This is a genomic window from Luteibacter sp. OK325 (genome assembly GCF_003050935.1).
GTDB lineage: Bacteria > Pseudomonadota > Gammaproteobacteria > Xanthomonadales > Rhodanobacteraceae > Luteibacter.
The window spans coordinates 461372-518044 of the sequence record NZ_QAOX01000002.1; the positions used below are offsets into that span (position 1 = coordinate 461372).

52 protein-coding genes (2 of these 52 only partly in view) are annotated in these 56673 nt (G+C 64.2%); 24 read left to right on the forward strand and 28 right to left on the reverse strand.

Annotated elements, in window-relative coordinates; genetic code table 11:
* Positions 1-1316 carry the 3' portion of a PLP-dependent aminotransferase family protein gene (locus C8J98_RS05870; protein WP_233260124.1) on the forward strand. The gene continues 91 nt to the left of window position 1, outside the view, so 1316 of the gene's 1407 nt are visible here — the last part of the coding sequence; its start codon lies beyond the left edge, outside the window; it ends in the stop codon at positions 1314-1316.
* 169 nt (positions 1317-1485) lie between these two features.
* On the opposite strand, the gene zwf is transcribed toward C8J98_RS05870, so the two are convergent.
* Positions 1486-2973: a glucose-6-phosphate dehydrogenase gene (zwf, locus tag C8J98_RS05875; protein ID WP_107911827.1), complete on the reverse strand. Its 1488-nt coding sequence runs from the start codon at positions 2971-2973 to the stop codon at positions 1486-1488.
* Positions 2974-3166: 193 nt separating this feature from the next.
* On the opposite strand from zwf, the gene C8J98_RS05880 reads away from it, so the two are divergent.
* Positions 3167-3913 (forward strand): glucose 1-dehydrogenase, encoded by a 747-nt coding sequence (locus C8J98_RS05880; RefSeq protein WP_107911829.1) that lies wholly within the window; start codon positions 3167-3169, stop codon positions 3911-3913.
* Between the two features lie 130 nt (positions 3914-4043).
* On the opposite strand, the gene yjjX is transcribed toward C8J98_RS05880, so the two are convergent.
* The 4 genes from yjjX to C8J98_RS21915 form a co-directional block, all read right to left on the reverse strand.
* Positions 4044-4610 carry an inosine/xanthosine triphosphatase gene (yjjX, locus tag C8J98_RS05885; protein WP_107911831.1) on the reverse strand — a complete coding sequence of 189 codons (567 nt, stop codon included), beginning with the start codon at positions 4608-4610 and terminating at the stop codon, positions 4044-4046.
* A gap of 52 nt (positions 4611-4662) precedes the next feature.
* Positions 4663-6342: a methyl-accepting chemotaxis protein gene (locus tag C8J98_RS22555; protein WP_343125717.1), complete on the reverse strand. Its 1680-nt coding sequence runs from the start codon at positions 6340-6342 to the stop codon at positions 4663-4665.
* A 459-nt stretch (positions 6343-6801) separates the two neighbouring features.
* Positions 6802-8442 (reverse strand): phosphoglucomutase (alpha-D-glucose-1,6-bisphosphate-dependent), encoded by a 1641-nt coding sequence (pgm, locus tag C8J98_RS05895; RefSeq protein ID WP_107911834.1) that lies wholly within the window; start codon positions 8440-8442, stop codon positions 6802-6804.
* Between the two features lie 152 nt (positions 8443-8594).
* On the reverse strand, positions 8595-9218 hold the full coding sequence (locus tag C8J98_RS21915; RefSeq protein WP_158272613.1) for a response regulator transcription factor: 624 nt from the start codon (positions 9216-9218) through the stop codon (positions 8595-8597).
* 42 nt (positions 9219-9260) lie between these two features.
* Here C8J98_RS21915 and C8J98_RS21920 point away from each other — a divergent pair, with 42 nt between their 5' ends.
* A complete protein-coding gene (locus C8J98_RS21920) occupies positions 9261-10115 on the forward strand; it encodes a HAMP domain-containing histidine kinase (protein WP_146171549.1) in 855 nt (284 codons plus the stop codon).
* A 10-nt stretch (positions 10116-10125) separates the two neighbouring features.
* Complete coding sequence (locus C8J98_RS05905) at positions 10126-10953, forward strand: NAD-dependent protein deacetylase (RefSeq protein ID WP_343125716.1); 828 nt, start codon at positions 10126-10128, stop codon at positions 10951-10953.
* On the opposite strand, the gene tadA is transcribed toward C8J98_RS05905, so the two are convergent.
* Positions 10950-11441 carry a tRNA adenosine(34) deaminase TadA gene (gene tadA / locus C8J98_RS05910; protein WP_343125718.1) on the reverse strand — a complete coding sequence of 164 codons (492 nt, stop codon included), beginning with the start codon at positions 11439-11441 and terminating at the stop codon, positions 10950-10952. The two genes, C8J98_RS05905 and tadA, sit on opposite strands and share 4 nt — an antisense overlap.
* A gap of 36 nt (positions 11442-11477) precedes the next feature.
* Complete coding sequence (locus C8J98_RS05915; protein WP_107912616.1) at positions 11478-12884, reverse strand: PLP-dependent aminotransferase family protein; 1407 nt, start codon at positions 12882-12884, stop codon at positions 11478-11480.
* Positions 12885-12995: 111 nt separating this feature from the next.
* On the opposite strand from C8J98_RS05915, the gene C8J98_RS05920 reads away from it, so the two are divergent.
* The 3 genes from C8J98_RS05920 (at position 12996) to C8J98_RS05930 (ending at position 17735) form a co-directional block, all read left to right on the forward strand.
* Positions 12996-13463, forward strand: coding sequence for a carboxymuconolactone decarboxylase family protein (locus C8J98_RS05920; RefSeq protein ID WP_107911839.1), 468 nt, complete (start codon positions 12996-12998; stop codon positions 13461-13463).
* Between the two features lie 119 nt (positions 13464-13582).
* On the forward strand, positions 13583-14539 hold the full coding sequence (locus C8J98_RS05925) for a cupin domain-containing protein (protein WP_107911841.1): 957 nt from the start codon (positions 13583-13585) through the stop codon (positions 14537-14539).
* A gap of 406 nt (positions 14540-14945) precedes the next feature.
* A complete protein-coding gene (locus C8J98_RS05930; RefSeq protein WP_107911842.1) occupies positions 14946-17735 on the forward strand; it encodes a TonB-dependent receptor in 2790 nt (929 codons plus the stop codon).
* Here the strand turns inward: C8J98_RS05930 and C8J98_RS05935 are convergent, their stop codons facing one another.
* From C8J98_RS05935 to C8J98_RS05950, 4 genes are all read right to left on the reverse strand, one after another.
* A complete protein-coding gene (locus tag C8J98_RS05935; RefSeq protein ID WP_107911844.1) occupies positions 17736-18287 on the reverse strand; it encodes a DNA-3-methyladenine glycosylase I in 552 nt (183 codons plus the stop codon).
* Positions 18287-18748, reverse strand: coding sequence for a nuclear transport factor 2 family protein (locus tag C8J98_RS05940; protein ID WP_107911846.1), 462 nt, complete (start codon positions 18746-18748; stop codon positions 18287-18289). The genes C8J98_RS05935 and C8J98_RS05940 overlap by 1 nt, the downstream gene beginning before the upstream one ends.
* A 70-nt stretch (positions 18749-18818) precedes the next feature.
* A complete protein-coding gene (locus C8J98_RS05945) occupies positions 18819-19982 on the reverse strand; it encodes an NADH:flavin oxidoreductase/NADH oxidase (protein ID WP_107911848.1) in 1164 nt (387 codons plus the stop codon).
* A 94-nt stretch (positions 19983-20076) separates the two neighbouring features.
* Positions 20077-21090 (reverse strand): aldo/keto reductase, encoded by a 1014-nt coding sequence (locus C8J98_RS05950; RefSeq protein WP_107911849.1) that lies wholly within the window; start codon positions 21088-21090, stop codon positions 20077-20079.
* A 152-nt stretch (positions 21091-21242) separates the two neighbouring features.
* On the opposite strand from C8J98_RS05950, the gene C8J98_RS05955 reads away from it, so the two are divergent.
* The gene (locus C8J98_RS05955) at positions 21243-22166 is read left to right on the forward strand and encodes a LysR family transcriptional regulator (RefSeq protein WP_107911851.1); all 924 of its coding nucleotides are present in this window, start codon (positions 21243-21245) and stop codon (positions 22164-22166) included.
* A 13-nt stretch (positions 22167-22179) separates the two neighbouring features.
* Here C8J98_RS05955 and C8J98_RS05960 read toward each other — a convergent pair whose 3' ends face one another.
* Complete coding sequence (locus C8J98_RS05960) at positions 22180-22626, reverse strand: helix-turn-helix domain-containing protein (protein ID WP_107911853.1); 447 nt, start codon at positions 22624-22626, stop codon at positions 22180-22182.
* A gap of 99 nt (positions 22627-22725) precedes the next feature.
* Between C8J98_RS05960 and C8J98_RS05965 the strand changes: the two genes are divergently transcribed.
* From C8J98_RS05965 to C8J98_RS05975, 3 genes are read left to right on the forward strand one after another with little or no spacing between them, the layout of a single operon-like run.
* Positions 22726-23952, forward strand: a complete 1227-nt coding sequence (locus C8J98_RS05965; RefSeq protein ID WP_107911855.1) for an MFS transporter — start codon at positions 22726-22728, stop codon at positions 23950-23952.
* Positions 23901-24389 carry a thioredoxin TrxC gene (gene trxC, locus C8J98_RS05970; protein ID WP_107911857.1) on the forward strand — a complete coding sequence of 163 codons (489 nt, stop codon included), beginning with the start codon at positions 23901-23903 and terminating at the stop codon, positions 24387-24389. The genes C8J98_RS05965 and trxC overlap by 52 nt, the downstream gene beginning before the upstream one ends.
* 35 nt (positions 24390-24424) lie before the next feature.
* On the forward strand, positions 24425-25321 hold the full coding sequence (locus C8J98_RS05975; RefSeq protein ID WP_107911859.1) for a hypothetical protein: 897 nt from the start codon (positions 24425-24427) through the stop codon (positions 25319-25321).
* Here the strand turns inward: C8J98_RS05975 and C8J98_RS05980 are convergent.
* From C8J98_RS05980 to folD, 5 genes are all read right to left on the reverse strand, one after another.
* Positions 25314-26615 (reverse strand): type II toxin-antitoxin system HipA family toxin, encoded by a 1302-nt coding sequence (locus C8J98_RS05980; RefSeq protein WP_233260125.1) that lies wholly within the window; start codon positions 26613-26615, stop codon positions 25314-25316. The two genes, C8J98_RS05975 and C8J98_RS05980, sit on opposite strands and share 8 nt — an antisense overlap.
* A 20-nt stretch (positions 26616-26635) precedes the next feature.
* A complete protein-coding gene (locus C8J98_RS05985; protein WP_107911863.1) occupies positions 26636-26914 on the reverse strand; it encodes a helix-turn-helix domain-containing protein in 279 nt (92 codons plus the stop codon).
* A gap of 98 nt (positions 26915-27012) precedes the next feature.
* On the reverse strand, positions 27013-28569 hold the full coding sequence (gene guaA / locus C8J98_RS05990; RefSeq protein ID WP_107911865.1) for a glutamine-hydrolyzing GMP synthase: 1557 nt from the start codon (positions 28567-28569) through the stop codon (positions 27013-27015).
* A gap of 81 nt (positions 28570-28650) precedes the next feature.
* Positions 28651-30111 carry an IMP dehydrogenase gene (guaB, locus tag C8J98_RS05995; protein WP_107912617.1) on the reverse strand — a complete coding sequence of 487 codons (1461 nt, stop codon included), beginning with the start codon at positions 30109-30111 and terminating at the stop codon, positions 28651-28653.
* Between the two features lie 189 nt (positions 30112-30300).
* Positions 30301-31155, reverse strand: a complete 855-nt coding sequence (gene folD, locus C8J98_RS06000; protein WP_107911867.1) for a bifunctional methylenetetrahydrofolate dehydrogenase/methenyltetrahydrofolate cyclohydrolase FolD — start codon at positions 31153-31155, stop codon at positions 30301-30303.
* On the opposite strand from folD, the gene C8J98_RS06005 reads away from it, so the two are divergent.
* Positions 31154-31816, forward strand: coding sequence for a GNAT family N-acetyltransferase (locus C8J98_RS06005; RefSeq protein WP_158272614.1), 663 nt, complete (start codon positions 31154-31156; stop codon positions 31814-31816). The genes folD and C8J98_RS06005 overlap by 2 nt on opposite strands.
* 89 nt (positions 31817-31905) lie before the next feature.
* On the opposite strand, the gene moeB is transcribed toward C8J98_RS06005, so the two are convergent.
* The 8 genes from moeB to ndk all read right to left on the reverse strand — a co-directional run bounded on the left by moeB (position 31906) and on the right by ndk (position 39907).
* Complete coding sequence (gene moeB, locus C8J98_RS06010; protein ID WP_107911870.1) at positions 31906-33075, reverse strand: molybdopterin-synthase adenylyltransferase MoeB; 1170 nt, start codon at positions 33073-33075, stop codon at positions 31906-31908.
* 26 nt (positions 33076-33101) lie between these two features.
* Positions 33102-34499 carry a ribosome biogenesis GTPase Der gene (gene der, locus C8J98_RS06015; RefSeq protein ID WP_107911872.1) on the reverse strand — a complete coding sequence of 466 codons (1398 nt, stop codon included), beginning with the start codon at positions 34497-34499 and terminating at the stop codon, positions 33102-33104.
* Between the two features lie 23 nt (positions 34500-34522).
* On the reverse strand, positions 34523-35722 hold the full coding sequence (gene bamB, locus C8J98_RS06020; protein WP_107911874.1) for an outer membrane protein assembly factor BamB: 1200 nt from the start codon (positions 35720-35722) through the stop codon (positions 34523-34525).
* Positions 35719-36369: a tetratricopeptide repeat protein gene (locus C8J98_RS06025; RefSeq protein WP_107911876.1), complete on the reverse strand. Its 651-nt coding sequence runs from the start codon at positions 36367-36369 to the stop codon at positions 35719-35721. The genes bamB and C8J98_RS06025 overlap by 4 nt, the downstream gene beginning before the upstream one ends.
* 152 nt (positions 36370-36521) lie before the next feature.
* Positions 36522-37493, reverse strand: a complete 972-nt coding sequence (locus C8J98_RS06030) for a helix-turn-helix domain-containing protein (protein ID WP_107911877.1) — start codon at positions 37491-37493, stop codon at positions 36522-36524.
* Positions 37494-37588: 95 nt separating this feature from the next.
* Positions 37589-38359 carry a type IV pilus biogenesis/stability protein PilW gene (gene pilW / locus C8J98_RS06035; protein WP_107911879.1) on the reverse strand — a complete coding sequence of 257 codons (771 nt, stop codon included), beginning with the start codon at positions 38357-38359 and terminating at the stop codon, positions 37589-37591.
* Positions 38349-39473, reverse strand: a complete 1125-nt coding sequence (rlmN, locus tag C8J98_RS06040; RefSeq protein ID WP_233260127.1) for a 23S rRNA (adenine(2503)-C(2))-methyltransferase RlmN — start codon at positions 39471-39473, stop codon at positions 38349-38351. The genes pilW and rlmN overlap by 11 nt, the downstream gene beginning before the upstream one ends.
* 8 nt (positions 39474-39481) lie before the next feature.
* A complete protein-coding gene (gene ndk, locus C8J98_RS06045; RefSeq protein WP_107911883.1) occupies positions 39482-39907 on the reverse strand; it encodes a nucleoside-diphosphate kinase in 426 nt (141 codons plus the stop codon).
* A 245-nt stretch (positions 39908-40152) separates the two neighbouring features.
* Between ndk and C8J98_RS06050 the strand changes: the two genes are divergently transcribed.
* The 4 genes from C8J98_RS06050 (at position 40153) to C8J98_RS06065 (ending at position 46168) form a co-directional block, all read left to right on the forward strand.
* On the forward strand, positions 40153-40815 hold the full coding sequence (locus tag C8J98_RS06050) for a TetR/AcrR family transcriptional regulator (protein WP_107911885.1): 663 nt from the start codon (positions 40153-40155) through the stop codon (positions 40813-40815).
* A gap of 33 nt (positions 40816-40848) precedes the next feature.
* A complete protein-coding gene (locus C8J98_RS06055) occupies positions 40849-43218 on the forward strand; it encodes a 3-hydroxyacyl-CoA dehydrogenase/enoyl-CoA hydratase family protein (RefSeq protein ID WP_199229826.1) in 2370 nt (789 codons plus the stop codon).
* A gap of 51 nt (positions 43219-43269) precedes the next feature.
* The gene (locus C8J98_RS06060) at positions 43270-44478 is read left to right on the forward strand and encodes an acetyl-CoA C-acyltransferase (protein ID WP_107911888.1); all 1209 of its coding nucleotides are present in this window, start codon (positions 43270-43272) and stop codon (positions 44476-44478) included.
* A 766-nt stretch (positions 44479-45244) separates the two neighbouring features.
* Positions 45245-46168, forward strand: coding sequence for an MBL fold metallo-hydrolase (locus C8J98_RS06065; RefSeq protein WP_107911890.1), 924 nt, complete (start codon positions 45245-45247; stop codon positions 46166-46168).
* Between the two features lie 22 nt (positions 46169-46190).
* On the opposite strand, the gene C8J98_RS06070 is transcribed toward C8J98_RS06065, so the two are convergent.
* Entirely contained in the window at positions 46191-47465 is a 1275-nt protein-coding gene (locus C8J98_RS06070) for an FAD-binding oxidoreductase (protein ID WP_107911892.1), read from the reverse strand.
* Between the two features lie 198 nt (positions 47466-47663).
* Here C8J98_RS06070 and C8J98_RS06075 point away from each other — a divergent pair, with 198 nt between their 5' ends.
* A complete protein-coding gene (locus C8J98_RS06075) occupies positions 47664-48188 on the forward strand; it encodes a 3-hydroxyanthranilate 3,4-dioxygenase (protein WP_107911894.1) in 525 nt (174 codons plus the stop codon).
* Positions 48189-48222: 34 nt separating this feature from the next.
* Here C8J98_RS06075 and C8J98_RS06080 read toward each other — a convergent pair whose 3' ends face one another.
* Positions 48223-48795, reverse strand: a complete 573-nt coding sequence (locus C8J98_RS06080; protein ID WP_107911895.1) for an NUDIX hydrolase — start codon at positions 48793-48795, stop codon at positions 48223-48225.
* A 155-nt stretch (positions 48796-48950) separates the two neighbouring features.
* Here C8J98_RS06080 and C8J98_RS06085 point away from each other — a divergent pair, with 155 nt between their 5' ends.
* The 3 genes from C8J98_RS06085 to C8J98_RS06095 all read left to right on the forward strand — a co-directional run bounded on the left by C8J98_RS06085 (position 48951) and on the right by C8J98_RS06095 (position 53145).
* The gene (locus C8J98_RS06085; RefSeq protein WP_107911897.1) at positions 48951-49907 is read left to right on the forward strand and encodes a hypothetical protein; all 957 of its coding nucleotides are present in this window, start codon (positions 48951-48953) and stop codon (positions 49905-49907) included.
* Positions 49908-50123: 216 nt separating this feature from the next.
* Positions 50124-51617, forward strand: coding sequence for an amino acid permease (locus C8J98_RS06090; RefSeq protein WP_107911899.1), 1494 nt, complete (start codon positions 50124-50126; stop codon positions 51615-51617).
* Positions 51618-51705: 88 nt separating this feature from the next.
* Positions 51706-53145 carry an amino acid permease gene (locus tag C8J98_RS06095; protein ID WP_107911901.1) on the forward strand — a complete coding sequence of 480 codons (1440 nt, stop codon included), beginning with the start codon at positions 51706-51708 and terminating at the stop codon, positions 53143-53145.
* 722 nt (positions 53146-53867) lie between these two features.
* On the opposite strand, the gene C8J98_RS06100 is transcribed toward C8J98_RS06095, so the two are convergent.
* Positions 53868-54200 carry a high-potential iron-sulfur protein gene (locus C8J98_RS06100; protein WP_107911903.1) on the reverse strand — a complete coding sequence of 111 codons (333 nt, stop codon included), beginning with the start codon at positions 54198-54200 and terminating at the stop codon, positions 53868-53870.
* Positions 54201-54354: 154 nt separating this feature from the next.
* On the opposite strand from C8J98_RS06100, the gene C8J98_RS06105 reads away from it, so the two are divergent.
* From C8J98_RS06105 to mtnC, 4 genes are all read left to right on the forward strand, one after another.
* Positions 54355-54999: a methylthioribulose 1-phosphate dehydratase gene (locus tag C8J98_RS06105; protein WP_107911904.1), complete on the forward strand. Its 645-nt coding sequence runs from the start codon at positions 54355-54357 to the stop codon at positions 54997-54999.
* Positions 54996-55571: an acireductone dioxygenase gene (locus C8J98_RS06110; protein WP_107911906.1), complete on the forward strand. Its 576-nt coding sequence runs from the start codon at positions 54996-54998 to the stop codon at positions 55569-55571. Before C8J98_RS06105 ends, C8J98_RS06110 begins: the two co-directional genes overlap by 4 nt.
* A 78-nt stretch (positions 55572-55649) precedes the next feature.
* Entirely contained in the window at positions 55650-56189 is a 540-nt protein-coding gene (locus C8J98_RS06115) for a DUF4865 family protein (RefSeq protein WP_107911908.1), read from the forward strand.
* Positions 56190-56280: 91 nt separating this feature from the next.
* Positions 56281-56673: the 5' portion of an acireductone synthase gene (gene mtnC / locus C8J98_RS06120; protein WP_107911910.1), read on the forward strand. Its footprint extends 291 nt past the window's final position; 393 of the gene's 684 nt are visible here — the first part of the coding sequence; its start codon is at positions 56281-56283; its stop codon lies beyond the right edge, outside the window.

The window sequence follows — 56673 nt, forward strand, 5'->3', positions numbered from 1 at the left end:
AAAGGGCGATCACCGACGGGCGCCTGCGGCCAGGCGACCGCCTGCCGCCGCAGCGGCAACTGGCTACCGCGCTGGGCATGGACCTGACCACGGTGACCCGTGCCTATGCGGAGGCTCGCGAACGCAAACTGCTCCACGCCAACGGCGCCATGGGGACCTTCGTCTCCGCCCCGCGCTTCGACACGGCGCAGGTCGTGGACCTGGGCATGAACATCCCGCCGCCACCGCAAGGTATCGACCTCACTGCCCTGCTCAAACGTGGCGTGGATCAGATACTCACTCACACCGATTCCCACCTGCTGATGAGCTATCACCCGGGCGGTGGCAGCGACGCCGATCGCGCTGCGGGGGTCGCGTGGCTCGCCCCCATGCTGGGCCGGCTGGATGACTCACGCGTGGTCACCTGCCCGGGTGCGCAGGCGGCCCTTGCCGCCCTCGTCCTCGCGCTGAGCGACGCCGGCGAAACCATCCTGACCGAGCCGGTGTTGTATCCCGGCATGATCAGCGCCGCCACGCAGCTCGGCCGCCGGCTCTTCGCCGTTGCTAGCGACGCCGACGGCATGCTTCCCGATGCGCTCGAGAAGGCTGCCCTGGCACACCAGGCGCGCGTCATCTATCTCAACCCTACCCTGCGTAACCCGACGGCCACGACGATGCCCCTGGCGCGCCGGGAACAGATCGTCGCGATCGCGCGGAAGCACGACCTGCGCATCATCGAAGACGATCCCTACTGGCCTCTATGCGACGCAGCGCCTCCACCGCTGGCTCGCCTCGCACCGGAACGGAGCTGCTACATCTCCACGCTGTCGAAGGCGCTTACCCCAGGCCTGCGGACGGCCTATGTCGTGACACCGGACGCCGCATCGCGTTCCACTTTCCTGGGCAGCCTGCGCGCCGTCACGCTGATGTCGACGCCGGTGATGACCTCACTGGCGACGCAATGGATTCATGACGGGACGGCTGTGCGGCTACTCGAGGCAGTGCGTGCAGAGGCGCGGGAGCGACAATCGATGGCGGCGCGGATCCTGCGCCCGGCGAGTCTCGCGACCATAACCGAGGCTGCCTCGACGGAAGCGATTCACCTCTGGCTGCCTCTGCCGGGACGCTGGACCGCGCGATCACTGACGATGACGGCGCGCATGGAAGGCCTTGCGGTCACGCCTTCGGATGCCTTCTCGGTGGGCTCACCGAAAGAGCAGGCAATCCGGATTTCGCTGGGCGGCGTGAAGGACCGCATGCGCCTGAAGCAGGGGCTGGATCGGCTGATGCAGGTGATGGAGGGTGGCGATCCTGCCGTCGATTCGGTGGTTATCTAGTGAGCCGCACATAGTGAGCCGCACAAGAAGCATCGCCGATGAATCGGCTCCCACAAGGAGCTGAAAAGACCCGCCTGTGTGGGAGCCGCTTCAGCGGCGATGCCCCATGTGGGAGCCGCTTCAGCGGCGATGCCCCATGTGGGAGCCGCTTCAGCGGCGATGCTCTTTCTCAGGCAGCGATATCCTCAACCCACACATGCCCCGCCTGCATCAGCAACGCGCGTGCCGAATCCGGACCCCACGTACCCGCCTCGTAGCTATCCGGACCCGCAGCGTCCTCGCTCCAGCCCTCGAGGATCGGTGTGACCCACTGCCATGCGGCCTCGGTTTCGTCCTTACGCACGAACAGCGCCGGGCTGCCCTTGACCGCATCGAGCATCAGGCCTTCATAGGAATCGCGGTAACGAATGCGCTCGGGCTGGCCGAGCTTCGATAGCGCGTCCACTTCATCGAGCCCGAAGCTATTGCCCGGATGCTTGACGAACAACGGCAATGTGACGCTCTCGTTCGGCTGCACGCGAATCACCAGGCGGCTGCCCGGACGTGCTTCGCCGAACAGGCCGGGCTCACCGGTGCGGAACTGCACCACCACTTCAGTCACCTTCTCCGGCATGCGCTTGCCCGAGCGCAGGTAGAACGGCACACCCTGCCAACGCGGGTTGTCGATTTCCGCTTTCAACGCCACGAAGGTCTCCGTGTTGCTCTCGGTTTCGCCGGGAAGCTCCTGGCGATACGCCGGGACCGACTTGCCGCCCGTCGTACCTTGCACGTACTGGCCGCGGGCCACGTTGGCACGCAGGTTGTTGCGATCGAGCGGCTTGAGCGACTTCAGCACGCGAACCTTCTCGTCGCGGAGCGCGTCGGCATCGAGCGAACTCGGGCGTTCCATGGCGACCACGGTAAGCACCTGCAGCAGATGGTTCTGGATCATGTCGCGGAGCGCGCCGGAGCCGTCGTAGTAACCGCCGCGGCCTTCCAGGCCCACCGTTTCGGCCGCAGTGATCTGCACGTAGTCGATGGACTCACGGTCCCACATGCGCTCGAGCATCGGATTGGCGAAGCGCAGCGCGATGATGTTCTGCACCGCTTCCTTGCCCAGGTAATGGTCGATGCGGAAGATGCTGTTCTCCGGGAAGTAACGGCCCACGTTCTCGTTGACCTTGCGTGCGGTATCCAGGTCGGTGCCAATAGGCTTCTCGAGAACGATGCGCGAGGTCTCGCTGCGCAGGCCCTTTTCGGAAACGTTACGGGCAATCTCGCCGTAGAGATCCGGCGCGGTCGCCAGGTAGAACACCCGGACCCGACCCTCACCGGCGTTGGACTCGAGCAGACCCTTCAGCCCGTCCCAGTTACCGGTCGATTCGGCGCCGTTGAGGCTCACATAGTGAACCAGACGCAGGAACCGGTTTACCGTCGCGTCGGTCAGTTCGTCGGCGCGCACATGCTCGTCCAGCGCTTTGCGGGCGCGCTCACGGTACGTCTCATTGTCCAGCGGCGAGCGTGCCGTGCCGACAATCCGCGAGTCGCTGGTGATCTGGCCTTCGGCGAAACGGCGGTACAGCGCGGGCAACAACTTGCGCATGGTGAGGTCGCCGGTGGCGCCGAAGATAACGTAGTCGAAAGATTCGACGGGTTCGAGCTGGGTTGAAGTGGTCATGGTGAACGATTTCCGGGGAGGCACTAGACGGGTGAATGAATGCGGTGCGCCGGCGCCCTTTCAAGTGCCTCGATCCAAATGAATCTTGCGTGGGAGGCATAAGTGTTATGACCGGTCGCATATGACAGGTGGCGAGGGGGCGTCCCCATGCATGGGTGGAGCAACTCACACCAACCACCAGGAACACCGAATCATGAGCAAGCTGAAAGAGAAAGTCGCGGTCGTCACGGGCGCTTCCAAGGGCATCGGCGCCGCGATTGCCAAGTCGCTCGCCGCCGAAGGCGCCGCCGTGGTCGTCAACTACGCCTCGAGCAAGGCCGGCGCCGACAAGGTCGTCGCCGAGATCCAGGCCGCCGGTGGCAAGGCCGTCGCCGTCGGTGGCGACGTCTCGAAGCAGAAGGATGCCGAGGGCATCGTCAATGCCGCCATCGAGCACTTTGGCCGTCTGGACATCCTTGTGAACAATTCGGGTGTGTATGAATTCGCCTCGATCGACACGACGACCGAAGAACTGTTCCACCGTACCTTCAACGTCAACGTGCTCGGCGTGATCCAGGTGAGCCAGGCCGCTTCGAAGCACCTCGGCAAGGGCGGCAGCATCATCAACATCGGCTCGGCCGTGACTCGCATCACGCCCGCCGAGAGCGCCGTCTACACGGGCACCAAGGGTGCCGTCGACGCCATCACCGGCGTGCTCTCCCGCGAACTGGGCCCGCGCGGCATCCGCGTCAACTCCGTGAACCCGGGCATGGTCCAGACCGAAGGCACCGAAAGCGCCGGCTTCATCGGTTCGGACTTCGAGACCTGGGCCGCTGGCCAGACCCCGCTTGGCCGCATCGGCCAGGTCGGCGACATCGCACCGATCGTGACCTTCCTCGCTTCCGATGAAGCCGGCTGGCTGACCGGCGAGCTGATCGTTGCGTCGGGTGGTATGCGCTAAGCGTCAAAAGCATCGCCGCTGAAGCGGCTCCCACACAGAGCGACACCTCCTGTGGGAGCCGATTCATCGGCGATGCCCTTCGCTCCTGTGGGAGCCGATTCATCGGCGATGCCCTTCGGCTCAATCCCCCTCAGTCCGCCGAATCCCCCAACCCATAAAGCTCCGGGTGAAGAAACGGTGCCATCGCCAGCACCATGGCCTGCGTATAAGCGCTCTCACGCGTCGCATGCCCATTGGTGACCAGGCCGATCGCCCCACCCTGCTGCTTGATGTTGACCGTGCCGAACAGCCGGTCCATCACGTGTCCGAGTTCTTCGCCGTCCAGCAGCGACTCGTACACCGCCGGAGGCAGCGGCAGCCATGCGCTGCAGCCGACCGATACATAGCCCTGGCTGGCGATAGCCACATAGCCGAATGTTCCCGGTCCGTCCTCCGTCACGTCCACGCCGCCTTCCAGGGCGACGTAGAAGTCCGCATCTCCGTTCTGGCGACAGAAGTTCATCCGGTTGACCGCGCCTTCGCGTGTCTCAGCGGCTGTCATCGGCTGGTCGGGCACGCCGGATGGCGCATGCATGCCCTCGCATTCCAGCAGCCTGCCGGGGAACAGCGGCGCCAGTGCGTTACGCACGGCACCGACCTTGACCGGATTGCGCGAACCGACGAGCACGCGGATCGGCGCCGTATCTTGAGCGGACATCGACGGAAACCTGGTGGGGACGATCGTGATATTAGCAGCCGCGCTTCGCTCTTTAGAGTCGAAAACCGCCGACTACCTCTTCCAGCCTATGTGTCTGCTCTTCCATCGCTTTGGCTGCCGCGGCAGCTTCTTCGACGAGCGCCGCGTTCTGCTGGGTCATGTCGTCGAGTTGCGTCACGGTGCGACTGACCTCGTCGATACCCTGGCTCTGCTCCTGGCTGGCAGCCATGATCTCTTCCATGAAGGTGGCGACACCGGCGACGTTGCGGGTGAGTTCGTCCATGCTCGTGCCCGTGCGCTTGACCAGCTCGGCACCCAGCGCCACGTCTTCCGACGCCCCGGCGATCAGCGCCTTGATATCGCGGGCCGCCGACGCCGAGCTTTGCGCAAGGCTGCGTACTTCACCGGCGACCACGGCAAAGCCACGACCCTGCTCGCCCGCACGCGCCGCTTCCACCGCGGCATTCAGGGCAAGCAGGTTGGTCTGGAAGGCAATGCCGTCGATGACGCCGACGATGTCGGCGATCTTCGCCGAGGAGTCACTGATCGCGCCCATGGTCGTGACGACCTGGGCCACCACCTCGCTGCCGCGATGTGCCGCCGCGGCCGCATCGCGCGCAAGCGTGTTGGCCTGTTTGGCGTTGTCGGCATTCTGGCGCACGGTGGCCGTGAGCTCCTCCATCGAGGCGGCCGTTTCTTCCAGCGAACTTGCCTGTTCCTCGGTGCGTTGTGAGAGATCCATATTGCCGCTGGCGATCTGGGTCGCGGCGGAGGAGATCGCGGTGGAGCTCGCCTGCACGCGGCGCATCATGTCCTGAAGGCGTGCGATGAACCGGTTGAAGCTGTCGACGACGGCGTTGTACTCACTGCCACTGCCTGCCGGCAGGCGGCGCGAGAGATCGGCTTCACCGGAATTGAGCTCCTCGATGTTGACCTTCAGCGTGTCCAGCTGCTTCATCAGCAGACGAATGCCGAACACCAGCGCCGCCAGCAACAGTAGCGCCAGCGGCAGCTGCACCGCAGCCAGCTTGCCCATGATGCGGCTGCTGTCCTGCGTGAGCAGGCGTGTCGGCAGGCTGGTCGCGAGCACCCAGGGCGTACCGACGATCGGTCGCAGGAACAGCGTCTGCGATTCGCCGTCCAGGTAGTCGCGCTCCACCTGCTTCGCTTTGCCCAGCTCGGGCATGGCATCCTTCACCTGCGCGATCATCGGCGAGGTCGCCGCGAGATCGGCCAGCTTCTTCAGGACGATCTCGTCCTTGATGTACGTGGTGTTGCTGACGATCGTGCCGTTCGGCTCGACGATCAGGATCTGGCCGTGCACCTTGCCTTCCATGTCGGCGACGAGCCGGTTGAAGAAGCCCAGCGTCACGTCCACGGTGGATACACCGAAGACTTCGTCGCCCTTGTAGATCGTCATGGCGCAGTTCGTCCGCGGCTGTGCGCTGGCAGCATCCTTGTATGCATCCGCCCAGAGGCAGTGACCACGCGGGGCGGAAAGGCCGTTCTTGTACCAGCTCTGCTCCCAGTATTTCAGCGCATCGGACTGGTTCCAGTGCGTATTGACGACGAGGTTGCCGGTGGCGGCATCACGGGCGACGAAGGTGCTGTCGCGTTCCTTCGTCGGCTCGCGCTTGAACGGTAGCGGCCAGATACCGCCGCCGAACACGTCCTGGTCGCCGTACTGGTCGACCAGGCCAGGCTGCAACCGGTCGATCGACGCACTATCCATCAGCGCCACGGTCTGCGTGATGCTGCGCTGCTGCGCCTCGACCTGATGCAGCTTGTTGGTGATGGCCAGGCCGATCTCGTCCACGTTGCGACCGACCCGTTCGGCTTCGCTGCGGCGAAGGTCGGGCGTCACGTACAACCGGATCACGACGAAGGTCAGGACGACGAGCGCAAGAAAATACGCCAGGACGAAGGCGGTATACCTCGTCTGGGTGGAGCGGAAGAGATTCACGAAGGTTGCCGATCAGGTATGGGGAACACCCGTTACGGCGGGGCTTCGGGTTTCTTTAGGGAAAGGACGTTGTGGGAGCCGATTCATCGGCGATGGGGGCCTACGGCTTTCTCGCTTCGTTGGCTTTTCGCCGATGAATCGGCTCCCACATGTCCCTTTTCGCCGATGAATCGGCTCCCACATGTCCCTTTTCGCCGCTGAAGCGGCTCCCACATGTCCTGATGAAACTCAGCCCAGGGCTTTATCGACCATGGACTGGGCTTCCTCGAGCACCTTCGCCAGGTGTTCCTTGCCGCGGAAGCTCTCGCCGTACACCTTGTAGATGTCCTCGGTGCCCGACGGCCGGGCGGCGAACCACGCCTGGTCGGACATGACCTTGATGCCGCCGATGGCCTGGCCGTTGGCCTGGTTCACCACCGCGACGATCGGATCACCCGCCAGGGTCTTCGAGGTGACCTGCTCCGGCGCCAGTTTGGAGAGGCGCCCCTTCTGTGCGTGCGTGGCCGGCGCATCGATGCGCGCATTGGCCGGGTCACCGAGCTTTTCGGTGATCTCGCGGTAGATCTGGCCGGGGTCGCGACCCAGCTTCGCGGTCATCTCGCCGGCCAGCAGGGCGGCGGCTATGCCGTCCTTGTCGGTCGACCAGGCGGCCGCGTTCCGGGTCAGGAACGAGGCACCGGCGCTTTCCTCGCAGCCGAAGCCCAGGCTGCCGTCGAAGAGACCCGAGACGAAGTACTTGAAGCCCACGGGCACCTCGAGCAAGGGCCTGCCGAGATGCTTCGCGATGCGGTCGAGCAGGCCGGTGCTCACGGCGGTCTTGCCCACGGCGGCATCGTCGCGCCAGCCCGGACGATTCTGGAACAGGTACCAGGCCGCGGTGGCCAGGTAGTTGTTCGCCGGCATGAGCCCGGCGCTCGGTGCAACGACGCCATGGCGGTCATGGTCGGTGTCGCACGCAAAGGCAACGTCGAACTTGTCCTTCAGGCCGATCAGGCGCTGCATGGCATACGAGGACGATGGGTCCATGCGCACGCGGCCGTCCCAGTCCAGCGACATGAAGGAGAACGTCGGGTCCACTACATCACTGACCACGGTGAGGTTCAGTTTGTAGCGGTCGCCGATGGCTGCCCAATAGTGCACGCCGGCGCCGCCGAGTGGATCCACGCCCATGCGCACGTCGCTGCCGCCGATAAGGTCAAGGTCGAGCACATCGCCGAGGTCGTCGACATAACGCTGCAGGAAGTCGTACTCGATCGTGCTCGCCGCACCCTGCGCCTGCGCGAATGTCAGGCGCTTCACCTCGCGCAGGCTGCTCTCAATCAGGGCGTTGGCACGTGCGGCGATCCACGAGGTCGCATCGGTATCCGCGGGGCCACCGTGCGGTGGGTTGTACTTGATGCCACCACTCTCCGGCGGATTGTGCGACGGCGTGATCACGATGCCATCGGCCTTTCCGCGCTCACGGCCATGGTTGAACGCGAGGATAGCGTGGGAGACCGCGGGCGTCGGTGTGAACTCGCCGCCCTTGGAGACGTGCGTGACGACGTGATTGGCGGCAAGCACTTCGAGCGTGCTCTCGAAAGCGGGCTTCGACAAGGCATGGGTGTCGATGCCGACGAAGAGCGGGCCATCGATACCGGCCTGGGCACGGTAATCGCAGATCGCCTGGACCACGGCCCAGACGTGCCACTCGTTGAACGAGCGATCGAATGAGGAGCCACGATGACCGGAGGTGCCGAAAACCACACGCTGCTCGGGCACCGAGGGATCGGGCCGCAGGTCACGGTAAGCGGCAAGAAGCGCAGCGATGTCGACCGGCTGGATCTCAGTTGCGGGCTTGCCCGCGAGCGGACTGATCTTGGCACTCACCGAAGCTATCTCCTTGGGCGGTGCACGCACGGCACCTCGACCCGACATTGTAGGCCGCGCCGCTGAACGGAGTTGTCAATGTTTTCAGAATTCTTCCATGTCGCCTACGTCATCACGCCGCTATCGTGACGGCGGTCTCTCGCCCGCGAGTCCTAAAGCCGCAGCCGGTCGATGTATTCAAAGATTTCCGCATCCGTTTCGAGGCCGAGCTTGCGCATCGCATTGGTTTTCTGCTGACTGATGGTGGAGAGTCCCCGCCCGGTTTCCCGGGCGATGTCCGTCACACTATTGCCGCCGGCGAACAGGCGAAGGATCGTCACCTCGCGCGGCGACAGATCCGCCAGTGTTCCCGACTTTCCCATCGGCGTGCCCGGCGGCGCGCCGAGCAACGCCCGTACCGATGATCCGAGGTAGACATGGTTCGACACGATTTCCACCAACGCCTCCGGAATTTCCCGCGCATCGCCGGACTTGCCGATCAGCCCGAGCACACCCGTCGCGAGGATCTCCCGATAAAGCGCCGGATTGGCCAGGGTGGTAATGACCATCACGGGGAGTGCCGGAAACCGCCCGCGCAGCTCCGCAAGCAAGGCCAGGCCGTCACGGCCCGGTGCGGGCATGCTGAAGTCCGTAATCAGGGCATCGCAAGGGGTGTCGAGCAGCAGCGCGAGCAACTCGTCGGGCGACTGCGCCTCGCCCGCGATAGTGGCCAGGCCATCTTTGGCCAACGCCAGGCTGAGGCCTTTGAGCACGACGGGGTGATCGTCGGCCAGCATAACGCGGTACACCATGAGTGATCCTTTCCCGAGGGCGCGAAGTTGAGCACATCGCGTATCGGTACGCCAAGCTGGAGACACTATCTCGCACGCGTGACACGACTGTTCGGCAGCCTCGCGCGCCGCTTCGAACGGCTTCGTCCGGTCGACGACCTGCCAGCCCTGCTCGCCGAACTTGGTCGCCGTTATGCGCCGCTGGCCAGGGCCGACGAAACCGCGCTGGAACTGGACGTGGATCCCGCCGTGGCACCCGATCTGACCGGTGCGATGGATGAACTGGGAACGGTTCTGGGTAGCCTGCTCGAGCGCGCGATCGACGTCGCGGCGGGTGGTTACGTTGCCTTGCAGGTGGACCTCGTTGGCGAGACGCCGACCAGCCAGACGCTGCACCTGACCGTGGCCGACGATGGCCCTCCCACGCTGGCCACTGATCCGAAAATGCTCATACCGAAGACCTCGATCGAACGTCTCGGTGGCCACCTCCAGGTCGAGTCAGGGCCCGAGGTCGGCACGCGCGTCATCGTCGAACTGGCCTTCGCCATGCCACGACGCCTGCCACGTGTGGATATCGACGCACTGAGGTCAACCCTCGGAGGCCAGGCCGCCCTGGTCGAAGTGATCGCCGCGCTCGACCTGGCGCTCAGTCGCGACCTCACCGATCTCGAAAGGCTGCTTTCGGAAGGCGGCGTCGATCATCTGCAAGCGTGGCTGCACCGCGTTTCCGGTGTGCTCGGCATGGCCGAAGCCAGCGAACTGGCCCAGGCGGGGCTACTGCTGGAGTGCGACCTTGCCGACGGCCGCGGCGATGCGATCGACCGCGCGATCGGTAGCTTCGGCGAAGACGCCGCAGCCGTCCTGGCCCTGCTTCGCGACCACCGCGACGGCGATCGGCTATAGTTTCGGGGCCGTGAATACCCTTCCCGCCCTCGATGCCGCCGATCCACTTGGCGCTTTCCTACAGACGCATTCGCGACTGTTCGTGATCACCGGCGCGGGCATCAGTACGGACTCCGGCATTCCCGATTACCGCGATGTCCAAGGGGCCTGGAAACGCAGTCCGCCGATGACCTTGCAGGTGTTCATGAGCGGTCCGCCGGCGCGGGCGCGCTACTGGGCACGCGGCATGATCGGCTGGCGACACTTCGGCAGCGTGCAGCCGAACGTGGCCCATCGCGCGCTCGCCGCCATGGAGCATGCCGGGCGCATCGAACTGTTGCTCACCCAGAATGTAGACGGTCTGCACGAGGCGGCAGGCAGCATCAATGTCGTGGACCTGCACGGGCGGCTCGACCGCGTGCGCTGCATGCAGTGCGGGGATATCACGCGTCGCGACATCATGCAGGCGCGGCTCGAAGCGGCCAATCCGGACTGGCTGGATCTCCATGCCACCATCGCACCCGACGGCGACGCCGATCTCGACGGCGTGGACTTCTCCCGCTTCGACGTTCCCGCCTGCACCGTCTGCGGTGGCATTCTCAAGCCCGATGTCGTGTATTTCGGCGAGAACGTGCCGCGCGCGCGGGTCGACACCGCATGGGCGCATCTGGGCCGGGCGGATGCCATGCTCGTGGTCGGTTCGTCGCTGATGGTCTATTCGGGTTATCGCTTCGTGCTCGAAGCCTCCCGACGCGGGATACCTATCGCTTCGGTCAATCTCGGCGTGACGCGCGCCGATGCCTTGCTGACGCTGAAGATCGAGCAGTCCTGCGCCGAAGCGCTGGCATCCTACGCTTAACGGCGCGCGCGGAAGAACTGACGCAGCATCGCGCTGGCCGCTTCCGCTTCAAGGCCGCCCTGCACGTCGACCCGATGGTTGTGTCGATCGGAAACCAGCGTATCGAAGACACTGCCCGCCGCACCCGTCTTCGGATCCGTGGCGCCGAACACCACCCTGCCGACGCGCGCATGCACCATGGCCATCGCACACATGGCGCAGGGCTCCAGCGTCACGTACAGCGTGGACCCCGGAAAGCGATAGTTGGATACCGCCTGCCCCGCCGCGCGTAACGCCTGGATCTCGGCGTGTGCCGTTGGGTCGTTGAGGGTGATATTGCGATTCCAGCCTTCACCGACCGCCACGCCATCCACCACCAGCACGGCACCCACGGGTACTTCGCCTTCGGCATCGCGCGCGTGCCCGGCCAGCACGAGGGCACGCGCCATCCACGCACGGTCGGCGTCGGTGAAGGGGTCGGTCGGAACCGAAAGGTTGTCGGGTGTGATGGACAAGCAGGGCTTTCCGGATAAAGCGCGATTATCTCATGCGACCTGGCGTTGCACGATCCGCCAGAGCCGCTCGGCGTAGGCGGCCGCGTGTTCGGCCGGCACATTGGTCACGCCCAGCAGCAGTCCGCCGCGAGGTGCCACGCCCGTCGCGTACCAGGGCGACATCGGCAGCGGCGACAGGTCCTCGGCCAGCGCGGCCCGGGCCACGCTCACATCGTCCACGCCTTCGGGCAGATGCATGCGGATGGCAAGGGCGCCGGCTTCGTGTTCGATCCCAAGCCGGGTCAATGCGGCGCCGAGCGCATCGCGTCGCTCCGCGTACGCGCGCTTCATGCGCCGGAGATGACGCAGGTAATGGCCGTCGCGCATATAGGCTTCGACCGCCATCTGCACGGAGGGCGATGGCGCGGGATCCAGCGTGCCGACCACTTCGGTCACCGCCCCGATCGCAGCGGGCGGCACGACCAGATAACCCACCCGTATGGCGGGAGATATGGTCTTGCTGAAGGTACCGATGTGGATGACCCGCCGGTTATCCATCGAGGCTAGTGCGGGCGCGGCCCGCCGGCCGAGCTGGAGTTCGCCCAGATAGTCGTCTTCGACGATCCAGCGGTCGCCGGCATGGGCCCAGTCGAGCAAGGCATGGCGCCGGTCCAGCGAAAGCGTCACACCGAGCGGTGCCTGCTGGCCCGGCGTGACCAGGGCCAATCGGGCGTCCGGAGCACGCGCTATCCCGGCCGCTACGTCCAGGCCCTCGCCATCCACGGGCACCGACACGCACGACAGTCCCGCCCAGGCCGCGGCGGTCCGTGCGAAGGGGTAGCCGGGTTCCTCGACCCAGGCCTGGGCACCATGGAGCTGCAGCGCACGCATGGCGATACCGAAAGCCCCGGCGTAGCCGTTAGTCACGAACACCTGTGAGGGATGACACGCGAAGCCCCGCGCGACGGCCAGGTAGCCGGCGATCTCGGCGCGCAGCTTCGGCTCACCACGCCCATCGGGATAACCCACCGGCGTGGCCGCGGCTTCACGAGCCGCCTGCGCCAGCATCCGGGACCACAGGGCCGTGGGGAAAAGATCCGCCGCCGGCACACCGATCTGGAACGGCACGGGCTGCGTCGCACCGGTGGGAAAGGCGCGTAGCGTCTCGCGGACACGCGGCGCTTCGGGGTCCGGCCGCTTGGCGGGCGGACGCCGCGCGACGTGGGTGCCCGCGGCACCGGCCGCGATAATGAACTGCCCGTCGGAAAGGCGCTCATAGGCGGTGCGTACCGTCCCCCTCGCCACGCCCAGCTGGGCGGCGAGATCGTTCCAGGAAGGCAGACGGGCCCCGGGTGCGAGGCGTCCTTCGCGGATCGCGGCGCGGATGCCGTCCGCGATCTGCTCGGACAGCGACAGCCGCCCTGCGCGGTCGAGGGAAATGCCGAAGGAACCGTCCATGGACCGATGGTACATCGCAGGCACGCGTTCTTGGCTCTTTCGAGTGGCCCGTCAAGCTCACAGACTCTGGCCCATCCTAAAAAACATCCACGCCTGCCCGGAGTACATGCCATGAGCCACCGCATCGACTATATGAAGATCGCTCCCGACGCCATGAAAGGCTTTGTCGCCGTCTACGGCTACCTCGGGCAGAGTGGACTGGACAAGCACCTCATCGACCTCGTCTTCCTTCGGGTATCGCAGATCAACGGCTGTGCTTTCTGCATCGACATGCACTCGCAGGACATGCACAAACACGGCGTGCCCTTCGAGAAGCTGATCCTGACCGGTGCCTGGCGCGAATCAGGCGAGGTCTTCAGCCAGCGTGAAAAGGCCGCGCTGGCCTGGGCCGAGTCGGTCGCGCTGGTCGCGGACACCGGCGTGCCGGACGCTGACTACGACGCCGCCGTCGCCGAGTTCAGCGACAAGGAGCTCGCCGATCTCTCCACCGCGATCGCATTGATGAGCGCCTTCAACCGGATGGGGGTGGCCTTTCGTAATAAGCCGGTGACGGCTTCGGGGCTTGCCCGGGCGGCCTGAGCCTTCGCCACGCAATACCTTGCGGTTAGACCGTAGGTAGTGTGGCGGTGCGAGCAAGTTAGTACGACGCTTCCCGTGCCTGGCAGGGCGGGTCCGACCTCAGGGGAGCGATCATCATCATGGGCGTGCAGCCTCTCGATCCACAAGGTTTCTCAACGCACCGGATCAACCGGCTGCACCACGATTTCCATCACCACCCCCTGTTTCAGCTTCCGGAACTGGCGCGGCTGGCGAAGGAACTCATGCCCCTGGAAAAGTGCCGATTCATCAAGCCCGGCATGACCCAGGCCTCGGCGTTCCGCCATGATGCGCAGCATCCCGACGGACGCGATATCGACGAGGTCTTCGAGCGGATCGAAGAGACCGGCTCCTGGATAGCGCTCTACAACGTCGAGGCGATACCGCGCTACCGCGCCCTGCTCGAGGCCATCATCGATGGCGTGAGAGCGACCATCGAGCGCGAGCAACCGGGTATTTTCAACGTCACCGGTTTCATCTTCATCTCGGCGCCGCCCTCGGTGACGCCTTTCCATATCGATCGCGAGAACAACTTCTGGCTCCAGCTGCACGGCAGGAAGGTGCTGAGCGTCTGGGAGCCTTCCGACCGCGATGCCGTCACGGCCGCCCATGTGGAGGACTTCATCGTCAGCCACACGCTGCGCGACGTGAGGCTTAATGAATCGTCACGTGCATCGAGCCATGAGTTCGATAGCGGGCCCGGCGACGGTGTGTATTTCCCGACCACCTCACCGCACATGACACGCACCACCACGGACTGGGCGAAACCGGGCGACGGCGTATCCGTTTCCATCGGCGTCACCTTCTATACCAAGCACACGGTGCATCTCGCACGCGTGCACCAGTTCAATCGCGTGTGCAGAAAATACTTGCGGGTGACACCGGCCTACCCGGGCGCGTCACCGTGGCGCGATGCCGTGAAGGCGCCATTCGGCCTCGCGCTGGCCATCTCCCGGCAATGGACCCTTCGCGCCCTGACCTTCTGGCAGGGACTGAAGGCGCACAAACGCCCCGAGGAAGGATGGTTGGGCGAGAAGGCCCCGCCCGGCTCGTATTGAGTTAAGCGCCTTAGCACCGCTCGTTACAATTGAACCCGAAATTTTCTTGAGTTCAACGTCACGTTGCCTGCGGTTCATTCTGATGAAATGAAAACGAAACCAACGTGGGATTTTGAGGCGTCTCAAAATCAAGATACTTACGAACTCGTTCGGTAACAACCGGAAAAGCCGATAGATTCGTAAACGACACCATTCGTATACGCCTACGATATTCATGAAAATCCACCGCTGTCGTAATTCCAGGCGCTCGTGTTAAGTGCTTGTGTACACCCGGTGATGATGAAAGACTCGATGGCAGACAAGGTCTTCCCCTACTAACGACCTCGTCATTTCAAGCGCGTTCAGCCACCTGACAACCACGTCGGGCTAGACCGCTTTGCCTAAAATAAGCGTAAGGGTCGTCATCATGAAACGTAATAAGCTCACGTGCGCCTTGGCCGCGTTTCTTCTAACTCCCGTTGCAAGTACTGCGTGGGCACAGGCTGCCGGCCCCGACGCAACCCCACAGGACACCAGTGCCACGCCGAGCACCCTGCAGACCATCACGGTGACTGGCTCAGCCATTCCGCGTATCGATACCGAAACCGCTTCGCCGGTGACCACGATCTCTGCCAAGGACATCGCCCGCAGCGGTTACACCACCATTTCCGATGTCGTGCGCTCTATCTCCGCCGACAACAGTGGCTCGATTCCCAACAGCTTCACCAACGGCTTTGCGGCGGGCTCGTCGGGTGTGGCCCTGCGCGGCCTGACAGTAAACTCCACCCTGGTACTGATCGATGGCCATCGTGCCGCCAACTACGCCGTCGCCGATGATGGCCAACGTTCCTTCGTCGATCTGAATACGATCCCGCTGGCCGCGGTCGATCGCATCGAAGTGCTGAAGGACGGCGCCTCCTCGCTGTACGGTGCCGATGCCATTGCCGGTGTGGTCAATGTAATTCTCAAACCTGGCTACCAGGGTGTGGAAGCGTCGGCTGACGTAGGCAACTCTGCCCATGGCGGTGGCTTTACGCGCAAGGGTACTTTCCTTGCCGGCGGCGGCGACCTGAACAAGGACGGTTACAACGCCTACTTCAGCGCACAGTTTGAGGAGGACAACGCCATCCAGGCGGGCGACCGCGGCTTTCCCTACAACACCCAGGACTTGAGCAGCATCGGTGGCGCCAATCTCCAGCCCGGCCAGCCGGCCAATGGCTCAGGTTCGATCTACGGCTCGGTGACCCCCGGCACGCTGGGTACGCCAGGCGACGTGACCACGGGTATTCCGAACGACGGTGCCACCGCGAGCCTGCTGACGGGTGGCTGCGGTGTCAAAGGCACTCTTACCACCGACAAGTCGGGTACCTACTGCCAGCAGAACACGACCGCGCAGTACACCCAGATCCAGGCAAAGATGAAAGAAGGCGGCGTCTATGGCCGCTTCACCGTGAAGATCAATGACACCACGAAAGCGTACGTGTCGCTCAGCTACATGGAGACAAAAACCGATACGGTCAATTCCCCGGCCCAGGTCCAGACTTCGACGCCAAACAACACCAACAATATTGCGTTGCCGGCGTATTTGAGCAACGGCAGCCTCAACCCGAACAACCCGTTCGCGTCGAGTGGCCAGGCGGCGCTGCTCAACTACGCGTTCGGCGATATCCCCCGCGGTGGCACCTACGATAACCACAACCTGCGTATCGTTGGCGATGTCGCAGGCACCTGGGGCGAATGGAACTACGACGCGGCGCTTGTCCTCAACCACACCAGCCTGGATACCCAGCTGTACGGTTACCTGCAGTACGCCGGCCTGATCAACGCGATCAATACCGGTAGTTACAATTTCCTCAATCCGGCGTCGAACAGCTCGGCGGTACGTAACGCCCTCGCGCCCGGCTACAACAAGACCTCGACCTCGGACCTCGATGCCGTCGACCTGGCGGCCAATCGCAGCTTGTTCGACTTGCCCGGCGGCGCCCTGGGTATGGCGGCAGGTATCCAACTGCGCCACGAAGCACAGAACGACCCGTCACTGAATCCGGGTAACGAGTTCCAGGGCCTGGGCAATGCGCAGACCCGGGGCAGCCGCGATGTCGAAGGGGCTTATCTTGAATTCGACGCACCCTTGCTGGATTCGCTGGAGGCGGACTTGTCCGGCCGCGTCGATCATTATTCGGATATCGGCACCGAGTTCGCGCCCAAGCTGGGCCTGAAGTGGAAGCCGCTCGATTGGCTGGCGGTGCGTGGCACGTTCTCCAAGGGCGTGCGTGCGCCGAGCTTTTCGGAGAACGGCTCGAGCTCCAACGAAGGTTTCGTGACTTACAACCCGCCGGCTTCCTTTGCTGCGGAACATGGCAACAACGGCTATGTGCAGGCGTACCAGCTGGCCCAGTTCACTGATGCCAACAAGAACATCAAGCCGGAACGCGCGAAGAGCTATACGCTGGGCATCGTGTTGCAGCCGACGAGCTGGCTGAATGCGTCATTCGATTACTATCACATCAAGAAAACCGATGTGATTACGTCGACCGACCCCGGTGCGATTCTGGATGCGTATTACGCGGGCCAGGCCCTGCCGACAGGTACCCAGGTGATCGCCGACAAACCCGATCCGCTCAATCCCAACGCGTTGGCACGGCCGATCGAAGTGATCGGAAGCTATATCAATGCCAACTCCCTGGTGACCGATGGCCTGGATGTCGACCTGCAGGGGCATTTCACCTTCGGTAACGGTATCCAGTACATCTCCGACTTCAGCGGTACGGATATCTTTTCCTGGAGGCTGACGCTGCCTGATGGCACGGTGGAATCGTTCGCCGGCACGCACGGTCCTTACAACCTCTCTTCCGGCGCCGGTACGCCGCGGTATCGTGAGTCGTGGTCGAACACCATGATCTGGAACAACCTTACCCTCACCGGAACCTTCTATCACACCAGTGGCATGAAGAACACGGCGCCGGACGTGTATGGCAGTGACTGCATTCCCGATGGCTATTCCAGCTGCACTGTCGGTTCGTTCACCGAGTTCAACCTCACCGGCAGCTACCAGTTCACGCCGAAGATCGCCGTGACCGCTTCAGTCATGAACGCGTTCGATCGTAAGGCGCCGCTGGACGTGGCCAACTATGCCGGCGTCAACTACAACCCGACCTATGCCCAGGACGGCGCTATCGGCCGGTTCTTCAACCTGGGGGTAAAGGTCAAGTTGTAATCAGCGCCGGAAGCAGCCGAGCGCGTGGTCGTCGACGATGCCGACGGCCTGCATCCAGGCGTAGGTGATGGTCGGGCCGACGAACTTGAAGCCACGCTTCTTGAGGTCCTTCGAGATAGTCGCCGATAACGGGGTCTGCGCGTGCACGGTGCGTCCGTCGCCGCGCAGCGCCTTGCCCTCGGTGAATGACCAGCAATAGGCGTCGAACGTCTCGCCGCGCGCTTTCATGTCTTCGTAAACGCGCGCGCCGTTGATCGTAGCCTCGATCTTCGCGCGCGAACGAATGATGCCGGGATCGTCCAGCAGACGCAGGATGTCCTTCTCACCGAAACGCGCCACCTTCGCCGGATCGAATCCCTTGAAGGCCTTGCGGAAGGTCTCGCGCTTGCGCAACACAGTGATCCAGGCGAGACCCGCCTGGAAGCCTTCGAGCATCAACTGTTCCCAGAGCATGCGCGAATCGTGCAGCGGCACGCCCCATTCCTCGTCGTGGTAATCGGTGTAAAGCGGGTCACTGCCCGCCCACGTGCAACGTTTCGGTTCCTTGCTCATCAGAGCCCCAGGTCCGAGAGGCCGGGATGGTCGTCCGGACGCCGACCCAGCGGCCAATGGAACTTGCGCTCGCTTTCGGCGATGGGCAGGTCGTTGATGCAGGCATAGCGATGGTGCATTTCACCCTCGGCATCGAACTGCCAGTTCTCATTACCGTAGGAGCGGAACCAGTTGCCGCTGTCGTCGTGCCATTCGTAGGCGAAACGCACGGCGATACGATCACCGGTGAACGCCCAGAGCTCCTTGATCAGCCGGTAGTCCTGTTCCTTCTGCCACTTACGGGTGAGGAAGGCGACGATCTCCTCGCGCCCGGTGGCGAACTCGGCACGATTCCGCCACTGACTGTCGACGCTGTAAGCGAGTGACACCTTGGCCGGATTGCGGCTGTTCCAACCGTCTTCGGCCAGACGGACTTTCTGCACGGCGGATTCATGGGTGAACGGAGGGACGGGCGCGGCCATGGGGAGACACTCCAGATCGAGGGAGCCGCCAGTGTACCTATCGGCGCACTGGCACCCTTGCCATTTCTTCTTACGAGAAGTGTCCTTCGCCGTCCTCGGTCCAGCCCGCTTCGGGCCGCATGTGCTCCGGCACGGCGAACAGGTGCCGGAAGCGCGAGGGCTGCGAACGCAGGTATTGCTTTGGTGGATGGTGGATCACGCCGCCCAGCTGGGCAGCCGCATGCCAGGGCCAGTGGGGGTCGTACAGCACCGTACGCGCCAGGGCGATCATGTCGGCATCGCCCGTGGCCACGATGGCCTCGGCCTGTTCGGCTTCGGTAATCAGGCCGACGGCGACTACGGGCATGTTCACAGCCGCCTTCACCGCGCGGGCGAAGGGCACCTGGTAGCTGGGACCGACCGGAATCTTCTGCGCGGCATCGAGCCCTCCCGTAGACACGTGGATGGCGTCGCAGCCGTGGTCTTCGAGCGCCCGGGCGAACACGAGGGTCTGCTCCAGGTCCCAGCCATCCTCGACCCAGTCGGTCGCCGAGACACGCATGGTGACGGGGCGATCGGCCGGGAACGCAGCACGAACGGCATCGAACACTTCGAGCGGGAAACGCATCCGGTTTTCCAGCGAGCCGCCGTACTCGTCGGTCCGCTGGTTAGAGATGGGCGACAGGAACTGGTGCAACAGGTAGCCGTGGGCGCCGTGCAACTGGACGACGTCGATATCCAGACGCGCGGCGCGCACCGCGGCGGCGGCAAAAGCATCGCGGACGCGGGCGAGGCCTTCGCGATCCAGGGCGGTCGGGGCGACATAGTCGTCGAGGAAGGGCACAGCCGACGGCGCCTCGGTCTGCCAACCGTGTACGTCGTCCGGCGCAAGCTGGGCGCCGCCAACCCATGGCGTATCGGTCGAGGCCTTGCGACCCGCGTGGTTCAGCTGGATGGCGATCGGCACGTTCGACCACTTGCGGACGCCGTCGAGCGTCCGCTTCATCGCAGCTTCCGTGGCGTCATCCCACAGGCCCACGTCGGCCCAGGTAATCCGTGCCTCGGGCAGCACGGCGGTGGCTTCGATCGTCACCAGGGCCGCGCCAGAATTGGCCAGCGTGCCCAGGTGCATCAGGTGCCAGTCGTTCATCTGGCCGTCCACGGCCGAGTACTGGCACATCGGCGCGATCACGATCCGGTTGGTCAGGTCGAGGTTGCGTACACGGATCGGTTTGAACAGCGCGGGTTGGGCCATAGAGTGTCTCCTCGGTACTGCGTGGGGCTGGTGCTTGATAAGGGATGAGGCTTGATACCGTGTTGGGGTATCCGTTGCTTGAAAAAAAGGGCGCTCAGGCGAGGCCGGGGAGTGGAGCCTCCGGCGACACAAGGCCTTGCTGGCGCATCTCGCGCCAGAAGTCGGCGGGTATGACGGCCTTCAGCGCAGCGTGGTCCTCGGCAATACGCGATGGCTTGCTGGCACCGGGAATCACCGCCGCCACAGCGGGATGGGCCAGCACGAACTGCACGGCGGCAGCCTTTACCGGTACATCGTGTCGGGCGGCCAGCGCCTTGATCTTTTCGACACGGGCGATAATCTCCGGCGACGCCGCCTGGTATTCGAAGTGCGTGCCGCCGGCCAGGATGCCGGAGCTATAAGGACCACCAACGACGATGTCGACGCCCTTCGCCGCTGCGGCCGGCATCAGGCGCTGCAGTGCATGGGCGTGATCGAGCAACGTATAGCGTCCGGCGAGCAACGTGGCATCCGGGCGGGCGTTGGTGAGGCCCAGCAGGAGCTCCACCGGCTCGGTCTTGTTCACGCCCAGACCCCAGCCCTTGATAACGCCTTCATCGCGCATGCGATCCAGCGCGCGGAAGGCGCCCGTGCGCGCGATCTCGAACTTGCCCAGCCACTCGTCGCCGTAAAAGTCCTGTGCGATGTCGTGCACCCAGACAAAATCGATATGTCCGACGTTCATGCGCTTCAGGCTGTCCTCGATGGACTGGTACGTGCCTTTTTCCGTGTAGTCGTCGATGACTTTGTTCGGGCGACCGAAGGCGAACACACCACCCTTCTCGCCCAGGTCCCTGGCGCCGGTTTCCAGCTCGTCAAGGACGATACGGCCGACCTTGGTACTGAGCGTGTATTCGTCACGCGGGTGCTTCGCCAACATCTGGCCCAGACGGATTTCAGCGAGGCCGGCGCCGTAGAACGGCGCGGTGTCGAAGAAACGCGTGCCCTGCTCCCAGGCGGCTTCGACCGTGGCGGCAGCCTCGTCTTCAGGAATGTTGCGGAACATGTTGCCCAGTGGGGCGGTGCCGAAGCCCAGCGGGCCGGCCAGAAGCTTGTCGCGAATGGTCATGGGGTGTCTCCAGGTCGAAGGGGTACCGTGGCGGGATTCGTTCCGCGTCATCACGAATAAGGCCTGACGAGTAATATGAAACCCGACGGTGCCAGCGGCAAGACGGTCCCGGCTATCGACACTGATGCCCTCAATTCACGAATAGGTGGCTTATGGACAACCGGGCGGGAGAGATGGAGGCCTTCATGCGGGTCGTGCAGTCCGGCAGCTTCGCGGGCGCGGCGCGGAGTTTCGGCCTGTCGCCCTCGGCGATCAGCAAACTCGTCGCGCGACTGGAAAGCCGCCTCGGCACGCGCCTGATCGTGCGCACCACGCGCACCCTGCAACTCACCTCGGAAGGCGAGACGTACTATGCCCGTGCGTTGCGGGTCCTGGCCGATATCGACGAGACCGAGCGCCTTGTCGCCCATGGCGGTGCGGCCGTGCCGTCGGGAAAGCTGCGCGTGAACGCCTCGGTGTCGTTCGGCGTACGCAAGATCGTCCCGTTGATTCCTGAATTCCTCGCGGCCTATCCGCTGGTGGAGCTGGACCTGTCCCTCAACGACAATATCGTCGACCTGGTGGAGGACCGCGCCGACGTGGCCATACGCGTCGGTGTGCTGCCCGACTCCGGCCTGAAGGCGCGCAAGATCAGCGAGGCGGGTCACGTGGTGTTTGCCTCGCCGGCGTACCTGGAACGGCGCAGCATGCCGGCCAGTCCCGAGGACCTCGCCGACCACAACTGCCTGGTCTTCAACCTGGGCCGCACGTTCAATGCGTGGCCCTTCCTGGACCCTGCGACCGGCAAGAGCCGGCCCGTCCCGATCAGCGGCAACTTCCAGGCGAATAACGGCGAGACGCTACGGCGCATGGCGGTCGACGGCTTAGGTATTGCGCGGCTGTCGTCGTATCACGTGGAGCGTGACATCGCCGCGGGGCGGCTGGTACCCATTCTCGAGGAGTTCAATGCGGGTGAGCGGCAGGTCACGCACGCGGTGTTCGTCGGGCACGAACACCTGGCGACGCGCGTCCGGGCTTTTGTGGATTTCCTCGCCGAGCGGGTGCCGGCTTCGGAGGATTGGTATCGGCAGGACTGAACCGCTGGGCAGCTCAAACCACCTTCTTTACCCTTGTCTGGGCCGGGGGCAGCGGACTCCCGCCGGCCGTGCGCGGAGTCATGACGGGTACGGGCTTCCCGGTGTCGGTGTCGATCAGGCGAGAGTACTTCTCGCCACGGTCGAAGAGATGCTTCTCGCCCCACTGGCGTAATGCCACGACCACGGGGAAAAGGCTTTCTCCTCTCCGGGTGAGCACGTATTCCTGATAAGCGCTGCCATCGGCAGCAGGCTGACTGACGAGTACATCGGCATCGACCAGTTTGCGCAGGCGATCGGCGAGGATGTTGCGGGCCACGCCCAGGCCTCTCTGGAAATCGCCAAAGCGACGAACCCCATCGAACGCATCGCGAACGATGAGCAACGACCAGCGATCACCCATGACATCGAGTGATCTTCCGACGGGGCAGGTTCGATTGCTGTCTACGGAGTGTTCGGTCATGCGGAGTTCCTGAGATGCACCTGCCTAAAGGTTGCATTTTGCAACTACATTGCCTAGCCTTCAACTAGTTTCACTTTGCAACTAGCAAGAAGGATCTCCATGGCGGATACCCTGCCCCGCGGCCTTGTCGCACTGTTCGCCTGCGCGAGCGGCCTCAGCGTCGCCAATGTCTATTACGCACAGCCTTTGCTGGATGCATTGGCGCACGACTTCTCGATCCCGCGCGCAGCGATCGGGGGCGTCGTCCTCGCAACCCAGGCAGGATCGGCACTGGCCTTGATGTTCCTCGTCCCATTGGGTGACCTGTGGAATCGCCGACGGCTCATGCTTGCCCAGGCGACTTCGCTGGCAATGGTCCTGTTTGGCGTCAGCCTCGCCGCTTCACCGCTGGCACTCCTGGCCGGCATGCTAGGTGCGGGCCTGCTGGGAACGGCCATGACCCAGGGGCTTATTGCATATGCCGCTAGCGCAGCCGGACCGGACGAGCGCGGTCGCGTCGTCGGAGCGGCACAGTCGGGTGTGTTCGTCGGATTGTTGCTGGCGCGGGTGCTCGCCGGCGGCATCAGTGATCTCGCTGGTTGGCGTGCGGTCTACGCGGCGTCCGCCGCGGCGATGCTCGTGCTGGCCACCCTGCTTTGGCGAGCCCTGCCCGTCCTGCCTGCTACTTCCCAGCAGCTGGGCTATCCGCGCCTGATCGCCTCCATGTTCGGGCTTCTGCGCAGCGAACGGGTGCTGCGTGTCCGCGGCACCCTTGCGATGCTCATGTTTGCCGCGCTCAACATTTTCTGGAGTGCGCTGGTGTTGCCGCTGAGCGCTCCTCCTTATGGCTATTCGCACACGGCGATCGGGGCCTTCGGGCTGGTGGGCGCGGTGGGGGCGCTGTCCGCAGCGCGTGCCGGACACTGGGCCGATCGAGGCTTCGGTCAGCGCACGACGGCGATCGCGCTGGTCCTGCTGATCGCCGCATGGGCACCGCTGGCCCTGATGGGGACATCGCTGTGGGCGCTCCTGCCCGGCATCGTTCTGCTCGATCTTGGCGCCCAGGCCATTCATGTAACAAACCAAAGCATGATCTTCACAAGACGACCCGACGCGCACAGTCGTATGGTCGGTGTATACATGCTGTTTTATGCGGTGGGCAGCGGGCTGGGTGCCATGGCGACGACGTCGGTCTACGCGGTCGGCGGATGGCCGGGCGTCTGCCTGCTAGGCGCGGTCGTCAGCATCGCAGCACTCATCTTCTGGATTGCAACGCTTGAACGAGGAAGGCACGCGTGTCCGAACAACCTGGAACCTCCCCGGCGGATAACCATTCCGACTCGGTGATCATCGCCTGCCCCGTCGACGCGGCGCTCAACCGCGTGCCGAGGGACAGGTTGGGACAAGACCCCAAGTGCGGCACGTGCCATAACCGACTCTTCCCGGGCAAGGCCGTCGATATGACTGCGGCAAATTTCGAGCGACATACAGTGAAAAGCGAGCTGCCGGTAGTCATCGACTTCTGGGCCGCCTGGTGCGGACCCTGCCGTACGATGAGCCCGAATTTCGAAGCGGCGGCGAAAGTGCTCGAGCCGCGCGTGCGCATGGCCAAGCTCGATACCGAGGCCATGCCGGAGATTTCAGGGCGCTACGCGATCCGCAGCATCCCGACCATGATCATGATTCACGAAGGCCGCGAAGTCGCTCGAACGTCGGGTGCCATGCCGACCCAGGCGATCGTGCAGTGGATCAACAACGCTCTCGCGCAGGCTCGTCTCGGCTGATCATCTAAAACGTACTGACCAGGTTTCCCGCTGACATGACCCAGAAACGCATTCTTCTACAGACCACCATCGTACCGACCGCGGATGACTGGAGCATCGCGCGCTTCTCACTGCTTCGCGAACTGCTCGGTCGTGCGCGTGCCACAGACGGAGAGCCTCTTTACGAGGTCGTGGCGCGCGACCGTGGGGCGCCGCCCGGCTCGTCCGATCCGGTGCTCGCCACCCTCGATGAGAGCGACTTCGACCAGTTGTGGTTGTTCGCAGTGGATGTCGGCAATGGCCTCAATGACGAGGAACGGGCTGCCATCGATCGCTTCCGGCAACGCGGCGGCGGCCTGCTGGTCGCGCGCGATCATATGGACCTTGGCTGTTCGGTCTGCGACCTGCAGGGTGTGGGACGGGCGCACCACTTCCATACGCATAATCCGGATCCGGATGTTTCGCGCCGCGTCGTCGATGACCCCTACACCACTGCCATTCTTTGGCCGAACTTTCATTCGGGTGCTAATGGCGATTTCCAGGAGATCTCGCCTGTGGGTGAGGTGCATCCGGTCCTCGCCGATCCTGATGCGCCAGGAAACGCTTTACGCTACCTGCCCTCCCATCCGCACGAAGGTGATGTCACGGCGCCCTCTGGCGATGCCAGTGCTCGCGTCATCGCGACCGGAAAGAGCGAGGTGACCGGTGCGCCGTTTGCGATTGCCGTGGCGTTCGAACCGCAGCCTGACGGAACCGGGCCCGCCGTCGCGCAGTCGACGTTTCACCACTTTGCCGATTACAACTGGGACCCGGATCATGGGAAGCCGAGTTTTGTTAGCGAGGTGCCGGGCGGAAGTTTGCGGGTAACGCCTGAGGCAAAGAGATCTACGGAGCTTTATGTGACTAATCTGGCACGGTGGTTAGGAACGAGAAGCGGCAACCAGCCTAAATAGGTGCAGCCGCCTCTGATAGAAAAAGTTCCGCCTGCTTGCGCATGCCGAGGGAAACAGGTTCCCAGATCCTCTCTGGAAATCCATCGGGCAAGCGTGACTCGACCGCATCGAGGGCATCCCCGACACCTTCGACAAACGCGATCATGGCGGCCCACACAGCGAGGCCACCATTTCTCCGCGCGAGCGCGTGCCAGTGCCGCGCGCGAATGGTGTACAGATCGTAGTGCGCGTTTTTCGACCGAAGAGCCATGGCGAGCCGAACATCACGTAAATGCAATTGCCCGCTCTTCTTGCCGACATACGGCCAGATAGACAACACGTCGTATAGAGGAGTCATGTCGTAGGCATTCCCCTGACGCAGGAAAATGGAAAAATTCTTGGCGTGCCCATCTGGCGCAGCCATCAACCAGAACGCCAGCTGCGCCAGTTGAAACGCCAGCCGGTCGGTTCCCGCATCGGAGCTTCCGGCGAGAAGTGCCAGTCCGTCCGAGACCGATGGGCCACCGTCGTCCTCGTATTTCAGCCGCGGCGGCAAACCGAAAGCCTGGCAAAAGTCCTCCTGCGGCAAACGGATAATCCACCGTCCGTCGGGAGCCCATTCACGGTCGAAGCGTTCGACGATCAATGCGCGTTGGTCGCCGAATGTCGCCATGTCGGTGCGAGCTGCGGGAAGGCCAAGCGCCTGGATAATCTGCGCACAAAGCCACTCATTCTCGACCGAATCGAACATATCGATCCGGCTGGTATTGGCGATTACGCCTAGTGGCAACTTGAAGATGTGTGTGCTTGGCGTGGCGCCAAGCGGCCTGCACCAACTTCCACCGATATGTGCGAACGCCGTTTTCTCTTGAGCGCCGGCCAGCGAGATTCGAAACGGAGGTGTGCCGTCGCGGACCGCGCCCGCGGGATCCGTCGGTACCGAGCGAAGCGCCGCAGCGATCTCGGCGTCGTTCAGCGGCTCGGATAGGATGCGGTCCCAGCCATCCGGCGTCGTGCCCTCCGGAAGTAACTGCACAGCGCCCACGCAATCGCGACCGATCGCTTCAAGCAAGGCGAAGGCATCGAGCGATCGTGTGCTGAACCTTCTTCCGATGCGTTCGCGAATACGATCGTTATCAGGTAGCAGGTTATCGAAATAGTTCTCGACCACTGGCCCGGTGATCGAGAGGGTCGGCGTCAACGGCAACGACAGCGAGAGCGGCCGAGCCTTCTCGGAAGCCAACCACGAGGTCGCGTAGGCGAACGTGTGGGAGCCGCGATCGACCCGCCACATGCCTACGTGCTCACCGTTCATCCATGCGCTCAGGACACCCACTACCAAGCGCCCTTCTTGGGCGTGATGGTGGCATCCGCTGACGGCGCAGGTCGCTGTGCAGGCCCTCCGTCGCGCACGACCAGAGAGGCTTGCAAGGCAGATAGAAGCTTCATCAGCTGCTCGACGCTGACCACCCCCGGATTGTTTTCGATCTCGGCAATCCGGGCCTGGCTGACGCCGATCAGCTCGCCGACCGCCGCTTGCGTCAGACCCCGCTCCTTCCTGAGCGCGCGGAGATACTCACGCAGTTCATTGGGCAAGCGGATCGGATAGTCCATGGGCGTCTCCCGTGTCGACGCCAATATATAGTCTGGAGCCAATATTTACCATATATCGGCTCCAGTACATATTATCCATTTATAGGCTTTAGTACATGTCACTCCCACTCAATGGTAGCTGGCGGCTTCCCCGATATGTCATAAACAACACGAGAAATACCACGCAACTCATTGATAATGCGAGTCGAACAGGTATCAAGAAAGTCGTAAGGAAGGTGCGCCCAGTGCGCCGTCATGAAGTCGATCGTCTCGACAGCCCGCAGCGCAATGACCCACTCATACGCCCGACCGTCGCCCACCACGCCCACCGAACGCACCGGCAGGAACACGGCGAACGCCTGGCTCACCCGGTCATAAAGGCCATGCTTGCGCAGCTCTTCAATGAAGATCGCATCCGCACGCTGCAGCAGGTCCACGTACTCCGGCTTCACTTCGCCCAGCACGCGCACCCCCAGGCCCGGACCCGGGAACGGATGGCGGTAGACCATCTCGCGCGGCAGGCCGAGCTCGACGCCGATGCGGCGGACCTCGTCCTTGAATAGCTCGCGCAGGGGCTCGACCAGCTTGAGCTTCATGTGCTCCGGCAGGCCGCCGACGTTGTGGTGGCTCTTGATGACGTGGGCCTTGCCCGTCTTGCTTCCCGCGGACTCGATGACGTCCGGGTAGATCGTGCCCTGGGCCAGCCACTTCACGTTCTCGAGCTTGGCCGATTCCTCGTCGAAGATCTCGACGAACAGGCGGCCGATGATCTTGCGCTTGGCTTCCGGGTCTTCCACGCCGGCGAGCGCGTCGAAGTAGCGCTGTTTCGCGTCGACGCGAATGACGTGCACGCCCATGTGCTCGGCCATGGTCGACATGACCTGGTCGCCTTCCTGGAAACGCAACAGGCCGGTATCGACGAAGACGCAGGTGAGCTGGTCACCGATAGCCTTCTCGAGCAAGGCGGCCACGACGGACGAATCCACGCCGCCGCTGAGGCCGAGAAGCACGCGGTCGCTGCCGACCTGCTCGCGCACGCGGGCGACCGAATCTTCAATGATGTGGGCGGCGTCCCACAGCGTGGCCGACGCGCAGATGTCGACGACGAAGCGGCGCAGCAGCTCCAGGCCGCGCTTGGTGTGGGTGACTTCCGGGTGGAACTGCACACCGTAGAAGTGACGCTCGTCGTCGGCCATGGCGGCCAGCGGCAGGCTCGAAGTGGACGCCGTGGCGGCGAAGCCTTCCGGCATCGCGGTGACGCGATCACCGTGGGACATCCACACGCCGAGCGACTCGCCCTCCTCGACCACGGTATCGAACAACGCGCAGCTGGCGAAGGTGATCGTCGCCGGACCGAATTCACGATGGTGACCGGCTTCGACCTTACCGCCGAGCTGCTCGGCCATGGTCTGCATGCCGTAGCAGATACCCAGCACCGGCACGCCCAACTCGAAAACCAGCTGCGGCGCGCGTGGTGATTCGTCTTCGGTGACGGACTCGGGACCACCGGACAGGATGACGCCGCGCGGATTGAAACCGCGGATCTCGTCCGGCGCGTGGTCCCATGCCCAGACTTCGCAGTAGACGCCGATCTCGCGGATGCGGCGGGCAATCAGCTGCGTGTACTGCGAACCGAAGTCGAGGATGAGGATCTTGTCGCTATGGATGTCGGTCATCGGGCAGCCTGCAGTTCGAAAGTCTGAAAAAGCAGAACGCCCACTTGAGGCGGGCGTCCTGGGTCACCTGGAGCGAGCGCCTTAAGCGTCGGTCAGGCGGTAGTTCGGCGCTTCCTTCGTGATCTGGATGTCGTGCGGATGCGCTTCGCGCACGCCGGCACCGGTCACCTTCACGAACTGGGCCTTCTCGTGGATCTCGTCGATATTGGCCGCGCCCATGTAACCCATGGAGGCACGCAGGCCACCCATCATCTGGTGGATGATGTTGTGCAACGGACCACGGTACGGCACGCGACCTTCGATGCCTTCGGGCACCAGCTTGTCGGCGTCGGCTTCGTCCTGGAAGTAGCGGTCCTTCGAGCCGAGCTGCATGGCACCGATGGAGCCCATGCCGCGGTAGCTCTTATAGGAACGACCCTGGAACAGCTCGACCTCGCCCGGTGCCTCTTCGGTACCGGCGAACATGGAGCCGAGCATGACCGACGACGCGCCCGCGGCAAGCGCCTTGGGGATGTCGCCCGAATAGCGGATGCCGCCATCGGCAATCAACGGGATCTCACCCTTGAGGGCCGTGGCCACCAGGTCGATCGAGGTGATCTGCGGCACGCCGATACCGGTAACGATACGGGTGGTGCAGATGGAGCCAGGACCCACGCCGACCTTGACCGCGTCGACACCGGCGCCAAGCAGCGCGCGCGCCGCCTCGCCCGTGACGATGTTGCCGGCGATGACCTGGACCTGCGGGTAATGCTTCTTGACCCAGCCCGCACGGTCGATGACCGCCTGCGAGTGCCCATGGGCGGTGTCGACGACGATCACGTCCACGCCGGCATCGACCAGCGCTTCGATCCGCTGCTCGGTGTCGCCGCCGACGCCGACGGCCGCACCGACCACCAGGCGCTCATGGGAGTCCTTGGCGGCGTTGGGGTTGTCGCGGGCCTTCTGGATGTCCTTGACCGTGATCAGGCCGCGGAGCTGGAAGCCGTCGTTGACGACCAGCACCTTCTCGATCCGGTTGCGGTGCAGCAGTTCCAGCACTTCGTCATGCGAAGCGCCTTCCTTCACCGTGATCAGGCGGTCTTCCCGGGTCATGATGTTGCGGACCGGGTCGTCGTGCTTGCGCTCGAAGCGCAGGTCGCGGCTGGTGACGATGCCGACGAGCTTCTCGCCATCCACCACCGGCACGCCGGAGATGTTGTGCGCGCGCGTGAGCGCCATGACTTCGCCGATCGAGGTATCCGGACGCACCGTGATCGGGCTACGGATGACACCGGCTTCGAACTTCTTCACCAGGCGCACTTCAGCGGCCTGGAGCAGCGGGGTCATGTTCTTGTGGATGATGCCGATACCGCCGTTCTGCGCCATGGTGATGGCGAGGCGGGCCTCGGTCACGGTGTCCATGGCAGCGGACACGATAGGGATATTCAGGCGGAGACCACGCGTGAAGCGCGTCGAGGTGTCCACGTCGCGAGGCATGACCGTGGAGTGGCCGGGTACCAGAAACACGTCGTCGTAAGTGAGTGCCTCAGCAAGGATGCGCATGAGCATTAGTCCCGCGAGTAAATCGCGGCATTATAGCGTGCGTTGCAGCAAAACGACATAAGGTAAATGTGGGAGCCGCTTCAGCGGCGAAAAGCCAACGGAGCGGTGTAGCTGCAAGGCCAATCGCCGATGAATCGGCTCCCACACAGACCCGGGCATCGCCGATGAATCGGCTCCCACAAAGGCGCATCAGGCGTCGATGGCTTCCGCGGCCTCGAGCGTGTTCTCCATCAACGTCGCCACGGTCATCGGCCCGACACCGCCCGGCACAGGCGTAATCCAGGACGCGCGCTCAGCTGCCGGCGCGAACTCCACATCACCCACCAGGCGACCGTCCTCAAGTCGATTGATGCCGACATCGATAACCACGGCGCCCGACTTCACCCACTCGCCCTTGACCAGTCCCGGCTTGCCGGCGGCCACGACGAGGATATCCGCCTGACCGACGAATCCTTCGAGATTCTGCGTGAACTTATGGCAGCAAGTCACTGTACAACCAGCGATAAGTAACTCAAGCGCAAGCGGTCGACCAACGTGATTGGACACCCCGACGATGACCGCATGCCGGCCCCGCACGGGATAGTCGGTATGCCCAAGCAAGGTCATGACGCCCTTGGGCGTGCACGGACGCAGGCCGAACCGACGCAGGGCGAGGCGGCCCACATTCACGGCCTGGAAGCCGTCCACATCCTTACCCGGATCGATCCGGTCGACCAGCGCGTCTTCGTCGATGTGCCCGGGCAACGGAGACTGCACGAGGATGCCATGGACGGCGGGATCGGCATTGAGGTTGTCGATGAGGGCGAACAGATCCTCTTGCGTCGTCGTCGCAGGCAGGTCATAGCCGTACGACTCGAACCCGACCTGCTGGCAAGCCTTGCGCTTGTTTTTCACGTACACCGCGGAAGCCGGATCCTCGCCCACCAGCACCACGGCAAGGCCCGGCTTGCGCCGACCCTCGGCGACGCGTTTGGCAACGCGGCGCCCGATATGTTCGAGCAGTTCGTGGGCGATGCGCTTACCGTCGAGGATGCGTGCGGTCATGAAGAATTCGCCCTGCGAAAACGAGACATTATCGCTGCAAAGCATCATGTGTAGAAGTGCGCCCGGCCGACCTCGCCGCGTGCATACTCGCTCCATGACCCTCGATACCGTTCCCTACCCGCACGACCTGACCGACGGCGTCCTGAGCCTGCGTGCCCACCGCATGGCGGATGCCCCCTTCCTGGCTGAGGCCGTGCGCGAATCGGTGTCCACCGTAGGGCGCTGGCAGGACTGGTGCACGGCCGGTTACAACGATGCCGCGGCAGAGAGTTGGATCGGCCTCTGCCGACAGACCTGGCTGCTCGGCGACGGCTTCGAAATGCTGATCGTCGACGCTGACACGGACGCGATCCTCGGCGGAATGGGCGTCAACCACCTCAACCGCGAGCAACGATTTGCAAACCTCGGGTACTGGGTGAGAGAGTCAGCACAAGGTACTGGTATTGCAGGACATTGCGGTCGCATGGCCGCCAGGTTTGCCTTCGAAACGGTCGGCGTTGCGCGACTGGAGATCGTTGCGGCCCATGACAACGTCGCAAGCCGCAGAACCGCTGAACGAATCGGAGGTAAGTTCGAAGGAGTGTTACGCAACCGATTGGTTGTAAATGATATATCGGTCGATGCTGCTATGTACTCTCTGGTTCCGGACGACATCGCCTAGCCCGTCGCCGGCGTAGCCGGCTCCCACAAGGAGCCTGGCTCCCACTAAGGAGCCTGGCTCCCACAAGGGGCCTGGCTCCCACAAGGGGCCTAGCCTGCCGCGGCGCACATCCGCTCCAGATCGACATACCCAGTGAATCGCGCGTCGCGCCCGCACCCCGGGCACTCCGGGTCACGCTTCAACGTCAGTTCGCGAAAACGCATAGCGAGCGCGTCGTAAGTCAGGAGGCGTCCGACCAGCGGCTGCCCGATATCCAGTATGAGCTTCATCGCCTCGGTGGCCTGCACCATTCCGACCAGCCCGGGTAACACGCCCAGCACGCCTGCCTCGCTGCAGTTCGGTGCGTCCGCGGCGGCTGGCGGCTCAGGGAACAGGCAGCGGTAACACGGAGAATCCGCACGGCGTGGATCGAAGACACTCGCCTGGCCGGTAAATCGCTCGATCGCCGCGTACACCATCGGGATACCCAGCTGTCGCGTCGCCGCTGCCAGAAGGTAGCGGGTCGCGAAGTTGTCGGCGCCGTCGATCACCACGTCGTGCTCGCGAATCAGGGCCTCAACGTTGTCGGCGCAAAGGCGCTCGACGACGCAGTGCACATGGATGCGCGGATTCAATGCGGCCAGCGTCATCCGTGCGGATGCGGCCTTACTCATGCCGACGCGGGCATCCGCATGGACCACCTGCCGATGCAGGTTGGAGCGCTCGACACGGTCGTCGTCGATCACCGTGAGGTGACCCACGCCGGCGGCAGCAAGGTAGAGCAAGGCAGGCGCACCGAGCCCACCCGCGCCGATCACCACCACGCGCGCATTCGTCAGCTTCGCCTGGCCAGCTTCGCCCACCTGGGGTAGCAACACCTGGCGCGCATACCTCTCGGCGGCGTCGGCATCGAGCGCACCGGCGACGACGGGAAGACCCGCCACCTTCCAGGCACCCATGCCGCCATTGACGGACGAGACGCTCCGATAGCCCATGCGTTGCAGGGCTTCGGCGGCCAACAGCGAGCGCTGGCCACTGCCACAGAGAAGGAGGATGTCGCGATCACGGTCAGGCTCGGCCTGTTCGATCCGCAGCTCGAGGAACCCGCGGGACAGACCCAGCGCGCCGGTCGGCGTGCCACTGGCACGCTCGTTGTCCTCACGGACGTCGACGAGCAACGCACCGCCAGCCTGCCGGACGAAGGCCTCAGCGGCGGCGACTTCAGGAACGCGCAGGCGCAACTCGGCCAGCCAACGTTCCCGATCCAGACCTTCAGACATGCGAGGCTCCCCGATGAGGGCGACGCTTACTTTTCGCGCCGTTTCGCGTTACGGATCATGCGCTGACGCTTTTGCTGCTGGCTATCCGACAGGACGTTCTTCTTGCCCGCGAACGGATTCTCGCCATCGCGGAAATCGATGCGGATCGGCGTGCCTTCCAGCTTGTACCGCTTCCGGAAGAAGCCTTCCAGGTAACGACGATACGCCGGCGCGATGTGCTTGGTGCGGCTGCCGTGGATGATGATCGTCGGCGGGTTGAAACCGCCGGGATGTGCGTAGCGCAGCTTCGGGGCATGACCGCGAACCAGCGGCGGCTGATAGGCCTCGTAGGCTTTCTCGAGCGTCCGCGTCAGGTCACTGGAGGTCATTACCTTGGTCGCAGCCGCGTGGGCACGGACGACAGCCTTCATCAGTTCGCTGAGGCCGGAGCCGTGCAGCGCCGAGATGAAGACGGTCTTCGCCCACTCGACGAAGGCCAGGCGGCGCCCGAGCGCGGCCATGCACTGGTCGCGAGCGTACTTGTCCATGCCGTCCCACTTGTTGACGGCAATGACCAGCGCGCGCCCCTCTTCCATGGCACCGCCGATGAGGGTGAGATCCTGGTCGGCGAGGTTCTCGCGCGCGTCGATCATCACCACCGTAACCTGCGAGGCAGCAATGGACTGGAGCGTCTTGATAACACTGAATTTTTCTACCGCTTCCTCGACACGTGCGCGGCGACGGACACCGGCGGTATCGATCAGCGTGAAGCGCTTGCCGTCCCGCTCGAGCGGAACGCGAATGGGGTCGCGCGTGGTGCCGGCCACATCGGAGACGATGAGGCGCTCCTCGCCGAGCAGACGGTTGATCAGGGTGGACTTGCCCGCATTGGGGCGTCCCACGATGGCGACACGGATACCCTGGTCGGCAAGACCCGGATCGTCGTCGCGATCGTCGGGCAGGTGGTTGAGCGAGCGCTCCACCAGCACGTCGACGCCGCGGTTGTGCGCCGCCGACATGGGCAGGGTTTCAGCCATGCCGAACGAGGCGAACTCACCGAGCGCCACGGCCTCGTCGACGCCGTCGGTCTTGTTGACCACGACGATGACCGGCTTGCCGCTGCGGCGCAGCTCGTTGAGGATGCTGGCGTCCTGCGGGAGCACGCCGTCACGCGCATCGACGACGAAGACCAGCAGGTGGGCTTCCTCGATGGCGAGGCGAACCTGTGTCGCCGTCAGGCCCTCAATACCTTCGTCGCTGCCCGACAGACCACCCGTGTCCACGACCACGAAGGGTCGCGGACCAAGACGACAGACACCGTAGTGTCTGTCACGAGTAACGCCGGGCATATCGGCGACGAGGGCGTCCCTGCTACGCGTCAGCGCATTATAGAGGGTCGACTTACCGACATTGGGGCGGCCGACCAGGGCGACGACGGGCAACATGGGAGGGGCAGTATTCCTGTGGATCAGTTCGTCGGGATGCGGTAGGCGCCGATATGGCCCTCGACATCTTCGACGTATACGGTGTCACCCACCACGACGGGCTGGGCACGAATGGCTTTGCTGGACAGGCGCTCGCGGGCTACGATCTTGCCGTTGCTGCCGTCGATCCAGTGGATGTGGCCGTCGAGATCGCCGACCACCGCGTACTTGCCCTGCGCCGCAGGACCGGTGAGCCAGCGGTACTTCAGGTCACCCTGCTTCCAGATATTGGCGCCGGTCGACTTGTCGAAAGCGAACACCTGGGACTCGTCGTCCACGCCGTAGACGGCGTTTTCGTGCACGTCCAGCGAGGTGAAGGTCGAGAAGCCGTGGTTCCACAGCGGGCGACCGCTGGGGCCGTCGATCGCGGTCAGCTGACCGTGATATGCCGCACCGTAGAGGGTGGCACCGTCGAGGACGAGCGCGCCATCGGCGTCGCTCAGGCGATCGATTTCGGTACGGCCTTCGCCGGTGGCGAGGGTCTGCTCCCAGAGCTTCTCGCCGTTGTCGAGACGGATGGCGGTGAGCTTGCCGGCGTCGGTGCCCATGAACACGACGCCGTTGGCGACGAGCAGGCGGCCGTTGCCACGCAGGCTGAGCAGCGGCACCACGGCCTGGTCGTAGGCCCAGCGACGTTCGCCGGTGGTGGTGTCGATGCCATAGACGCGACCGTCGTTGCAGCGAACCACGACGAGGTCGCCGACGATGACCGGCGCAGTGATGACTTCCGAGGAAACCTCGGCAGCCCAGCGACGCTCGCCGTCCTTCGCGTTGATGCCGTACAGATGGCCGTCGAGCGTGCCGATGGCGACCAGGTCACCCGCGGCGCCCGGGCCACCCGAGAAACGGGCGTCTTCGCGCTTGTCATCGCCCCAGCCGAACCAGCCGTGCTGGCGGATGCTCTTGGACCACAGCTTCTTGCCGGTCGAGGCTTCGAAAGCCGCGATCTTTCCGTCGGTGCTGGCGGCGTAGACAACGCCGTCGACAACCGCAGGACGCATGCGTACGCCGGACTCCGCCGCACCGTCACCGATGCTGGACTTCCACAGGCGCTGGACCTTGACGGTCGGCTCGAACTTCTTGTCGAGCGGGGTCGGCGGTTCGACGTTTTCCTTCTTGAACGAATGGCAGCCGGCCAGAACGACCAGCGACGAAGTCAACGCGATTGCCCAAAAACGTTTCATGCACCCTGCTTCCCGGCCACTGCCAGATCATCGAGCTTCGTTTGAACCACACCGCGCTGCGGTGCGCTGTCGCCCATCGCGGCGATCGCCGCCTGATAGGCTTTGCGTGCGTCGTCGTGGCGTCCAAGCTTGACCAGCGCATCGCCACGGAGTTCCTGTGCGATCGCAGCGAACGACTTGCCTTGCATGGCGTCGAGCGTCGCGATGGCTTCTTCTGCCTTGCCCTGGGCGAACTTCAGCTGCGCCATGCGCAGATCGACCAGGGATTTGAGCGTTTCGTCCTTGGCATGGGCTTTGGCCCATTCCAGGTCACCACCGACCTTGTCCAGCTGACCGGCGACCAGATTGCGCTGGGCACGTTCGCTGGCGGCAAATACCGACCAGGCGGTGTCCGGGTAGTCCTTCAACAGACCCTCGGTGCGCACGTCGATCTCGGTGGCTTTGTTCTGGGCAACGGCCAGCTGCAACGCCGTGTAATCGCTGGCGGCGGCCTGCTCATGACCGGCGCGATGGGACTTCCACTGCTGCCAGCCGAAGATCAGCACCAGGCCAAGCACGATGCCGACGAGGATGGACACGCCATTCTTGCGAAGCCATTGCTGGACTCGCTCGCCCTGCTCGTAATCGTCGTATACGTCGAAAGACATGCAATCACCCACTGCGCTCCGCGCAGCCAAACTTTGGAGGGAACGAGCCCACACCGGCCATCAGCGATGGAGTGGCATGGATCAATAGGTAAGGATAACCGAAAGCGCGGGCCGGCGGGCCCGCGCGAACACGCTACGGTCGCGGAAACCGGTCAGTACGAGACCGGCGCCGCCTTGCCGTCGTGGATATCGACGCGGAAGCGAGCCACGTTGGCACGACGGAAGGTGTCGATCTCCACCGGCTGGCCGTCGATCGTGGCCTGGGCGCCCGCGGCGTTGCCGATGCGGACGTCGAGGGTCTTGTCGCTGCGGTAGGACTTCTGCGTGCCGGCCGGCAGGATGCCGTATTCGAGACGCGAACCATCCGAGGCAGTGACCTCGACCCAGCTCGCCGAAGGCAGGCTGAGCGTGAGGCCGTGCGCGCCTACGCCATTATTGGCGGGGTCCGCTGCGGAGGGCGGAGCCGTGGCAGTCACCAGGGGTGACTTGGCGGCGCTGTGATCAAGCGGCGGGAACATGGCCATCGAGGCGAGCAGCGGCTGCTGATCCTCGGCGCGCGGCTCGGCCACCGGAGCCGGTTTGCTTTCCGTCGTGGTGGCAACGAGGCCGCTCGACGAAGCCGGCGAAGGCGCGTCCTGCTGGGCCACCGGCGCGGCATCCAACGGTGCGAGACGGGCCATGTCGCGGTCGAGCGTGCCGCGCACGCCCAACCAGACCATCGGAACCACGATGACCGCCGTGAGCACGACATAGGTCGCCGCGGTCACGTAGCGCTCGAGCAGGTAGCGCGAGTGCGAAACGCCACCGGTGACCACGAGATCGGGCTGGCGGGGCGTCATGCGGGCGAGCTCGACCTGGATGGCCTCCTCGTCGACGCCGACGTAACGGCCGTATTTGGTCAGGTAACCGGCCAGGTAGACCTGGTAATCGATACCACCGTATTCACCGGCTTCGAGCTGGCGAATCAGGCGTGTCGGCAGGCGCAATGCCTGGCCGCAGGCCTCGACGGTGTAGCCACGCGCCTCACGGGCCGCGCGCAGGCGCGACCCGAAGCCCGGGTCCGCGACGTGATCGATGAGCACGCGGCTGGCCTCGTTGGCGTTTGCCTCGGTCTGCGGGTCCATGGCTTCCTCCCTGGGTGCATGTGGCTCGATGCCTGCGAACAAGTCCTGCTCGCGACCGTCCTGACCCGATGAATTCGAATTCGAAGATACTGGAGTCATTGACGTGCGGTGGCTTCGAGTGCACGCGCGGGTTCCGAATCCGGGAACTTTTCGCGCAAGCGTTTGGCGTAGTCCTGGGCGGCCTCCCCGTCGCCCAGACGGAGCTCGATATCGTGACCGAGCTTCAAAGCGGTCGGACTCGGCTGACCCTGCGCCTCTAAGCGCTGCAGGAAAGCACGAGCCCTGAAAGCATCGTTCTTAAGGTACAACACGTTCGCCATCTGATACAGAGCATCGGGGTTGTTGGGATTACGGTCCAGCGCCTTCCGGAAGTAAACCTCGGCGCCATCGTAATCCTTCGAACCCAGCAGGCAGGTGCCGGCATTGGTCATGGCGAGGTCCGGGGTCTCATAGAACGGGTCGGCCAGCGCCCGATCGAAGTAAACCCGGGATTCCCCCGCCCGACCCTGCTTGCACAGAAATACCGCCAGATTGTTGTTGAGCGAACCCTTCTTCGGGTCCAGCTCCACCGCCCTGCGGTAATTCAGTTCGGCATTGACCGGATCGTTGATCTTTTCATAAAGCACGCCGAGCACGGTGCGGGCCGGCGCGTAGTTCGGGTCGAACTGGATGGCCTGCTGCAGTTTCTCCATGGCGCCCTTGAGGTCGCCCTGCTGCATGTAACGCTGCCCGAGTTCGGTGTGAACCTCGGCCCCCTTGGCCCTTTCGTCGGCGGCCGTCGTGGGTTTCAGCCCCGACTCCCCGCCCACACAGCCTGCGCACGCAAACGCGAGCGCAGCCACCATCCCCCACCGCTCAAGCCGCATTCACCACTCCCTCTTCGAGTTTCTTGCGGAATTCCGCCTGACGGCGGGTGCGATCCACGACCTGCCCCTTCAGCTGGCCACACGCGGCGTCGATGTCGTCACCGCGCGTGCGACGCAGCATGGTGAGAACGCCGGCGTTGAGCAACTGGGTCTGGAAGTTGCGGATCTCGTCCGGACCCGAACGTTCGAAACGCGTCCCCGGGAACGGATTGAACGGAATCAGGTTGACCTTGTTCACACCCGGCAGTCGACGCATGAACTTGATCAGCTGACGCGCATGCTCGGGCTTGTCGTTCACGCCCTTCATGAGCGTGTACTCGAAGGTGATCGTCGTGCGCGGCGCGCGGTTGATGTAGCGCTCGCACGCGGCGGCCAGTTCGGCCAGCGGGTAACGCTTGTTGAGCGGGACCAGCTCGGTACGCAGCTCGTCGTTGGCTGCATGCAGCGACACTGCGAGGGAGACATCGCTCTCGACCGAGAGTTTGTCGATCATCGGCACGAGGCCGGCCGTGGACAGCGTGACGCGCTTGCCGGCCAGGCCGAAGCCCAGGTCGTCGCGCATCAGGCTCATGGCCTTGACCACGTTGTCGAAGTTCAGCAGCGGCTCGCCCATGCCCATCATCACGACATTGGTGATACGGCGCTGCTGGTGCGGCACGTTGCCGAGATGTTTGGCCGCGACCCATACCTGGCCGATGATCTCGGCAGTGGAAAGGTTGCGGGAAAAACCCTGGGTTGCCGTGGAACAGAACTGGCAGTTCAGGGCGCAGCCGACCTGCGACGACACGCAAAGCGTGCCGCGGGTCGGCTCCGGGATGTAAACGGTTTCGATGGCGTTGCCGCCATCCATGCCGAGCAGCCACTTCTGCGTGCCGTCGACCGCGGTCTTCTCGAACGCGGTCTTCGGTGGGCCGACGTAGCAGCTGGCACTGAGCTTTTCACGCAACGCCTTGCCGACATCGGTCATGTTCTCGAAATCGCTTTCGAGACGGTGGTAGATCCACTTCATGACCTGCTCGGCGCGATACGGCTTCTCGCCGAGCTCCGCGAAGAAATCGCGCAGCCCCTTGCGATCGAAATCGAGCAGGTTGACCTTGTCAGCAGGGGTGTTCACGGCGTTACTCAGTGCGAAACGACGTCCGAGTCGTTGAAGAAGAACTTGATCTCGATGGCGGCGTTCTCTGCCGAATCCGAACCGTGGACGGCGTTGGCGTCGATCGAATCGGCGAAGTCGGCGCGGATCGTGCCCGCAGCGGCTTCCTTCGGATTGGTGGCACCCATGAGGTCGCGGTTCTTCAGAACAGCGCCTTCGCCTTCGAGAGCCTGGATCATCACCGGGCCGGAGATCATGAAGGCAACGAGGTCGTTGAAGAAACCACGTTCCTTATGAACGGCATAGAAGCCCTCGGCCTCTTCCTTGGTCAGCTGCTTCATCCTGGCGGCGACGACCTTGAGGCCGGCCTTCTCGAAGCGGGAGAGGATTTCACCGATGACGTTCTTCTTGACGGCGTCGGGCTTGATGATCGAAAGGGTGCGCTCCAGCGCCATACGGATGCTCCGGGGAAATGGGAAAAGAAAAAATAGTATGCCAGCGCCTCTGGGGACGCCTGGTGAAAGTCTGGGGCTAAAGCCGTCGCGAATGACGGACTTAGCTCACGAAATCTTGACAGATTCTAGCTCAATCGCAAGCCGTTTGCAGCGATGTGCGGTTGCCGGATTGACCGGCCGGCGGGCGCGGGCGTATTCTCAAACGATCGTTTGATTCTTACCTCCCGCCTCCGGAGTCCGCCGATATGACGAGCGCACCGTACGCGTCCCGCGAACGCAGCACCAAGGAGCGGATCCTTGGCGCGGCCGAGGCCCTTTTTGCCACCCACGGCTTTGCCGGGGCCTCGCTGCGCCAGGTCACGGCGGCCGCCCGGGTCAACCTGGCCGCGGTGAATTACCACTTCGGCTCCAAGGATAAGCTCATCGAGGAGGTGTTCCGTCGCCGCCTGGACGAGCTGAACACCCGTCGCCTGGCCGCGCTGGCCAAGGTCGCAGGCCAGGAAGACACCTCCCTGGAGGATGTCCTGGACGCTTATATCCGGCCCGCGCTGGACCTCTCCCGCAACGACGGCGGCGGGGCCGCCTTCGTCCGTGTCCTGGCCCGGGCCTACGCCGAGCACAACGAGACCCTGCGCAAGTTCCTGTCGGAGAACTATGGCCACGTATTGCGTCAGTTCGCCGGCGAGTTCGCCCGGCTGCTGCCCGGGCTGGCCAAGGAAGAGATCTACTGGCGGCTGGACATCGTCACCGGCGCCCTGACCTACGCCATGGCCGACTTCGGCGTGATCCAGCGCAAGAATGACGTCGACGAGCGCGACCACCGCGAAACCGCCGCCGAGCACCTGATTCGCTTCGCCGCCGCCGGCCTGCGCAACCCTTCCGTTTCGACCTCCACGGCCACTCGCTGACCGCGGACGATCCTTTGCACCCCGGAGATCACCATGACCGCAACACCGTTACGCATTCGCAAGGCCGCGGTACTCGGCGCCGGCGTCATGGGCGCGCAGATTGCCGCGCACCTGACGAACGCCAACGTGGAAACCGTGCTGTTCGACCTTCCCTCGAAGGAAGGCCCGAAGAGTGGTATCGCCCTCAAGGCCATCGCCAACCTGGCCAAGCTCTCGCCGGCACCGCTGGCCGAGAAGGGCCTGGCCGCGGCGATCATCCCGGCCAACTACGAGGATGATCTTGCCCTGCTGGCCGATGTGGACCTGGTGATCGAAGCGATCGCCGAGCGGATGGACTGGAAGCTCGACCTCTACCAGAAGATCGCACCGCACGTGTCCGCGACCGCCGTCCTGGCCAGCAATACCTCGGGCCTGTCGATCAACGGCCTGGCCGAGGCATTGCCGGAAGAGATGCGCCACCGCTTCACCGGCGTGCATTTCTTCAACCCGCCGCGCTACATGCACCTGGTCGAGCTGATCCCGACCCGCCTCACCGAAAAGGGCGTGCTGGAAGGCCTCGAAGCTTTCCTGACGACCACGCTCGGCAAGGGCGTCGTGTATGCCAAGGACACCCCGAACTTCATCGGTAACCGCATCGGCGTGTTCTCGATGCTCTCCACCATGCACCACACCGAAAAGTTCGGCCTCGGCTTCGACACCGCCGACGCGCTGACCGGTCCGGCCATTGGCCGCCCGAAGAGCGCCACCTACCGCACGGCGGACGTGGTTGGCCTGGACACCCTCGCGCACGTGGTCAAGACCATGGGCGACACCCTGCCCGACGACCCGTGGCACACGTACTTCCAGCCGCCGGTGTGGCTGAAGGGCCTGATCGACAAGGGTGCGTTGGGCCAGAAGACCGGCGCCGGCTTCTACCGCAAGGCCGGCAAGGACATCGTGGTGCTCGACCTGCAGAAGCAGGATTACCGCGTGTCCGAGCAGAAGGCCTCGGACGAAGTCAGCGCCATCCTCGCCATCAAGGACCCTGCCGAGAAGTTCGCGAAGCTGCGCGCCTCGTCGGATCCGCAGGCGCAGTTCCTCTGGGCGGTTTTCCGCGACCTCTTCCACTACACCGCCTATCACCTGGCCGATATTGCCGAGACGGCGCGTGATGTCGACTTCGCCATCCGCTGGGGTTACGGCTGGAAGCTCGGTCCGTTCGAACTGTGGCAAGCAGCCGGCTGGCAGCAGATCGCCGGTTGGATCGCCGAGGACATCGCCGCCGGCAAGACCATGAGCAGCGCACCCCTGCCCGCCTGGGTCACCGACGGCCGCACCGGCGTCCACGGCAAGGCCGGTTCGTACTCGGCCAGCGCCAACGCCGAGAAACCGCGTTCAACGCATCCGGTCTATAAGCGCCAGGCCTTCCCGGATCCGATCCTCGGCGAGAAGTTCGACCAGGGCACCACGGTCTGGGAGAACGATGGCGTGCGCCTGTGGACCAGCGGTGACGGCATCGGCGTGATCTCGTTCAAGACCAAGATGCACACGGTGAACGACCACGTGCTCGACGGTATCCAGCACGCGATCGGCCTTGCCGAACAGCAGTTCCGCGGTGTCGTGCTCTGGCAGCCGTCCGAGCCGTTCTCGGCCGGTGCGGACCTGAAGGGCGCGCTGGGCCTGCTGCAGGCCGGCAAGCTGGCGGAGTTCGAAGCCATGGTGGCGAACTTCCAGGCCACCAGCATGCGTATCAAGTATTCGCTGGTACCGGTCGTGGCCGCGGTGCGCGGTCTCGCCCTCGGCGGTGGCTGCGAGTTCCAGATGCACTCGGCACGCACGGTCGCGGCACTGGAAAGCTATATCGGCCTGGTCGAGGCCGGCGTGGGCCTGCTGCCGGCCGGTGGTGGCCTGAAGGAATTCGCCGTGCGCGCATGGCAGGCAAATCCGGAAGACCCGTTCGAATACCTGAAGAAGATCTTCGAGACCGTGGCGATGGCGAAAGTCTCGACCAGTGCGATCGAAGCGAAGTCCCTGGGTCTGCTGCGCAAGGACGACATCATCGTCTTCAATACCTACGAAGTGCTGCATGTCGCCAAGGCCCAGGCAATTGCTTTGGCTGAGTCCGGTTATCGCCCGCCGATGCCGGCGCGCGCCATCACGGCCGCCGGCGATACCTCCACGGCGACGTTCAAGGCCTCGCTGGCGAACATGGCCGAGGGTTACTTCGCCTCGCCGCATGACATCGACATCGCCAGCCGCATCGCCGACACCCTCTCGGGCGGCCGGATCGAGCGCGGTTCACCGGTGGACGAAACCTGGCTGCTCGCGCTCGAGCGTCGCCACTTCGTCGACCTGGCGCAGACCGAAAAGACCCAGGCCCGTATCGCGCACACGATGACGACGGGGAAGCCGCTGCGTAACTGACGCGCCACGCGCTCTTACGCAACCGACCTTCCCACTTAAAGGAACCACCCCATGAGCAAGCAAGTGCAAGACGCCTACATCGTCGCCGCCACCCGTACCCCGGTGGGCAAGGCGCCGCGCGGCGTGTTCCGCAACACCCGTCCGGACGACCTGCTCGCGCACGTCATCCGTGCCGTGATCGAACAGGCCCCGGGCATCGACCCGGCCCTGATCACCGACGCCGTCATCGGCTGTGCCATGCCGGAAGCCGAGCAAGGCATGAACGTGGCGCGCATCGGCGTGTTGCTGGCCGGCCTGCCCGAGCAAGTGCCCGGCGTCACCATCAACCGCTTCTGCTCGTCCGGCGTACAGGCCATCGCCATGGCCGCCGACCGCATCCGCCTGGGTGAGGCCGACCTCATGCTCGCCGGCGGTACCGAGTCGATGAGCATGGTGCCGATGATGGGCCACAAGATCGCCATGAATCCGGCGATCTTCGAGAACGACGAGAACCGTGCCATCGCCTTCGGCATGGGCATCACCGCCGAGAAGGTCGCCGAGCGCTGGAAGGTCAGCCGCGAGGACCAGGACCGCTTCGCCCTGCAGTCGCACGAGCGTGCCTTCGCGGCCATCGCCGCCGGCGAGTTCAAGGACGAAATTACGCCGTTCCAGCTCGACGACCGATATCCGGACCTGCTCAATCACAGCATCCGCGAAGACCGCCGCATCATCGACACCGATGAAGGCCCGCGCAAGGACACCACGTTCGAGGTGCTGAGCAAGCTGCGCCCGGTGTTCCGCAACGGCCAGTTCGGTGGTTCGGTCACCGCCGGTAATTCCTCGCAGATGTCCGACGGCGCCGGCGCCCTGCTGATCGCCAGCGAAAAGGCGATCAAGGATTACGGCCTGACCCCGCTGGCACGCTTCGTCGGCTTTTCGGTGGCCGGCGTCGCGCCCGACATCATGGGCATCGGTCCGAAGGAAGCGATTCCCAAGGCACTCAGGCAGACCGGCATCACCCAGGACCAGCTGGACTGGATCGAGCTCAACGAAGCCTTCGCCGCGCAGGCGCTGGCGGTCATTCGCGATCTCGGCCTCGACCCGTCCAAGGTGAACCCGCTCGGCGGCGCCATCGCACTCGGCCACCCGCTCGGCGCCACCGGCGCCATCCGCGCCGCCACGCTGATCCACGGCCTGCGCCGTCGCAAACAGAAGTACGGCATGGTGACCATGTGCATCGGCACCGGCATGGGCGCCGCAGGCATCTTCGAAGCGCTGTAAGGTTGGATGAAACGGGCCCCGGGTGACACCGGGGCCTTTTTTGGGGCTCGACGTAGCGGCCCAGAGCCTTCGGTGACGTCGCGGCGCAGAGCCTTCGGTGACGTCGCGGCGCAGAGCCTTCGGTGACGTCGCGGCGCAGAGCCTTCGGTGACGTCGCGGCGCAGAGCCTTCGGTGCCCACCCTCGCTGCTCAGACAGTCCTCCGCGCTCGGTGCGGAAGACCGCTTCGCGGCCCATGTCTTATGTGGCCTGCGGCCGCTCACTTGTGCGGAACTCGCCTCGAGGGTGGGCACCGAAGGCTCTCCCGAGCCCTGAGGTTCGCGTGGGTCGAGCCAAAGCCGCGCGACAGCATCGTCCGCAGGCACGGCGGCACAGGAGCGAGGAAGGTGTTCGGCGACCGGGGGCCAGCCACCGCTTCCGCTTCGCCCCGGTGTTCCGGAAGCGGCCGGGGCCGACGACGGCACCACGCCACGGCTCTCCTCCCACTCAACCGTATCGTCGTGAGAGACCTTGGTGTCCACCCTCGAGGCGAGTTCCGCACAAGTGAGCGGCCGTAGGCTAAATAGATACATGGGCCGCGAAGCGGGCTTCCGCACCGAACGCGGAGGACTGTCTGAGCAGCGAGGGTGGGCACCAAGGTCTCCCCCGCGAGACGCCCAAGTGTAGAGGGCGACGGCGAAGCCGAGCCGCCCCGCGACGCCGAAGGCGAGCCGTGTGCGAGGTGCGAAAGAGCCCCTTTTCACCTGCCCTGGCATATTCTTCAGCCCATGCACGGCATCCACACCATCGACACCGGCTTTGGTCGCCCGACGTTCGACGCCGCCTACCTCGTCGTCGAACGCGGCCGCGGTGCCTTCATCGACAGCGGCACCACGCATTCACTGCCGCGCTTCCTCGACGCGATCAAGGCAGCCGACCTCGAGCCGAAAGACATCGACTGGGTCATCCTCACGCACGTGCACCTGGACCACGCCGGCGGCGCGGGTCAGCTGATGAAGCAGTTGCCCTATGCCAGGCTCGCCGTGCATCCGCGTGGCGCGAGGCACATGATCGATCCCTCCGCGCTGATCGCCGGCGCAGCCGGGGTCTATGGCGAAGAGGAAGTCCAGCGCAGCTATGGCGAGATAGCCGCGGTGCCAGCCGGGCGTGTCGTCGAGGCGGACGACGGCTTCGTCGTCGACCTCGCTGGACGCGCCCTGCTCTGCCTCGATACCCCGGGCCACGCCCGCCATCACATCGCGATCCACGATGACCGTTCCAACGCGTTCTTTACCGGTGACATCTTCGGCCTTTCATACCGCGAGCTCGATTCGCCCGGCGGGGCTTTCATCATTCCCACCACGTCACCGGTGCAGTTCGAACCGGATGCGGCACATCATTCGATCGACCGCATGCTCGGCTACGAGCCCGAGGCGATGTACCTCACGCACTATGGCCGCGTGACCGAGGTGGAACGCCTTGCAGGGGATCTCCACGAGACGATCGACGCCATGGTGGCCATCGCGAAGCGACACGCCGCGGCCGCCGACCGTGAGCAACGTATCGAGGCCGACTTCGCCGACCTTTACGTGGACCGCGCGCAGCGTCAAGGCGTGACGCTGCCAAGGGACGACATTGTCACGTTGCTGAAGATCGACATCCGCCTGAATGCCCAGGGCATCGTGGTCTGGCTGGATCGGGCCCCTCGCTGAGACCCCGCGACCAACGCAAGCCTCAACCTTCCAACCGCGACTTGAACCAGTCGGACAGTTCCGCCTTCCAGTACGCCCCCTGCGCAGCCAGATACCCGAACGGCCGGTGCACCGGATCCAGCCCGAAGCCCGAATAGGCCTCCATTGTCGAATCTCCGCCGGCGATCGCATCCGCCAGAGCCTCGCCCGCTGCGCAGGTCGGGGCCAGGCCATGGCCGCCGAAAGCCTGGGCGTACCACAAGCCATTTCCATGCGTTCCGACCTGGGGCATTTCGTGGCGCGCGTAACTCATTAACCCGGACCATGCCTGCGCGATCCGGACGCCCCTGAGCGAAGGAAAGACACGTTCGAGGTCGCGCTTGAGCAGACGGGTCACCGCGGCCGGCGAGCGATCGCGGATCGAAATCCGGCCACCCCACAGCAAGCGGGTGTCCTGCAGGGGGCGGTAGTAGTCGAAGGCGAAACGCGTGTCGTAGACCGCCGCACGCGTGCGCAGGCAGGCCGCGAGGCGGTCACCCAGCGGCTCGGTCACCATCACGTACGTAGCGATAGGTAGCACGGCGCGATCGATGCGCCGATCCAGACCGGCGAGATAGCCACCACAGGCGAGGACCACCTGCGAGGTTTCGACCTCGGCGTCCCCCACCCGCAGGATCCAGCGCGGACCGTGACGCTCCAGCATGCGTACGCGCGAGCCTTCATGGATCGAAACACCTACCGCCTCGGCTGCGCGCGCCAGGCCGCGCGCATAGGCCAGTGGGTCGATGTGCAAGGCGTTGCGTTCATAGAGACCGTCGTGGTAGCGCTCGCTGTTTACGAATTCGTGCATCGCGTCGGCAGGAATCCACTGCCAGTCGGCGCCGTAGCGTTCAGCCAACAGACGTTGCCGCGAACGAAGCACCTCCGCGTCGCGGAACCAGTTGGCCCAGACGACGCCGGCATCGACCATGTCGCAATCGATCGACAAGGCCGTAATGCGCTCGCGAATCAGGTTCACCGCATCGACGGTGCGGCCATAGAGCGCCCTGGCCCGCTCCGCTCCGGCCCGCGCCAGCAACGCCTTCTCGCCGAGCGAATAGCCGGCGAAGACGAAACCACCATTGCGCCCGGATGCACCGAAACCCACGGCGTTCGATTCGAGCAGAACGATGTCGCGCACGCCTCGCGCAGCGAGCCCCAGCGCGGTGTTCAGCCCGGCAAAACCGCCGCCCACGATCACGACCGAGGCTTCGCGCCGGCCTTCCGGCGGGGGGCGAAGCGGCGGCAGGGGAACGCGATCGTGGTACCACGACAGCATGGGGGGCGGGGTCCTTGGGCAGGGAGCGCAGAGTTTTGCACATCCGCTGATGCAGGAGCCGGCTATGCCGGCGATGGCCTCAACAGCTAAACCGCTCCGTTGGCTTTTCGCCGCTGAAGCGGCTCCCACATGTGTTGGTTGGCGATGAATCGGCTCCTGCACAGGTAAGATGTGCGAACGTCTTGACGGTGCCCTGCCATGAGCCTGCTTCCCCCTATCGACCTGAAACGCTGGATCGACGAGAACCGTGCGCTGCTCAAGCCACCGGTGGGAAACAAGTGCATTGTCGACGGCGATTTCATCATCATGATCGTCGGCGGTCCGAACGCGCGCACCGACTATCACTACGATGAAGGCCCCGAGTTCTTCTATCAGCTCGAAGGCGAGATGGTGCTCAAGGTGCAGGACGACGGCGTGGCACGGGATATCCCGATACGCGCTGGCGAGATCTTCTACCTGCCCGCACGCACACCGCATTCGCCCCAGCGCATGCCCGACTCGATCGGGCTGGTGGTCGAGCGCCGTCGCATCGCTGGCGAGCGCGACGGGCTGCTGTGGTTCTGCGAAAACTGCAACCACAAGCTCTACGAGGAATACTTCGTCCTCGACAGCATCGAATCGGACTTTCCGCCGGTTTTCGAAAAATTCTACCGCTCCCTGGAAGCACGCACCTGCAAGCAGTGCGGCACGGTGCACCCGGTGCCAGCAAAGTACGCCGACTAATGTCGCGCTCTATGTAGGAGTGATGCCGCAACGCCTATCGCCGATGAATCGGCTCCCACATGACTTGCATGGCCAGCCACTTGGTGGCCATCCGGCGAAGCGACTGATCCGCCGCCGGATCGGCCGCCAGTTCCGCGACGGGACGCCATGCAAGGTCCAGTGATTCTTCGTTCACCGTGAACACCTCACTGCCGCGCGCGACGACGACGTAGCGCACGTCGTAATGCCAGTGTTCCGGTTCGTCTCGACGCGCCGGAATCACGTGCAGGTCCATGTCGAAGATCTCAGGCAGCACCTCGAGATCGACCAGCCCGGACTCCTCCTGCGCTTCGCGGAGGGCGACGTTCGGCAGTTCTGCGTCGCCGTCGGCATGGCCGCCCAGCTGTAGCCAGCGCTGCAGCTTGCGATGGTGCATCAGCAGGACGCGCTCGCCATCGGCGCTCACCAGCCACGCGGAGCCGGTGAAATGCCCGGCCTGCGTTTCGCGATGAAACGGACGCGGCTCGCCGCGCAGCCAGTCGTTGAACCGGGCCACGTCCGGCTCGCCGGGAAAGCGACTCGCATAGCCTGCGAATGCCTGGGACAGGGTCAGGTATGGATGGTCCATGGCGAGGGCTCGGATGACAGGCGCGGAATTCTCGCACGTCTTTTTCAGACAAGTCCGATGTTGGTCGCTGGCATCACCTGTCTAGGATGGTCTCCCGCGCACATGAAGTGCGTTGGTCATCCGCAGCACTGGCTGCAAATCGCAAGGAAAAGCGCATGTCGCCCCATCGTCTTCTCGCCGCCGCCCTGGTCGCCGGCATCGTGCCCGCCGCCGCCCTGGCCGCACCGGATCATACTGAAGCCAACTTCACCGGCCCCCTCGTCACACCGGCGGTCAATACGCTTCCCGCCAACTCGGTCAATGTCGAGCCGTACCTCATTCACACCAATAGCCGTGGCTGGTATGACGGCGACGGCAACCGCCATGCCGAGAAGCCGACGATTCGCCAATGGCAGGTTGCGGTCCCCATCATCTATGGCCTCACCGACAACATCTCGGTGCAGGTCACGCTCAACGCGGCGCGAACCTCGGTCGGTGGCAGTCATAGCGATGGCCTGCGCATGGGTGATTCCGCCGTACGCGTGCAGACACGTCTAAAGGCCCCCGAGGCTGACGGCACCGGGCTCGTGCTTGCCGCATCGCTGGCGCAGCGCCTGCCTACCGGCAAGTACCACCACCTCGATACCAATGCCCTGAACGGCGTGGGTGACGGCGCCAGACGCACCACGCTCGCCCTCGGCGCCCAGGAGCTCCATTGGCTAAACAACGGCCATGCGCTGCGCTGGCGTGGCCAGCTGGCATGGAGTCCGGCGCCCGGTCGCGTACGCCTTCGCGGCCCCAGTGTCTACAACACCCCCGCTGGCTTTTACGGCTACGCACGGCCCGGTGAAACCTGGAGCGCCTCGCTGGCCGCCGAGTACGTGCTTGACTCCCGCTGGGTACTGGTCGGTGAAGGCATCTGGAATCGCGCAAGCGGCGCCCGTGTCGATGGAACGGCAGGCGGCCACGGGAAATACGCCTATTACCCGGCCCATGCCTTCAGCCTCGCGCCCGCCGTGGAATACCACTTCAGCCCCAGGGTCGGTCTGATCGCCGGCGTCCAGTTCAGCGTCGGCGGCCGTAACGCCACCGATTATGTTGCACCGCAAGTCGCACTGAACATGGTCTTCTGACCATCGTGGTTTGCCCGAGCACAACCGCCGCAAGTCATGGTCGACATCCGCAACTCCTGTATGTAATGCGTTGGCGTGCCTCGCATTGCAACTTGTACGCCCTTGCCCCGCTGGGCTATGGTGCCGTGCCAGCGCTTCAGGGCAGCTGCGTGTCCACCGTAACTCACGCGGCGGTCCCAATAATAAAAGGCAACATTCCGGCAGTAGGGGAGACACATGTTGAAACACCTGTTCGCGACGCATCCGATCGAGGCCGCGCCGCACGTAGACGCTGGTGAGCACATTGAAACCGGCGCACATGCAAACAATGGCGAGCTCAAGCGGGTACTCACCGCGAAGCATCTGGTTCTTCTCGGCGTCGGCGCCGTCATCGGCGCAGGTATCTTCGTCATCACCGGCCAGGCCGCCGCGCTTCATGCCGGCCCTGCCCTGGTCATCAGCTTCCTCATCGCCGGTTTCGCCTGCGCCCTTGCAGGCCTGTGCTACGCCGAATTCGCGGCCATGCTTCCGGTTTCCGGCAGCGCCTACTCCTATTCCTATGCCACGCTCGGCGAGTATGTCGCCTGGTTCGTCGGCTGGAACCTCGTCCTTGAATACCTCTTCGCCGCTGCCACCGTAGCCGCGGGCTGGTCGGGGTACTTCAACGAGATGCTGGGGATGGTCGGCCATCTGGTCGGCACCAACCTCGAGCTGCCCACGCAGCTTGCCTCGGCGCCGTTCCAGTTCGTCGAGGGCCACATCCAGGCCACCGGCACGCTGATCAACCTGCCGGCCGTGGTCATCATCGCCGCGCTGTCGGGCCTGTGCTACGTCGGCATCACGCAGTCCGCCTTCGTCAACTCGATCATCGTGACGATCAAGGTCACGGTCATCCTGCTGTTCCTTGCCTTCGCCATCCAGGTGATCAACCCGGCCAACTGGCATCCGTTCATTCCGGCATCTGAAGGCCCGGGCGCGTTCGGCTGGGGCGGCATCTTCCGCGCCGCGACCATCGTGTTCTTCTCGTATGTCGGCTTCGACGCGGTATCGACCGCCGCCGGTGAAGCGAAGAACCCGCAGCGCGACATGCCCATCGGCATCCTTGGCTCGCTGGCCGTCTGCACCGTGCTGTACATCGCCGTGGCGCTCGTCCTTACCGGTATCGCCCCGTTCCGCATGCTCAACACGCCTGAGCCGGTCGCTACCGCGCTTGGCCTGTACCCGCAACTGTCGTGGCTGAAGGCGCTGGTCATCCTCGGTGCGATCACCGGCCTGTCCTCGGTCATCCTCGTGATGCTCATGGGCCTGCCGCGCATTTTCTTCTCGATGGCGAAAGACGGCCTGCTCCCGAACACCATGGCCAAGGTGCATCCGAAGTTCCGCACGCCTTACATCGGCACGATCATCGTCGGTGTCGCCGCAGCTGCCATGGCCGGCCTGTTCCCGGTCAGCGTGCTCGGTGAGCTGGTCTCGATGGGCACCCTGCTCGCGTTCGCCACTGTCTGCATCGGTGTGCTGATCCTGCGTTACACCCGTCCGGACCTGAAGCGCAGCTTCCGCGTGCCGTTCGTGTGGCCGATCACCATCATCGGCGCGGTCTCCTGCGTCTACCTTTTCTGGCAGGCCTTCGAAGAGCATTGGCGCCTGATGCTCGGCTGGATCGTCATCGGCCAGCTGATCTACTTCCTGTACGGCTACGGGCACAGCAAGCTGCGCAAGTCGCTCGGCTGATAGAAACGAACCGGGAAAGGCCGGCGGTCACCCGCCGGCCTTTCCTTTTGCGACTATTCTCTCCATGACACTTCTTTCCGGGCCGTCCATGCTCAAGCAGTTACTTGCCAAGAAAGCTCCCCAGGCCGAACCCGACGACGCGCACGGCCCCGCCCTGCGCCGCACCCTTGGCCCCTGGGGGCTCACCGCGCTCGGTATCGGCGCGGTTATCGGTGGTGGCATTTTCGTCATCACCGGCGTCGCAGCCGCTGACCACGCCGGCCCCGCGATCATCCTGTCGTTCATCCTCGCCGCGATCTGCAGCCTGTTCACGGCGCTGTGCTACGCCGAATTCGCCTCGATGATTCCGATCTCAGGCAGTGCTTATTCCTACGCCTACGCCACGCTCGGCGAAGGTGCGGCCTGGTTCATCGGCTGGAACCTGGTGCTCGAATACGGTGTCTCGGCATCCGCGGTCGCCGTCAGCTGGACCGGCTATTTCGTCAGTCTGCTCGACCACGTCGGCATCCATATTCCGCCCGCGCTGACCAACGCGCCGCTCGACTACGTCGACGGTCACCTGGTCGCCACCGGCGCTCTGTTCAACCTGCCCGCTGTCGGCATCACGCTCGCGCTTACCTGGCTCTGCTATGTCGGCATCAGGGAGTCCACCGGCATCAACATGGCCATGGTGGCGCTGAAGGTCGCACTGATCCTCATCGTGATCATCGTCGGTGCGCAGCATGTCGACACAGCCAACTGGCATCCGTTCATTCCGGAAAACCAGGGTGGTTTCAAGTACGGCTGGTCCGGCGTACTGCGCGGCGCCGCGCTGGTTTTCTTCGCTTACATCGGCTTCGAAGCGACCTCGACGGCAGCGCAGGAATCGAAAAATCCACAACGCGACATGCCCATCGGTACCCTCGCTTCCCTTGCTATCTGCACGGTGCTGTACATCGCCATGGCCGCGGTGCTGACGGGCCTGGTGCCGTTCGGCCAGCTCGGCACCGACGAGCCCGTGGTCACGGCGATACGCAGCCACCCTGAACTCGGCTGGCTGCGTGGCGTCGTCGAAGTCGGCGCGTTGATCGGCCTGTCGTCCGTCGTCCTGGTCATGATCATCGCGCAGCCGCGCATCTTCATGATCATGGGTCGTGACGGCCTGCTGCCGAAGGTGTTCACGACGATTCATCCGAAGTACCGCACGCCTCATCTCAATACCGTGATCACCGGCATCGGCATCGCGATCCTGGCTGCCGTGTTTCCACTCAACATCCTCGGCGATCTCGTATCGATGGGCACACTCGTCGCCTTCTGCGCGGTGTGCGGTGGCGTGCTGATCCTGCGCTTCACGGCGCCCGAACTGCCGCGCACTTTCCGCGTGCCGTGGGTGTGGTTCACATGCATCGCGGGCATCGTCAGCTGCATCGGCCTGCTGTGCTTCATGAACTGGTACAACTGGGCGTTGATGGGCGTCTGGACGGTCGTCGGAATGGCGCTTTACACGGCCTACGGTTACCGCCACAGCAAGCTCCGAAAAGCAGGCTGAACTCCCAACCGATGCCTCGTTAAAACCTCGCTAACCACGCGAGGTTTTTTCGTTAAATGGCTGTTTTTGCAAAATAATGCGCAAAAAGGTGGGTGTCATTTAACTGCCATTGGCCGGTCGCGCCCGGAGGGGAGTATGATCCCGGTTCCGTGGGTAAATCACTTGGCAGTGGGCCCCGGATTGCCGCTCAGCGCGTCAGGCGAGTCAGCTCCTCGGCCTGGCGCGCCTGAGCTGCATTTTGCGTCTCACATGAATATTTCGGACACAAAAGCCAGCCTCCGGGCTGGTTTTTTTTGTTAGTCAGGCGGGCTCGGGACGGCTTCGCAAGACCCGGCGGGTATCACCCTTGGGGCCACGACTCCGGCGACCCGAGGGTGATACCCGCCGGCTCTTCCCAATCCTGAGGTTCGTGAGGTCGAGCGCACCTCTCGCTATCTGAGCGGCTAAGGCCAACGATGCCGCTCGCCCGATCACCACAAGGCCTCACTCGCACACTCGACAGCTTGAGGGTTCGCCGCTGAAGCGGCTCCTACGCCGTCAATCAACCCCAGCGTGGGGAAGAGCCGGTGGCTGCCCGTGCGACCCTCGGGGCCGGTAGCGCAGGCGAGGGCTTCGACTGGATAAGGCCCGCAGGGGGCCGGCCATGGATGGCCGGCCGTTTTCGCGCGACAGGAGTCGCGTCGAAAACCCCCAGGCGGAGCCCGAAGGCGAGCCCGCCCCCCTCAGATCATGACGGCGTGCGAAATGCACCAGCCCTTGCTGGCCACGGCCTTGCCCGGGAAGAGCTGGCACGGGCCCCAGGCGGCAGCGGCCTTGCCCTGGTAGAAGTTGCAGTTCAGGCAGGCGTCGCCGGGAGTCTTCTTGCCAGCCGCCTTGCTGCCGTCCTCGGTGTACTTCAGGGCGGAGGCTGTCGGGTCGGAGGGTGAGAGGTGCGGCAGGTCCTGGGCCCTGGCCATGCGCGGCAGGGTGCCGAGCACCGAAGCAACGGCGACACCGCTGGCGGCGACCTTGAGGAAACGGCGACGCCCCTCAATATTGTTGTTGTCTTCCGACATGGTTAAACCTCAGTCGATGATGGGCCGGCCTGACTGGCTGGCCGGTTCTGCAGAAATCGTACCTGTTCATGGAAAAAGGAGTGGTTCCCATTATCGCCGGGGCCGGTTTCCACCCCGTGGTATATTCGCCCCCTGTTTGGACGTCCAAATCCCCATGCCGAAGACTCTTTCCCACGTCGATCCCGCCCTGCTGGCCGAGCGCGCCGACGCCATCGCCGATGCCGCCCGCGAACTGGCCGCTTTTGGCTGGACGCCGGCGACAAGCAGCAACTTCTCGATGCGTATCGACGACGAGCTGGCAGCCATCACCATTTCGGGACGCGACAAGGGACGCCTCGGCCGCGACGACATCATGGTCGTGGACATGGATGGCAAGGCCGTCGGCTCGGACCACCGGCCTTCGGCCGAAACCGGCCTCCACACCCAGATCTATCGCCGCTTCCCGCAGGCCAACGCGGTGCTCCACACCCATTCGCGTACCCAGAGCGTCGCTTCGCGACTTTTTGCCGCGGAAGGCCGGGTTCGCCTGGAAGGCTGGGAGCTGCAGAAGGCGATCTCCGGTTACACCACGCACGAAAGCGTGCTCGACATCCCCGTTTTCCCCAACACACAGCACATGCCCGAGCTGGAGGCCCAGGTGGACGCCTGGATCGACGGCGGCCAGCCGCTGTATGCCTATTTAATCAATGGCCACGGCATCTACACCTGGGGCCGCGACATGGCGGAGACACGCCGCCATCTCGAAGCCCTGGAGTTCCTGCTTGGCTGCGAACTCGACCTGAGGAGGCTTTCCCCATGAGCCGTCTGCGTATCTACGACGACAACCAGCACGACAACCCGGTAGCGGTCCACACCGAGCACACCGACATCGCCGCCGCTCTCAACGCGGTAGGCGTGCGCTTCGAAGCGTGGGAGGCGAAGCACGACATTGCGCCTGGCGCCACGCAGGACGAGGTCATTGCCGCCTATCGCGAGGATATCGACCGCTTGATGGCCGAGAACGGCTACCAGTCGGTGGACGTCATCAGTCTCAAGCCGGACAACCCGGATCGCGCCGCCTTCCGGGCGAAGTTCCTGAACGAGCACACGCATAGCGAGGACGAAGTCCGCTTCTTCGTCGCCGGCGCCGGGCAGTTCACCCTTCATATCGGCGGCCGTGTGTACGAAGTGCTCTGTGAAAAGGGCGACCTGATCGGCGTACCCGACGGTACCCCCCACTGGTTCGACATGAGCGAATCGCCCTACTTCGTGGCTATCCGCCTGTTCACCAATACCGAAGGCTGGGTGGCGAGCTTCACCGGCAAGGACATCGCCGAGCGCTTCCCGCGCATGAGCCCGCATCCTTCCGCCAAGGCGTCCAGCGCGGCCTGAGTGGCTGGGTGCCTCATGCGCGCCCGCATCGCGATCTATCGGTCTACGCTCGTAGTCACCTTCGCTCCAGGCTGACCCATGATCGCGATGCAGTACCGCTTCGACTTCCCCGACGGCACGGACATGTCACCCATCCACCGCCGGGTCACCGAGAAGGGGCCGGGTTTCGATGGTCTGCCCGGGCTAGAGCACAAGGCCTTCCTGGTTTCCGATGCCGCGATAGGACAGCCCAACCGATACGCGCCGTTCTATGTCTGGCGCTCGGCCACCGGCATGCGTGAGTTTCTGCTCTCCGATGCGTTCGCGGCGCTGTGCGAAGCGTTCGGACGACCCGAGGTCGTCACGTGGACCGTGCTGCGCTTTCGTCGCTTCGATACGACCCGGCCCCCTGCTTTTGCGACCCAGGAGACGACGTCCATCGCGCCGGGCACGAACTCCCGTTCGCTGCGCGAACAAGCGCTCGCCGCCGCGCATCCCAAACCTGGGCTGCACTCGTCGCTGCTCGCCATCGATCCACAACGCTGGACGCTCACCCGCGTCTTGCTCTGGCACACGCTGCCTGCACCCGAGCCGGGAATCGACACCTGGCACGTCCCCTACCTGGCTACCCGCCAATGAAATCCCTCGCCCTGCGCTGAGGCGCAGGCATTTCGCCTCCACGTCCCGTCGTTTATCCTGCGGAGTCTCCCCGCTCCGCAGGTCTTCCCTCATGTCTGACATCCGCGCCGTCCTCACCGACATCGAGGGCACCACCAGTTCGATCGACTTCGTGAAGGACGTGCTCTTTCCGTACGCACGTAAGCACCTGCCGGCCTACGTCGAGACGCATACCGACGAAGCCGAGGTGCAGCACTGGCTTTCCGAAGCGGCAAAGGAGGCTGGCATTGTCGAAGCCTCGCGCGGCGAGATCATCGACCTGCTGATCCGCTGGATCGACGAAGACCGCAAGTCCACGGCACTGAAGGCCCTGCAGGGCCTGATCTGGCGCGAAGGCTATGAGTCCGGCGTGTTCACCTCGCACATGTATCCGGAGGTAGCCGCCCGCCTGCGGGCATGGCACGAGCAGGGCCTGAAGCTCTATGTCTATTCCTCCGGCTCCGTC

Excerpts from the sequence above, each read along its gene's own strand:
- zwf (WP_107911827.1), bottom strand. The coding sequence starts at position 2,973 with ATGACCACTTCAACCCAGCTCGAACCCGTCGAATCTTTCGACTACGTT.
- C8J98_RS05880 (WP_107911829.1), top strand. The coding sequence starts at position 3,167 with ATGAGCAAGCTGAAAGAGAAAGTCGCGGTCGTCACGGGCGCTTCCAAG.
- yjjX (WP_107911831.1), bottom strand. The coding sequence starts at position 4,610 with ATGTCCGCTCAAGATACGGCGCCGATCCGCGTGCTCGTCGGTTCGCGC.
- C8J98_RS22555 (WP_343125717.1), bottom strand. The coding sequence starts at position 6,342 with ATGGATAGTGCGTCGATCGACCGGTTGCAGCCTGGCCTGGTCGACCAG.
- C8J98_RS21915 (WP_158272613.1), bottom strand. The coding sequence starts at position 9,218 with ATGCTGGCCGACGATCACCCCGTCGTGCTCAAAGGCCTCAGCCTGGCG.
- C8J98_RS05915 (WP_107912616.1), bottom strand. The coding sequence starts at position 12,884 with ATGGACGGTTCCTTCGGCATTTCCCTCGACCGCGCAGGGCGGCTGTCG.
- C8J98_RS05920 (WP_107911839.1), top strand. The coding sequence starts at position 12,996 with ATGAGCCACCGCATCGACTATATGAAGATCGCTCCCGACGCCATGAAA.
- C8J98_RS05925 (WP_107911841.1), top strand. The coding sequence starts at position 13,583 with ATGGGCGTGCAGCCTCTCGATCCACAAGGTTTCTCAACGCACCGGATC.
- C8J98_RS05930 (WP_107911842.1), top strand. The coding sequence starts at position 14,946 with ATGAAACGTAATAAGCTCACGTGCGCCTTGGCCGCGTTTCTTCTAACT.
- C8J98_RS05935 (WP_107911844.1), bottom strand. The coding sequence starts at position 18,287 with ATGAGCAAGGAACCGAAACGTTGCACGTGGGCGGGCAGTGACCCGCTT.
- C8J98_RS05940 (WP_107911846.1), bottom strand. The coding sequence starts at position 18,748 with ATGGCCGCGCCCGTCCCTCCGTTCACCCATGAATCCGCCGTGCAGAAA.
- C8J98_RS05945 (WP_107911848.1), bottom strand. The coding sequence starts at position 19,982 with ATGGCCCAACCCGCGCTGTTCAAACCGATCCGTGTACGCAACCTCGAC.
- C8J98_RS05950 (WP_107911849.1), bottom strand. The coding sequence starts at position 21,090 with ATGACCATTCGCGACAAGCTTCTGGCCGGCCCGCTGGGCTTCGGCACC.
- C8J98_RS05955 (WP_107911851.1), top strand. The coding sequence starts at position 21,243 with ATGGACAACCGGGCGGGAGAGATGGAGGCCTTCATGCGGGTCGTGCAG.
- C8J98_RS05960 (WP_107911853.1), bottom strand. The coding sequence starts at position 22,626 with ATGACCGAACACTCCGTAGACAGCAATCGAACCTGCCCCGTCGGAAGA.
- C8J98_RS05965 (WP_107911855.1), top strand. The coding sequence starts at position 22,726 with ATGGCGGATACCCTGCCCCGCGGCCTTGTCGCACTGTTCGCCTGCGCG.
- C8J98_RS05975 (WP_107911859.1), top strand. The coding sequence starts at position 24,425 with ATGACCCAGAAACGCATTCTTCTACAGACCACCATCGTACCGACCGCG.
- C8J98_RS05980 (WP_233260125.1), bottom strand. The coding sequence starts at position 26,615 with ATGAACGGTGAGCACGTAGGCATGTGGCGGGTCGATCGCGGCTCCCAC.
- C8J98_RS05985 (WP_107911863.1), bottom strand. The coding sequence starts at position 26,914 with ATGGACTATCCGATCCGCTTGCCCAATGAACTGCGTGAGTATCTCCGC.
- guaA (WP_107911865.1), bottom strand. The coding sequence starts at position 28,569 with ATGACCGACATCCATAGCGACAAGATCCTCATCCTCGACTTCGGTTCG.
- guaB (WP_107912617.1), bottom strand. The coding sequence starts at position 30,111 with ATGCGCATCCTTGCTGAGGCACTCACTTACGACGACGTGTTTCTGGTA.
- C8J98_RS06005 (WP_158272614.1), top strand. The coding sequence starts at position 31,154 with ATGAAGAATTCGCCCTGCGAAAACGAGACATTATCGCTGCAAAGCATC.
- folD (WP_107911867.1), bottom strand. The coding sequence starts at position 31,155 with ATGACCGCACGCATCCTCGACGGTAAGCGCATCGCCCACGAACTGCTC.
- moeB (WP_107911870.1), bottom strand. The coding sequence starts at position 33,075 with ATGTCTGAAGGTCTGGATCGGGAACGTTGGCTGGCCGAGTTGCGCCTG.
- der (WP_107911872.1), bottom strand. The coding sequence starts at position 34,499 with ATGTTGCCCGTCGTCGCCCTGGTCGGCCGCCCCAATGTCGGTAAGTCG.
- bamB (WP_107911874.1), bottom strand. The coding sequence starts at position 35,722 with ATGAAACGTTTTTGGGCAATCGCGTTGACTTCGTCGCTGGTCGTTCTG.
- C8J98_RS06025 (WP_107911876.1), bottom strand. The coding sequence starts at position 36,369 with ATGTCTTTCGACGTATACGACGATTACGAGCAGGGCGAGCGAGTCCAG.
- C8J98_RS06030 (WP_107911877.1), bottom strand. The coding sequence starts at position 37,493 with ATGGACCCGCAGACCGAGGCAAACGCCAACGAGGCCAGCCGCGTGCTC.
- pilW (WP_107911879.1), bottom strand. The coding sequence starts at position 38,359 with ATGCGGCTTGAGCGGTGGGGGATGGTGGCTGCGCTCGCGTTTGCGTGC.
- ndk (WP_107911883.1), bottom strand. The coding sequence starts at position 39,907 with ATGGCGCTGGAGCGCACCCTTTCGATCATCAAGCCCGACGCCGTCAAG.
- C8J98_RS06050 (WP_107911885.1), top strand. The coding sequence starts at position 40,153 with ATGACGAGCGCACCGTACGCGTCCCGCGAACGCAGCACCAAGGAGCGG.
- C8J98_RS06055 (WP_199229826.1), top strand. The coding sequence starts at position 40,849 with ATGACCGCAACACCGTTACGCATTCGCAAGGCCGCGGTACTCGGCGCC.
- C8J98_RS06060 (WP_107911888.1), top strand. The coding sequence starts at position 43,270 with ATGAGCAAGCAAGTGCAAGACGCCTACATCGTCGCCGCCACCCGTACC.
- C8J98_RS06065 (WP_107911890.1), top strand. The coding sequence starts at position 45,245 with ATGCACGGCATCCACACCATCGACACCGGCTTTGGTCGCCCGACGTTC.
- C8J98_RS06070 (WP_107911892.1), bottom strand. The coding sequence starts at position 47,465 with ATGCTGTCGTGGTACCACGATCGCGTTCCCCTGCCGCCGCTTCGCCCC.
- C8J98_RS06075 (WP_107911894.1), top strand. The coding sequence starts at position 47,664 with ATGAGCCTGCTTCCCCCTATCGACCTGAAACGCTGGATCGACGAGAAC.
- C8J98_RS06080 (WP_107911895.1), bottom strand. The coding sequence starts at position 48,795 with ATGGACCATCCATACCTGACCCTGTCCCAGGCATTCGCAGGCTATGCG.
- C8J98_RS06085 (WP_107911897.1), top strand. The coding sequence starts at position 48,951 with ATGTCGCCCCATCGTCTTCTCGCCGCCGCCCTGGTCGCCGGCATCGTG.
- C8J98_RS06090 (WP_107911899.1), top strand. The coding sequence starts at position 50,124 with ATGTTGAAACACCTGTTCGCGACGCATCCGATCGAGGCCGCGCCGCAC.
- C8J98_RS06095 (WP_107911901.1), top strand. The coding sequence starts at position 51,706 with ATGCTCAAGCAGTTACTTGCCAAGAAAGCTCCCCAGGCCGAACCCGAC.
- C8J98_RS06100 (WP_107911903.1), bottom strand. The coding sequence starts at position 54,200 with ATGTCGGAAGACAACAACAATATTGAGGGGCGTCGCCGTTTCCTCAAG.
- C8J98_RS06105 (WP_107911904.1), top strand. The coding sequence starts at position 54,355 with ATGCCGAAGACTCTTTCCCACGTCGATCCCGCCCTGCTGGCCGAGCGC.
- C8J98_RS06110 (WP_107911906.1), top strand. The coding sequence starts at position 54,996 with ATGAGCCGTCTGCGTATCTACGACGACAACCAGCACGACAACCCGGTA.
- C8J98_RS06115 (WP_107911908.1), top strand. The coding sequence starts at position 55,650 with ATGATCGCGATGCAGTACCGCTTCGACTTCCCCGACGGCACGGACATG.